This window comes from Escherichia sp. KTE96, from assembly GCF_000408525.1.
Classification (GTDB): Bacteria; Pseudomonadota; Gammaproteobacteria; order Enterobacterales; family Enterobacteriaceae; genus Escherichia; species Escherichia marmotae.
Genome location: NZ_KE137147.1, coordinates 140,505 through 184,721 on the forward strand (window position 1 = coordinate 140,505; position 44,217 = coordinate 184,721).

Genomic DNA, 44,217 nt, shown 5'->3' on the forward strand with positions numbered 1-44,217 from the left:
GATTTTTCAAGCCAGTTCCAATCTACCAAAATTTGTAACGATGATTTTTACTCCAGTGAAAAATTAACACTACGGACTTTGTTTTGGTTTGCAATGACGAGTCCGGAAAAACCAGAAGAGAACAATCAGAAGAGGCAAAAATATAAATGGGTGGAATTCTTTACAGGTTCCACCCATTTATAACGCTTATAAATATTTAATCAGGCAATATTCAAATATTTATGCGTTTGCATCGACAAACGCCAGTTCCGCGCAATACAGGTATCGATACATAAACGCGTGGCATCTTCTTTCTGACTAATTGGCTGAAGTGCAATTACTCGCGGTTTATCATCAGTCAGCGTTGCCAGCAATTCATCCAGTGCTTCAATATCCCGTACACGCCCAACCGGATGTTTGATTTCATTGGCGCGTTCCAGCGCCTGCGACAACACTTCATAGCCGCCGCGCATGTTCAGTTTTGGCGACACGGTAACCCAGGTGTTCGGTGTACAACGTACTTCGTGAGTACCGCTGGTTTCTATCTGGCAGCTAAAACCGTTCTTTTCAAGCAAGTCAGTCAATGGCAGCAAATCATGAATGCAAGGTTCACCACCCGTAATCACTACGTGACGCGCGGTATATCCCTGACGACTTATGACCGCTAACAAATCTTCGCTGCTTGCTGCGCCCCACTTATCACTCTCTTTGGTTTTCGCCAAAATACTGAAAAGAGAAACTTCCCGATCCTCAAGTTTTTCCCACGTGTGTTTGGTATCACACCAGGCACAGCCGACCGGGCATCCCTGTAAACGAATAAAAATGGCGGGGACGCCGGTAAAGTAACCCTCACCTTGCAGGGTCTGGAACATCTCGTTAATCGGGTACTGCATAGCATTCTCTGTAAAGTGGATAATTGTTAATTATTGCAGATCCTACCGCAATATTCATGCTTTATTAACATTCTGTTACACGCGGGTTTAAGATAAAAAGGCGAAACAGATCATTAATAAAAAAATGAAACAACGTATTATTCCCCGGGGAATTAAACAAAAGGGATTTAAACATGCTCAGAATATTCATCGTACTTATATTTATTTTCAATTTATCCGGTTGTGGATATAATGATATTCAAACTTATGACGAACAAGTCAATTCATCCTGGTCAGAAGTTCTGAATCAGTATCAACGTCGTGCCGACCTTATTCCTAATCTTGTCGCCAGTATTAAAGGTTATTCCAGCTATGAAAAAGAAGTGTTGGAAGCCGTAACATTAGCGCGTAGCCAGGCTATCAGGGCCAGTAGCGATTTACAGCAAGCGCCAGGCGATGAGCAAAAGCTACAAACCTGGCAACAAGCTCAGGCGCAACTGACTCGTACACTCGGCCAGTTAACGATTATCAGTGAACGTTATCCTGAATTAAAGGCCCAGGAACTCTATCAAAATTTGATAGTACAGCTCGAAGGAAGTGAAAACCGCATTGCCGTTGCGCGAGGAAGATACATTAAAGCTATTGAACAATATAATGTCACTATCCGCAAATTCCCCGCTGTATTAACCGCAAAAATAATGGATTACACCGCAAAGAAAAATTATTTGCCGGATGATGTCGCCGCTGTGAGTAAAGCACCAACAATAGATTTTAGCCAAAATCCTAATATTCATTAAGCGGGCAATCCTTATGCGAATTTTTATCTTTCTTCTGGCTTTCTTCTGTCCATCGGCGTTTGCTACGCAAATTCCAGTACCTGAATTACCTGTGTATGTGAATGACGTAACAGGTACATTGACGAACAGCGAAATAAATGCTCTTGCTGGTCAGATTAAAAACCTGACGCAAAGAAATCTGGCGCAAATGGTGGTGTTAGTAGTTGACACAACAGGCGATGAAACTATCGAGCAGTACGCTACGCGGGTATTCGATAGCTGGAAACCAGGTGATAAAGACCGCGATGATGGTGTTCTACTGTTAGTCGCCTGGCAGGATCATACTGTGCGTATTGAAATCGGTTACGGACTGGAAGGCCTTATTACAGATGCACAGTCCGGACAAATTATTCGCAACAGTATTATTCCAGCATTTAAAAATGGCGACCTTGCTGGCGGCTTACAAAAAGGAATAAACGATATTGAAAGTCGTCTGACGGGGAATGATTTAGCAACGATAACACCAACCGATCACCCTTTGCCCTTTAGCGGTTGGTGGGCTTTGTTGGCCTGGGCGATAGTACTGACCTTTATTTCCGCCAGGGGATATATCAAAACGCTGGGAGTAATTTGCTTTGCTGCCATAGTGCTGGCCTTTGTTTTGCCTATTGCAGGTTTCAGCGGAAGCTGGGGAGTGCTCGCTACATTATTATGCTTCTCCACACCGTTCCTTGTTGTTGCTATTACTTTTACCCCTTTCGGCAAAAAGGTACGTGACTCAATGCGTAGTGCCAACCGGCCATCACGCCATACCAGAAGTAATTATAACTCCAGAGATTCGTCATCATCATCGTCCTCTTCTTTCGACAATGACAATTTCAGCGGCGGTGGCGGTTCATCTGGTGGCGGTGGCGCTTCAGGGCGCTGGTGATCAATATGCGCTTAATCCTTTTTCTACTCATATTGTGGTGCGTTCCTGTGTTTGCCCAGCAAATGGCTGTACCGGAACTACACCAACAGGTGACAGATCTTACTAATACGTTAAGTTCACCTGAGCAACAATCTCTGACACTACAGTTGCAGAAGATTGCACAGAATACGCAGGCGCAGGTCGCTATATTAGTGGTGCCATCCACTGGTGAAGATACCATTGAACAATATGCAACACGCGTTTTTGATAGCTGGAAGTTGGGCGATGCACAGCGCAACGATGGTATTTTACTTCTGGTTGCCTGGGAAGATCATGCTGTCCGTATAGAAGTGGGCTACGGGCTGGAAGGGGTGGTTACCGACCTGCAAGCGGCAAAGATTATCCGTGTTATATTGATCCCCGCGTTCAAAAACGATGATCTTATTGGAGGGTTGACACTGGCCAGCGAAAATATCGGCGCGCTTCTGTTGAATGGTGAATTACCGGAAGGCAGCGGAAATCATTACAGTATCAAAACTCCAATTCCATTATCGGTCGCTGTAATTATTTTACTGGCAGTACTTTCGTATTTTATTATTTTTACCGATCCATCAAATCTACCGTGGATTGCACTCACCGGCGCAATTTACGGGATGGTATTCCTCTATGTTGCCGAGCCCGGAGCATGGACGAATTTAATCGTTGCTTGCAGTATGTTAACGCCTTTTGCGATCGTACCTCTGCTTATCTTCTGGCTTCTGGTGAATAAAAAGTTACGCGCCAAATATAAGAAGCTCAGTAAAGAAAGAGCTTCAAGAAAAGGTTCTTCTTCATCCTCTTCCGGTGGAGGCTCAAGTGGCGGCGGATTTAGCGGCGGGGGTGGTTCTTCTGGCGGCGGCGGCGCGTCCGGCCGCTGGTAACTCAACCATAAAAAATGCCAGCCCGAAGGCTGGCATTTTTAAATCAGATAAAGTCAGACTTATGCCTGGCCTTTGATCTCTTTACGACCGTTGTACGGTGCTTTTTCGCCCAGAGCTTCTTCAATACGAATCAGTTGGTTGTATTTAGCAACACGGTCAGAACGGCTCATAGAACCCGTTTTGATCTGGCCTGCAGCAGTACCAACAGCCAGGTCAGCGATGGTAGCGTCTTCAGTTTCACCAGAACGGTGAGAGATTACTGCAGTGTAGCCAGCGTCTTTCGCCATCTTGATTGCAGCCAGAGTTTCGGTCAGAGAACCGATCTGGTTGAATTTGATCAGGATGGAGTTAGCGATGCCTTTTTCGATACCTTCTTTCAGGATCTTGGTGTTGGTTACGAACAGGTCGTCACCAACCAACTGGATTTTGTCGCCCAGAACTTTGGTCTGGTATGCGAAACCGTCCCAGTCAGACTCGTCCAGACCATCTTCGATGGAAACGATCGGGTACTGTTTGGTCAGTTCTTCCAGGAAGTGAGTGAATTCTTCAGAGGTGAAAGCTTTGTTGCCTTCGCCAGCCAGAACGTATTTACCGTCTTTGTAGAATTCAGAAGCTGCGCAGTCCATCGCCAGAGTGATGTCTTTGCCCAGTTCATAGCCAGCAGCTTTAACAGCTTCAGCGATAACAGCCAGAGCTTCAGCGTTGGAACCCAGGTTCGGCGCATAGCCACCTTCGTCACCAACAGCAGTGTTCATACCTTTCGCTTTCAGAACTTTTGCCAGGTGATGGAAAACTTCAGAACCCATGCGGATGGCTTCTTTCACAGTTTTCGCGCCAACCGGCTGAATCATGAATTCCTGAATATCAACGTTGTTGTCAGCGTGCTCACCACCGTTGATGATGTTCATCATCGGAACCGGCATGGAGTATTTGCCCGGAGTACCGTTCAGTTCAGCGATGTGCTCGTACAGCGGCATACCTTTAGCAGCCGCGGCAGCTTTGGCGTTAGCCAGAGATACAGCCAGGATTGCGTTTGCGCCGAATTTGGATTTATTTTCAGTGCCGTCCAGGTCGATCATGATCTTGTCAATGCCAGCCTGATCTTTGGCATCTTTGCCAATCAGCGCCTGAGCGATCGGGCCGTTAACCGCAGCAACAGCTTTGGTTACGCCTTTGCCCAGGAAACGGGATTTGTCACCATCGCGCAGTTCCAGTGCTTCACGGGAACCAGTAGAAGCACCTGACGGAGCAGCCGCCATACCGACGAAACCACCCTCCAGGTGTACTTCGGCTTCAACAGTCGGGTTACCACGGGAGTCGATGATTTCACGACCGATGATTTTTACGATTTTGGACATTAGGGTTTCCTCAAGTCACTAGTTAAACTAAAACTCCAGACAAACAACGCGTACCCTGGGTACGCGTTGCCGTTCTAACTTTTTTACTTACTTCGCCTGACGTTTCTGGAACTCGCTGGCGGCTTTTACAAAGCCAGCAAACAGCGGGTGGCCATCACGTGGAGTAGAAGTAAACTCCGGATGGAACTGACAAGCCACGAACCACGGGTGATTCGGAACTTCGATGATCTCGACCAACTGATCATCCCCGGAACGGCCCGCAACGCGCAGACCTGCATCTTCAATCTGTTTCAACAGCATGTTGTTGACTTCGTAACGGTGACGATGACGTTCAACAATTGTCGGCGCATTGTACAGTTGGCGAACCAGGCTATCGTCAACCAACTGGCACTGCTGCGCGCCAAGACGCATGGTGCCACCGAGATCGCTATTCTCGCTACGAACTTCAACGTTGCCGTTTTCATCACGCCACTCGGTAATCAGCGCCACAACCGGGTACTTACAGTCTGGCACAAATTCCGTAGAGTTGGCGTTCTCCATGTTGGCAACATGGCGAGCGTAATCAATTAACGCCACCTGCATACCCAGGCAAATACCCAGATAAGGAATATTGTTCTCACGCGCAAAGCGCGCGGTAGTAATCATGCCCTCTACGCCACGGTAACCGAAACCACCAGGTACGAGGATCGCATCCAGGCCTTTAAGGATTTCAACACCGCGTGTTTCAACATCTTGTGAATCGATCAGTTTGATGTTGACGCTAACACGATTTTTCAGCCCGCCGTGTTTCAGTGCTTCAATCACGGATTTATAAGCGTCCGGCAGTTCAATGTACTTGCCGACCATACCGATAGTGACTTCACTTACCGGATTCGCTTCTTCAAAGATAACCTGTTCCCATTCGGACAGATTAGCTTCCGGGCAGTTCAAGCTGAATCGTTTACAAATATAATCGTCCAGCCCCTGAGATTTCAACAGGCCTGGAATTTTATAGATAGAATCGACGTCTTTCAGAGAAATAACCGCTTTTTCCGGAACATTACAGAACAATGCAATCTTCGCACGTTCGTTCGCCGGAACGGCGCGATCTGAACGACAAATCAGGATATCAGGCTGGATGCCGATAGAAAGCAGCTCTTTTACAGAGTGCTGAGTCGGCTTGGTTTTGACTTCACCAGACGCTGCCATGTACGGCACCAGGGTCAGGTGCATGAACAGCGCGTGTTCACGACCAATATCAACAGCCAACTGGCGAATCGCTTCAAGGAACGGCAGGGATTCGATGTCACCGACAGTACCGCCGATTTCGACCAGAACCACGTCGTGGCCTTCACCGCCGGCAAGAACGCGTTCTTTAATAGCGTTAGTAATGTGCGGGATAACCTGTACGGTTGCGCCCAGATAGTCGCCACGACGTTCTTTACGCAGAACGTCAGAATAGATACGACCCGTGGTGAAGTTGTTGCGGCGGCTCATTTTGGTGCGAATGAAACGCTCGTAGTGCCCCAGGTCCAGGTCGGTTTCAGCGCCGTCTTCAGTAACGAACACTTCCCCGTGTTGGATTGGGCTCATAGTACCTGGATCGACGTTGATGTACGGATCCAGTTTCATGATGGTCACATTGAGGCCACGGGCTTCAAGAATGGCTGCGAGGGAGGCTGCGGCAATGCCTTTACCCAGAGAGGATACGACCCCGCCGGTCACAAAAATATAGTTCGTTGTCATGCTGAACCTGAGAAGTTAGGTTGAAAAGACGATGGAATAACCAGGACGGGAAAGCAGTATACCCGAACATGACCTGTGCCACAAACTTTCATTATCCCTCCTCTTCGCCAGCGCACAATTGAAATCAGGAGTGAGAAAATAGCCCCTTTGGGGTAAATGTTTTTGACGCAAATCAAGCGCTTGTCATTTAAAAAATGACACAAATCGCGCTTGACCGTGTAATTTCCTTAGAGATCAATTTCCTGCCGTTTTACCTGCTGCCAGACTTCTTCCATTGTTTCGAGGTCAACACCTGTCATTTCCAGTCCACGCGCGGCAACAATCCGCTCCACTTCGCGAAAACGACGCTCAAATTTTTCGTTAGCTTTTTGTAGCGCAATCTCTGCTTTCGTCCCTAAATGGCGGGCCAGATTGACCGTCGCAAACAGCAGGTCGCCCATTTCCTCCTCCAGTTTAGCCTGGTCCACTACAGCCTGCCGCGCCTCGTACATGACCTCGTCAATCTCTTCGTAAACTTTATCGACCACCGGGCCAAGCGTCGTCCAGTCGAAGCCAACGTTGGCGCAGCGTTTCTGGATTTTTTGCGCACGCATTAAGGCCGGTAAACTGCGAGGAATATCGTCCAGCGCTGAATGTTGCGCCTTCTGCGCGCGCTCTTCGGTTTTGATCTGCTCCCAACGGGCAAGAACTTCACTGCTGTTATCGGCAGAACTGTCAGCAAAAACATGCGGATGGCGGCGCTCTAACTTATCGCTGATCGCCGCGCAAATATCATTAAAGTCAAAGCGCCCTTCTTCCTGGGCCATTTGCGCGTAAAACACCACCTGGAACAGCAAATCGCCCAGTTCACCGCGCAGATCGTCAAAGTCTTCGCGGGCAATGGCATCCAGCACTTCATAAGTTTCTTCAAGGGTATAAGGTGCAATAGAAGCGAATGTCTGCTCTTTGTCCCACGGACAGCCGTTTTCCGGGTCACGAAGACGCTGCATGATAGTGAGCAAACGGTCGATTTGATTCATTGGAATGTCCTGAAAATTGCGGGTCTGTCAGGTGTAACACCTTCGAGTAAAGGATATCGTCGGATACGGCTGACGCCATATCCGGCTATGTAAGATTAATTCCCGTGCAGTCGTCTTGCATCGATAACATCTGGCACCTGATTGAGTTTACCCAGCACGCGCCCCAGCACTTGCAGGTTATAAATCTCAATGGTCATATCGATGGTCGCCAGTTGCTGTTTCGTGTCGCTGCGGCTGGCAACGCCAAGCACATTCACCTTCTCATTGGCGAGAATAGTGGTGATATCACGCAACAATCCACTACGATCATTGGCCTGCACGCGAACCACCAGCGAGTAACCAGCGGAGTAGCTCTCGCCCCATACCGCGTCAACAATTCGTTCCGGTGCATGGGAGCGCAGTTCCGCCAGTTGTTCGCAATCGGCGCGGTGTACGGAGATCCCGCGGCCCTGGGTAATGAAACCGACAATCTCATCGCCAGGAATCGGCTGGCAGCAACGCGCGATGTGGTGCATCAGGTTGCCCACGCCTTCTACCACTACACGACCGTTATCTTTACTGCGGTTTTGTGGTGTATAGCTTTTTTGCTGAAGCTGTTTCAGTGCGGCGGCGTCCTGCTCTTCGGCGCTCGGCTTATTAAATTGCGATTGCAGGAAGTTGACCATCTGATTGAGACGGATATCCCCGCCACCAATCGCCGCCAACAACTCGTCGACGTCATTGAAGTTGTAACGCGGCAGCAGATATTTTTCTGCTTCCTTCAGACTGATCCCCAAATGTTCCAGTTCGTCGTCAAGGATTTGCCGTCCTGCCAGAATATTTTTGTCACGATCCTGTTTACGGAACCAGGCGTGAATTTTCGAACGCCCGCGGCTGGTTGTAACATAACCCAGGTTTGGGTTTAACCAGTCACGGCTGGGATTCGGCTGTTTCTGGGTGATAATTTCAATCTGGTCACCCATCTGCAACTGGTAGGTGAATGGCACAATGCGCCCGCCAATTTTTGCCCCGATGCAGCGGTGCCCGACATCACTATGGATGTGGTAAGCGAAATCCAGCGGCGTTGATCCCGCAGGCAGATCAACAACATCACCTTTCGGCGTAAACACATATACCCGATCATCAAAGACCTGACTGCGTACTTCGTCGAGCATTTCGCCAGAATCAGCCATCTCTTCCTGCCACGCAATCAGTTTACGCAGCCAGGCAATCCGGTCTTCATGTCCCGAACGTGCGCCGCCAGCAGCCGCGCCTTCTTTGTATTTCCAGTGCGCAGCAACACCCAACTCTGCATCTTCATGCATCTGTTTGGTGCGGATTTGGATCTCAACGGTTTTGCCTCCCGGCCCCAACACTACGGTATGAATAGACTGATAACCGTTCGGTTTCGGGTTCGCAACGTAATCATCGAACTCATCCGGCAAGTGGCGATAGTGAGTGTGCACTATGCCCAGCGCGGCGTAACAATCCTGCAAACGTTCCGCGACGATACGCACCGCACGAACATCAAACAGCTCATCAAAGGCGAGGTTCTTTTTCTGCATTTTGCGCCAGATGCTGTAGATGTGTTTTGGGCGTCCATACACTTCAGCTTTAACGCCTTCAGCTTTCATCTCTGCACGCAGATGCCCCACAAACTCTTCAATGTAGTGTTCGCGGTCGAGGCGGCGCTCATGCAGCAGTTTTGCAATACGTTTGTATTCGGTCGGGTGGAGGTAACGGAAGCAGTAATCTTCCAGTTCCCATTTCAGTTGCCCAATCCCAAGACGGTTCGCCAGCGGCGCGTAGATATTGGTGCACTCTTTTGCCGCCAGCACGCGTTCATCTTCCGGCGCATCTTTTACCTCGCGCAGATGGGCAATTCGCTCCGCCAGTTTGATGACCACGCAACGGAAGTCATCGACCATCGCCAGCAACATCCGGCGAACGTTATCGACCTGTTCGGAGGAAACAGAATCGGTGTGCGTTGCTTTCAGTTGGCGGATTGCCGCCATATCGCGCACACCGTGAATAAGATTAACGACCGACTTACCGACACTCTCGCGCAGTACGTCTTCGCTGACGACGTTTGCATCGGCCAGAGGGAACAGCAGCGCAGCCCGCAGCGTGTCAATGTCCATACTTAATGTCGAGAGGATCTCCACCATCTCGACACCACGCCACAACAGCAAACTGGCATCCGGATGCCCCTGCGTCTGCTGCAGACAATACGCCCAGGTTTCGGCTAAGCACTCACACGACTTCTGGCTGGCAATGCCCAGACTTGCGATCCATTTTTCCGGATCAAATTCACCAGCCTTATTGATATGTGCACTTCTTACCGCAACCATCGTCCTCTCCTTTAGGGACCTGACCTGCTGAAATCAGCAAATCGTAACTATTTAACGCGCGAGAAAAGTACCATCGATTCCAGATGCCCCGTGTGTGGGAACATATCCAGCATCGCCAACCGCGCAATGGTATATCCTGCTTTTAATAACGCCTCGCTATCCCGAGCCAGCGTCGCAGGGTTACAGGATACATAAACTATACGAATAGGTTCCAGTTTTATAATTTGTTGCATAACGCCTGCTGCACCAGCACGCGCCGGGTCCAGCAACACTTTATCAAAGCCGTTTTTTGCCCACGGCTGCTTTGTGACATCATCTTCAAGATTTTCGTGATAAAACGTCACATTATGTAAGCGATTAAGACTCGCGTTCTGCTGGCCTTTTTCCACCAGCGCCGGAACCCCTTCCACACCAACAACACTTGCCGCACGGGTCGCTAACGGCAGCGTAAAATTGCCCATACCACAGAACAGATCCAGCACACGATCATCAGGCTGAACATCCAGCCACTCCAGCGCTCGCGCCACCATTTTCTGGTTCACACCCGCATTGATCTGAATAAAATCACGCGGACTAAAGGTTAAGCGCAACCCGTTTGAGTCATACCAGGGTATCTCGCCAGAGACGGTTTCGAGTATCTCACTATCGGGGGCGAGATACAGATCCAGGCCTTCAGAATGCGAAAAGCGTTCCAGTTTTTCGCGATCTGCCAAACTTAGCGGTGCGGTATGGCGTAAAATCATCAGCAGGCCGCTGGTTGCCTGCACCAGTTCAACATGACCAAGATGGCGCATAGCTTGTAAGCTGTCCAGGCATGCCCTGACTTTGGGCAACAACGCTTCAAGTTGGGGCACTAAAATAGGGCATTGTTTAACGTCGACAATGTCACTGGAACCCGCTTTGCGAAATCCCATCTGGAGTTGTTGTTTTTTCGGTAGATAGTTCAGACTTAAACGCGCGCGACGGCGATAACCCCAGGGGACATCGTCGATCACTTCAGAGACGTCGTGTTTCATTAACCGGGCGAGTGCTGCGCTTTTGCTACGCTGCTGGAGTTCGACGCTGGCGTGTTGTTGCTGACAGCCGCCGCATACGCCAAAATGAGGGCAGCGTGGCGTTTTGCGTTCCGGGCTGTCGCTTAACCTGCGCACGACCTTAGCGCGAGCGTACTGTTTTTTATCTTCAGTAACAGTAACTTCCGCGTTTTCCGGCGGTAGTAATCCAGGAATAAATAACGCTTTGCCGTTATGTCGCGCCACGCCCTGACCAAAAGAGTCGAGGTCGTTGACTGAAACGGTTATGATCTGACGCGTCGTCGCGCGTCGTTTTGCAGAGTAGAATTGCGCCATTGGCGAGACTTTCTCAATTTAACAGTGTGACCTTAATTGTCCCATAACGGAACTCCATGACCAACTACAGCCTGCGCGCACGCATGATGATTCTGATCCTGGCACCGACCGTCCTTATTGGTTTATTGCTTAGCATCTTTTTCGTCGTGCATCGCTATAACGACTTGCAGCGTCAACTGGAAGATGCCGGTGCCAGCATTATTGAGCCGCTTGCGGTTTCAACGGAATATGGCATGAGCCTGCAAAATCGCGAATCTATTGGTCAATTGATCAGCGTTTTGCATCGTCGCCATTCCGATATTGTTCGTGCCATTTCGGTTTATGATGAAAATAACCGACTTTTTGTCACCTCCAATTTTCATCTTGATCCTTCATCAATGCAGCTCGGCAGCAACGTGCCATTTCCGCGCCAACTTACTGTCACACGTGATGGCGATATTATGATCCTGCGCACGCCGATTATTTCTGAGAGTTATTCTCCCGACGAATCACCCAGCAGCGATGCCAAAAATAGTCAAAATATGTTGGGATATATTGCTCTTGAGCTGGATCTTAAATCAGTGCGCTTGCAGCAATATAAAGAGATCTTTATTTCTAGCGTGATGATGCTGTTTTGTATTGGTATCGCGCTTATTTTTGGCTGGCGCTTAATGCGCGATGTAACCGGCCCAATTCGCAACATGGTGAATACCGTCGACCGCATCCGCCGAGGGCAACTCGACAGTCGGGTGGAAGGATTTATGCTCGGAGAGTTGGATATGCTGAAAAATGGCATCAACTCGATGGCAATGTCGCTGGCGGCTTATCACGAAGAGATGCAGCACAATATCGACCAGGCGACGTCCGATCTGCGTGAAACGCTGGAACAGATGGAAATTCAGAACGTTGAACTGGATCTGGCGAAAAAACGCGCCCAGGAAGCGGCGCGTATTAAGTCAGAGTTTCTGGCAAACATGTCGCATGAGCTGCGTACACCGTTGAATGGCGTTATTGGTTTTACCCGCCTGACGTTGAAAACAGAATTAACACCAACGCAGCGCGATCACCTCAATACTATTGAACGCTCGGCAAATAATTTGCTGGCAATTATTAATGATGTTCTCGATTTCTCAAAACTGGAAGCAGGCAAGCTGATTCTGGAAAGTATTCCATTCCCACTACGCAGCACGCTGGATGAAGTGGTAACGCTACTGGCGCATTCTTCTCACGATAAAGGACTGGAATTAACGCTCAATATTAAGAGCGACGTGCCCGATAACGTCATTGGCGACCCGCTGCGTTTACAGCAAATAATCACTAACCTGGTGGGGAATGCGATTAAATTCACCGAGAATGGCAACATCGACATTCTGGTAGAAAAACGTGCGCTGAGTAATACCAAAGTACAGATTGAAGTGCAGATCCGTGATACCGGCATTGGTATTCCTGAACGCGATCAATCGCGTTTGTTCCAGGCCTTCAGACAGGCAGATGCCAGTATTTCACGCCGTCATGGCGGCACCGGGCTGGGGCTGGTAATTACGCAAAAACTGGTCAATGAAATGGGCGGCGATATCTCGTTCCATAGCCAGCCGAATCGTGGTTCAACCTTCTGGTTCCATATTAATCTCGATCTGAACCCGAATATTATTATCGAAGGGCCATCCACTCAGTGCCTCGCGGGTAAACGCCTGGCTTATGTCGAACCGAACTCTGCAGCCGCCCAGTGCACGCTGGATATTTTAAGCGAAACACCGCTGGAAGTGGTTTATAGCCCAACGTTCTCCGCGCTGCCTCCTGCACATTACGACATGATTTTGTTAGGGATTGCGGTAACCTTCCGCGAACCGCTGACGATGCAGCATGAGCGGTTGGCGCAAGCGGTGTCAATGACCGATTTTCTGATGCTGGCACTTCCGTGCCATGCACAGGTCAATGCCGAAAAGCTCAAGCAAGATGGTATCGGCGCGTGTCTGCTGAAACCCCTGACGCCTACACGTTTGTTGCCTGTACTGACGGAATTTTGTCATCAAAAGCAAAACACACTTTTGCCTGTTACCGATGAAAGTAAGCTGGCAATGACGGTTATGGCTGTTGATGATAATCCGGCAAACCTGAAACTTATCGGCGCATTGCTGGAAGATATGGTGCAGCATGTTGAGCTGTGCGATAGCGGACATCAGGCGGTTGAACGGGCGAAACAGATGCCGTTCGATTTAATCTTAATGGATATTCAAATGCCGGATATGGACGGCATTCGGGCATGTGAACTCATTCACCAGCTCCCGCATCAGCAGCAAACACCAGTTATCGCGGTAACGGCGCACGCGATGGCCGGGCAAAAAGAGAAACTGCTTGGCGCGGGAATGAGCGATTATCTGGCGAAACCGATTGAAGAAGAGCGGTTGCATAATTTGCTGTTACGTTACAAGCCCGGCAGTGGCATTTCTTCTCGCGTCGTGACGCCAGAAGTGAACGAAATTGTGGTGAATCAGAATGCGACTCTCGACTGGCAACTGGCACTGCGCCAGGCTGCAGGAAAAAACGATCTGGCGCGCGATATGCTGCAAATGTTGCTCGATTTCCTGCCAGAAGTTCGCAACAAAGTTGAAGAACAATTGGTTGGAGAAAACCCGGAAGGCCTGGTTGATTTGATCCATAAACTGCATGGCAGTTGCGGTTATAGCGGCGTACCGCGAATGAAGAATCTCTGCCAACTAATCGAACAACAGCTACGCAACGGTACTAAAGAAGAAGATTTGGAGCCGGAGCTACTGGAACTGTTGGACGAGATGGATAATGTGGCGCGCGAAGCCAGTAAAATTCTCGGTTAATAAACCTCTTGTCGAGTAAAAACCGGCTTCTTTATGAAGCCGGTTTCAGATTGGTGGCAAGTACCTGTGTTTATGCCGAATGCGGCGAGAACGCCTTGTCATGTCTACAACATCATATGAAGTGGTTCACTTGACTCCAAGCAAACGCTAGTAAAAATGCCCCTTAAGAAGGCACATTTACTGGCATTTGCCTGAAAAAATTCGATTCAGCATCGCTGAAACAATATTTTTGCCGACCATTAGGTATATCAGCAAAAATAGCGAGGACTCAGGACAACAGCGTGCCCCAATGTTCAACCCACGGGTTTGATTCCGTTTCTGGTTCCGGGGTCTCGCTGGCATCAATCAGCAGCATTTCCCCTACCCGCTGCGCGCTTTGTTCCTGCAACAAAGCATCGAACTGTTTGCCACCATTGCAGAAATTCACATAACTGCTGTCGCCAAGGGCAATCACGCCATAACGCAGGTTCGGCTGGAAACCGAGGTTATCCTTTATTCCCAGAAAGAGCGGCACAATGCTGTCAGGAAGGTCGCCCTGCCCGGTGGTCGAGGTGACTACCAGTACGTACTTGTCCTGATAGGGTAGCCAGTCACTTAACTCTGGATCTTCAAATACCGTTGCTTTGTGTCCTTGCCCGGACAAAATGGCTTCCGCTTCTTCTGCAACTAACAATGCGTTGCCGTACATGGTGCCAACAAAAATACCAATTTCCGCCATACCGTTTTCTCCCTGGATTAGGAACTCATCTCACCATCCTGACCGGATGCCGCGCTGAACTCAACCCTTTCATTTTCAGGAAGTAGACCGCGCCAACCAAACTGTGATAACGCCTGCATCCAGGTGTCGTCCAGACCCGCGTAAATAGTGAGCGGCTCACCAGTAAAAGGATGCGTCAATGACAACTGGCTGGCATGTAGCATTAACCTCTGCAGGCCGAAATGTTCAGCCCCGCTGCGGTTCTGGCGCAAATCGCCGTGTTTGCTGTCCCCAATGATGGGATGACGCAAATGGGCCAGATGGCGGCGTAGTTGGTGTTTACGTCCAGTTTTCGGCTCCAGTTCCACCAGGCCATAGCGCGTGGTCGGGTAACGTCCAGTCGCCACAGGCATTTCCACCGTCGCCAGACCGCGATAATGCGTTACCGCTGGCTGTGGACCTTTATCTTCGCGGGCATATTTATCAGCGATTTTGTCCAGTTCTTCTACCAGCGGATAATCCAGCTCCGCCTCATCCATCAGCCAGCCACGCACAATCGCATGGTAACGTTTCTGGATTTGGTGCTGTTCAAACTGTTGCGCCAACAGTCGCCCTGCCTCACTGGATAACCCCATCAGCAATACGCCAGAAGTCGGGCGATCCAGACGATGCGCGGTAAAAACATGCTGACCAATCTGGTCACGCACAGTTTGCATCACCACAACTTTCTCGTCGCGATCCAGCCAGCTACGGTGGACCAGCCAGCCGGACGGTTTATTTACCGCCACCAACCATTCATCCTGGTAGAGTATTTCCAACATCAGTTAGCATCATCCGCAAAAAGGGCATCCAGCTTTTCCAGCTCCGCCAGAATAAGCGCTCGTTGCGGGTGATCCGTCGCCAGCGCCATTTCATAGTACGGCGCCACAGCAAATGCCCCTGGTAATGGCTGATTGTTATCTAATAAATCGTGCATCCGCGGGATAAGCACCCACTGCAACCACTCCAACGGTTCCATGGTGTCCATAAAAAACGGTTGGGTACTATTGAATAGATGCGGCTGGGGTTCATCATTGCGCCAGTGCTGATGTTCACGCAGCAGCGCTTCAAGCGCCTGCAACTGGAAACGAACGCGGTCATGAGTAGTCATAAAGCAGCCTCAAGTAAAAAACTGCCGCGAAGAATAGCAGGAATAAAAAAAGGGAGCACTGTATTCACAGTGCTCCCGATTCGTTTCGCAGCATTCCAGCTACTTTTGTTGCTCCCTGCTCATCCTTGACAACTTTTCCTTTAGCCTTACGGCCAATCGTTCATCCTGAACTATTGCTCCCTGCTCACACCACCCCGATGTGATACTTCATCCTGAAGTGTCCCTGGCCTTCCTGACCCACCGAATCATCCTGACCGGTTCTCATTCTCCATCCTGGAGGTGTCCTTTAACGCGTCCTGCGTTATCCTCTTCGCTTCATCCGGAAGCCTTTCCCTGAAACACCATCCTGGCGTGTCCTTCAGAAGTGTCATCATCCTGATGTTCACTTCATTGTCTGACTCCCTGTCGACGAAGATAGAATCGTCTTTTTCACTGCGTCTTACAAGGAGCTTACAGACAATGCCTTAAGGATAATTTCATATGAAAGTCGAAAAAACAACAATAAGCAATTGATTTCAAATCAAAATATCAAATCTCATCTTATTAAGTATTCGCTTATTTCCTGGCGATCTCCTACAGGGTCTGTAAGAGATCTCTCACAACAAGACGGGGTATTTGGATTACAGAAGAGGCTTAAGTTGGTTGAGGAATTCCGCAAGATTTGAGGCTAAATGCGCCCGTTTACGCGTTCCCAGTGTCTCTTTGCATACTTCGCCTGAGAGATTACACACCGAGATTACCTCCAGCTCTTCTTCCAGCGTCGCGATAAATAGCGTAGGCGGCAGTTTTAGACGTTTCTGAGTAACCAAATGGCCAATCAGATTTTCCTGCACTCGACGGAAGTCATCTTCGCTCCAGGTTTGCAGTAATGTCAGTTTGATATCACCAAACTGCGCATGCATATCCCCGGCAAACTGGGTCGTATAGAAGGTATGAATTGTGGGTTGTATCACAATATCAAACGCCCGTTCAACCGCGTTTACATTTTGCTCACCGGTAAACGGTTGAGGTTGCCAGTATACGGCGTCTTCGGTGGTTGAAATAATGCATGGCGAAGGAACGCCATACAGCTCCTCACTTAACGGCCAGCTTTTATACTGTTCATGCCAGGCATCGCAGTAGCGCGCAGTAAAATCCTTCAGGGCTTGTGCGGTCAAATCGTCCACTAATTTCTCTCTTCACTTAAACCAGATACACTTGTTGTTTAGTTTATCTGGTTTATGACGGTGAAACATGTCTTCTTATGCAAACCATCAGGCACTTGCAGGCCTGACTCTCGGAAAATCAACCGATTACAGGGATACCTATGACGCCAGCCTGCTGCAAGGCGTTCCGCGTAGTCTGAATCGCGATCCACTGGGTCTGAAAGCGGATAACCTGCCTTTTCACGGCGCGGATATCTGGACGCTATATGAGCTTTCCTGGCTAAATGCGAAAGGTTTACCGCAGGTCGCTGTGGGTCATGTTGAACTTGATTACACCAGCGTGAATCTCATTGAGTCGAAGAGTTTTAAGCTCTATCTCAATAGCTTTAATCAGACTCGATTTAACAATTGGGAAGAGGTGCGCCAGACGCTGGAGCGCGATTTAAGTACCTGCGCCCAGGGTAAGGTCAGCGTGGCGTTATATCGACTCGATGAACTGGAAGGCCAGCCAATGGGTCATTTCAATGGCACCTGCATTGATGAGCAGGATATCGCTATCGATAACTATGAATTCACCACTGACTACCTTGAGAATGCCGCCAGCGGTGAAAAAGTGGTGGAAGAGACGCTGGTTAGCCATCTGCTGAAATCAAACTGTCTGATCACCCATCAGCCAGACTGGGGTTCCATTCAAATTCAGTACCGTGGACACAAGATTGATCGGGAAAAACTGCTGCGTTATCTGGTTTCTTTCCGTCATCACAACGAGTTCCATGAGCAATGCGTAGAGCGTATTTTTAATGATCTGCTGCGCTTCTGCCAGCCAGAAAAATTAAGCGTTTACGCTCGTTATACCCGTCGTGGCGGTCTGGACATTAACCCCTGGCGTAGCAATAGTGACTTTGTCCCATCGACTACCCGACTGGTACGACAATAAATTTTTTTTCAGTTTTGCGTGCTGGATTCAAGCATAGAGTTGTGAAAGGCCATCAGGCAGGGCTATTGTAATCAAAGGGAATGACAATAATTGTCCCATAAGGAGTTTTTCTTGATTACACATATTAGCCCACTTGGCTCCATGGATATGTTGTCGCAGTTGGAGGTGGACATGCTTAAACGCACCGCCAGCAGCGACCTCTATCAACTGTTTCGCAACTGTTCACTTGCCGTTCTGAACTCCGGTAGCCTCACCGATAACAGCAAAGAATTGCTATCCCGTTTTGAAAATTTCGACATTAACGTGTTGCGCCGTGAACGCGGTGTTAAGCTGGAACTGATCAACCCTCCGGAAGAAGCTTTCGTCGATGGGCGCATTATCCGCGCCTTACAGGCCAACTTGTTTGCGGTTCTGCGCGACATTCTCTTCGTCTACGGGCAAATCCATAACACCGTTCGTTTTCCCAATCTGAATCTCGACAACTCTGTCCACATTACTAATCTGGTCTTTTCTATATTGCGCAACGCGCGCGCGCTGCATGTAGGCGAAGCACCGAATATGGTGGTGTGCTGGGGCGGTCACTCCATCAATGAAAACGAATATCTGTATGCACGGCGCGTTGGTAATCAACTGGGGCTTCGCGAGCTGAATATCTGCACCGGCTGCGGTCCAGGAGCGATGGAAGCGCCGATGAAAGGTGCAGCAGTAGGTCACGCTCAGCAGCGTTACAAAGACAGTCGTTTTATTGGCATGACAGAACCGTCGATTATCGCCGCTGAACCGCCTAACCCACTGGTCAACGAACTGATCATCATGCCGGATATCGAAAAACGTCTTGAAGCGTTTGTGCGTATCGCTCACGGCATCATTATTTTCCCGGGTGGTGTGGGTACGGCAGAAGAGTTGCTGTACTTGCTGGGAATTTTAATGAATCCGGCCAACAAAGATCAGGTTTTACCGTTGATCCTCACCGGGCCGAAAGAAAGCGCCGACTACTTCCGCGTACTGGACGAATTTGTCGTACATACGCTGGGAGAAAACGCGCGCCGCCATTATCGCATCATTATTGATGACGCTGCCGAAGTAGCACGTCAGATGAAAAAAGCGATGCCGCTGGTGAAAGAAAACCGTCGCGATACCGGCGATGCGTACAGCTTTAACTGGTCAATGCGCATTGCGCCAGATCTGCAAATGCCGTTTGAGCCGTCTCACGAGAACATGGCCAATCTGAAGCTTTACCCGGATCAACCCGTTGAAGTGCTGGCCGCCGATCTGCGTCGAGCATTCTCCGGTATTGTTGCGGGTAACGTGAAAGAAGTCGGTATTCGCGCCATTGAAGAGTTTGGCCCTTACAAAATCAACGGCGATAAAGAGATTATGCGTCGTATGGACGACCTGCTTCAGGGGTTTGTCGCCCAGCATCGTATGAAGTTGCCTGGCTCTGCCTATATCCCTTGCTACGAAATCTGCACTTAATCTCCCTTCTCCCGGTAACGATCGTTGCCGGGTTTTGTTCTCCCTGGTCACTCACTAAGCAATCTATTTCATTTTCCATCTGAATATTTCAGCACGTCATCATGCAATTAATATCACCAACATCAATATGTCATACAATTTATATTGTAACGCAAACGTTTACCTGCTTTTATAAACCGCATTTTATCGCTGATAAAAATAAAATCTCATCATGATTAACTAAAAGTATTGATTTTTTCAGTTCAACCTACATATATTGCGCGCCCCGGAAGAAAACAGATGTCGTTTAGTGGGCAAATATCGCCCTTAAATTCTCTTTTACTTTTGATTTACAGAGTAAAGCGTTGGGATTATCTATCTTCCAAGTAGATTATTGTATTTGAGATCAAGATCACTGATAGAGACATAAGTTGTGTGTATCTTTCCGCCCTCAAATTATTACGGCGGAAAATGATTGAGCCATCGCCGATAGACAGATTTCATTTTTACGGCCAGGCACCTTCCCGGGCTGAACTGGCTAAAAGCTGAATTATTTGCATTCCTCCAGGAGAAATAGATGGAAACAACTCAAACCAGCACGATTGCGTCGAAAGACTCTCGCAGTGCCTGGCGCAAGACAGACACCATGTGGATGCTGGGCCTTTATGGTACAGCAATCGGCGCGGGTGTACTGTTCCTGCCAATCAACGCCGGTGTTGGCGGTATGATCCCGCTGATCATCATGGCCATCCTTGCGTTTCCGATGACGTTTTTTGCTCACCGCGGCCTGACTCGCTTCGTACTGTCTGGTAAAAATCCGGGCGAAGACATCACCGAGGTAGTAGAAGAACACTTCGGTGTTGGCGCAGGTAAACTGATTACCCTGCTGTACTTCTTTGCTATTTACCCGATCCTGCTGGTGTACAGCGTGGCAATCACTAACACGGTAGAAAGCTTCATGGCCCACCAACTGGGCATGACACCGCCGCCGCGTGCGATTCTGTCCCTGATCCTGATCGTGGGTATGATGACCATCGTTCGCTTCGGTGAGCAGATGATCGTTAAAGCAATGAGCATCCTGGTATTCCCGTTCGTTGCAGTTCTGATGCTGCTGGCTCTGTACCTGATCCCACAGTGGAACGGCGCGGCGCTGGAAACTCTGTCTCTGGATACTGCAGCTTCTACCGGTAACGGTCTGTGGATGACTCTGTGGCTGGCGATTCCGGTCATGGTGTTCTCGTTCAACCACTCTCCGATCATCTCTTCTTTCGCCGTTGCGAAGCGTGAAGAGTACGGCGATATGGCAGAACAGAAATGCTCTAAGATCCTGGCATTCGCACACATCATGATGGTGCTGACCGTTATGTTCTTCGTCTTTAGCTGCGTACTGAGCCTGTCTCCGGCAGATCTGGCTGCGGCAAAAGAACAGAACATCTCGATTCTGTCTTACCTGGCTAACCACTTTAATGCGCCGATTATCGCGTGGATGGCACCGATTATCGCGATGATTGCCATCACCAAATCCTTCCTCGGCCACTACCTGGGCGCGCGTGAAGGCTTCAACGGTATGGTGATTAAATCACTGCGTGGTAAAGGTAAGTCTATTGAAATCAACAAGCTGAACCGTATCACTGCGCTGTTCATGCTGGTAACAACCTGGATTGTTGCCACCCTGAACCCGAGCATCCTGGGTATGATTGAAACCCTGGGCGGCCCAATCATCGCGATGATCCTGTTCCTGATGCCGATGTACGCAATCCAGAAAGTACCGGCAATGCGTAAGTACAGCGGTCACATCAGCAACGTATTCGTTGTCGTGATGGGTCTGATTGCTATCTCCGCAATCTTCTACTCTCTGTTCAGCTAAGTCCTTTCGCGCCGCTTTCGGGCGGCGCTTCCTCCGTTTTAACGCGATGTATTTCCTATGATTAGCGTATTCGATATTTTCAAAATCGGCATTGGCCCTTCCAGCTCTCATACCGTTGGACCGATGAAAGCGGGTAAACAATTTACCGACGATCTGATTGCCCGTAATCTGCTGAAAGACGTAACCCGCGTGGTGGTTGACGTCTACGGCTCACTCTCTCTGACCGGTAAAGGCCACCACACGGATATCGCCATTATTATGGGTCTGGCGGGTAATCTGCCAGATACCGTGGATATCGACTCTATCCCTGGTTTTATTCAGGATGTGAATACTCACGGTCGTCTGATGCTGGCAAACGGTCAGCACGAAGTGGAGTTCCCGGTTGATCAGTGCATGAACTTCCATGCTGACAACCTTTCTCTGCATGAGAATGGTATGCGCATCACCGCTCTGGCAGGCGACAAAGTTGTTTACAGTCAGACTTACTACTCCATCGGCGGTGGCTTTATCGTTGATGAAGAACATTTTGGTCAGCAGGATAGCGCACCGGTTGAAGTTCCCTATCCTTACAGTTCAGCAGCCGACCTGCAAAAACATTGCCAGGAAACTGGTCTGTCACTCTCTGGCCTGATGATGAAAAACGAGCTGGCGCTGCACAGCAAAGAAGAGCTGGAACAGCATCTGGCGAACGTCTGGGAAGTGATGCGCGGCGGTATTGAGCGCGGTATTTCCACCGAAGGCGTGTTGCCAGGCAAACTGCGCGTTCCACGTCGTGCGGCGGCGCTGCGTCGAATGCTGGTTAGCCAGGATAAGACCACAACTGACCCAATGGCGGTTGTCGACTGGATCAACATGTTCGCACTGGCGGTAAACGAAGAAAACGCAGCAGGTGGTCGAGTGGTTACTGCACCGACTAACGGCGCGTGCGGAATTATCCCGGCGGTGCTGGCATACTACGACAAGTTTATCCGCGAAGTGAACGCTAACTCACTGGCTCGTTATCTGCTGGTTGCCAGCGCGATTGGTTCTCTTTATAAGATGAACGCCTCGATTTCTGGTGCCGAAGTGGGTTGCCAGGGTGAAGTTGGTGTGGCGTGCTCTATGGCTGCGGCTGGCCTGGCTGAACTGTTAGGCGCAAGCCCGGCGCAGGTGTGCATCGCGGCGGAAATCGCTATGGAGCATAACCTCGGCCTGACTTGTGATCCGGTCGCCGGACAGGTACAGGTGCCGTGCATCGAGCGTAATGCTATTGCAGCAGTGAAAGCAGTGAACGCTGCACGTATGGCACTGCGCCGTACCAGCGAGCCACGCGTATGCCTCGATAAAGTTATCGAAACCATGTACGAAACAGGTAAAGACATGAATGCCAAGTACCGCGAAACATCTCGCGGCGGCCTGGCGATGAAAATCGTTGCCTGCGATTAATCTCTCTCCAGAGGCCTCGTTTTGCGAGGCCTCTTCCTGTTTTCTCATCCAGCCGTAGCCTGTTCCGGTATCGAATGTTACCCTTATCGCCTGATCTTTAAGGGGGTTATCGTGGCTGTTCATTTGCTTATCGTCGATGCACTGAATCTTATCCGTCGCATTCATGCCGTTCAGGGTTCGCCCTGCGTGGAGACCTGCCAGCACGCTCTCGATCAACTTATTATGCACAGCCAGCCAACCCACGCGGTCGCCGTTTTTGATGATGAAAACCGCAGTAGCGGCTGGCGTCATCAACGTTTACCGGATTACAAAGCGGGTCGCCCACCAATGCCGGAAGAGTTGCACAACGAAATGCCTGCATTACGCGCCGCCTTTGAGCAACGCGGCGTCCCGTGCTGGTCAGCCAGCGGCAACGAAGCCGATGACTTAGCCGCTACGCTGGCGGTCAAAGTGACGCAGGCCGGGCATCAGGCAACCATTGTTTCGACAGATAAAGGCTACTGCCAGCTACTTTCGCCAACGTTGCGCATTCGCGATTACTTCCAGAAACGCTGGCTGGATGCGCCGTTTATCGATAAAGAATTTGGCGTTCAACCGCAACAGTTGCCCGATTACTGGGGGCTGGCGGGGATCAGCAGTTCAAAGGTGCCGGGTGTTGCAGGGATTGGCCCGAAAAGCGCCACGCAGTTGCTGGTCGAGTTTCAGAGTCTGGAAGGAATTTATGAGAATCTCGACACGGTTGCCGAAAAGTGGCGCAAAAAATTAGAAGTACATAAAGAGATGGCGTTTCTGTGCCGCGATATTGCCCGCTTACAAACTGATTTGCATATCGACGGCAATTTACAGCAATTACGGTTGGTACGGTAAAGAGATACCGGATGCTACCGATTAACACCCCATTGAATTTCATGACCGTGTAGGCCGGATAAGACGCGCCAGCGTCGCATCCGGCATTATCACATCAGCGCAATTACCAGGCGGTATGGTAAAGCTCTACAATATCCTCAAGCGTTGCTTCACGCGGGTTGCCACCGGTACAAACATCGTCCAGAGCCGCCTGCGCCAGAGCCGGAATGTCTTCCTTGCGTACACCAACATCACGCAAATGTGGCGGAATACCTACATCGCGATTGAGAGCAAACACCGCGTCAACAGCAGCATTACGCGCCTCTTCCAGGCTCATGCCTTCCACTTTCACGCCCATTACGCGCGCAATATCGCGGTACTTCTCGCCGGTAAATTCGGCGTTATAGCGCATAACATGCGGTAACAGAATGGCGTTCGCAACACCGTGCGGGGTGTTATAAAACGCGCCCAGCGGGTGCGCCATACCATGCACCAGCCCCAACCCAACGTTCGAGAAGCCCATGCCCGCGACATACTGTCCGAGCGCCATCTGTTCTCCGGCATCCTTATCACCGGCAACCGATCCCCGCAGCGCCCCGGCAATAATTTCAATGGCTTTAATATGCAACGCATCGGTCAGCGCCCACGCACCACGCGTAATATACCCCTCGATGGCATGAGTCAGCGCATCGACACCGGTCGCGGCTTTCAGCGCCGGTGGCATACCATCCATCATGTCAGCATCAATAAACGCCACCTGCGGGATATCATGCGGATCAACGCAAACAAACTTGCGCCGTTTTTCTTCGTCAGTGATGACATAGTTAATGGTCACTTCCGCCGCAGTGCCCGCCGTGGTGGGGATCGCCAGAATCGGTACGCTGGGTTTATTGGTCGGTGAAAGCCCTTCCAGACTACGCACATCGGCAAACTCCGGGTTGTTGCTGATGATGCCAATCGCTTTACAGGTATCCTGCGGAGAACCACCACCAATAGCGATCAGGTAATCCGCACCGCTGTTCTGGAATACACCCAGCCCTTCTTTGACTACGGTGATTGTCGGATTCGGCACTACGCCGTCGTAAATCGCCCATGCCAGCCCGGCGGCATCCATCTTATCGGTCACTTTCGCCACCACGCCGCACTGTACCAGCGTTTTATCAGTCACGATCAGCGCCTTCTGATAACCACGGCGTTTCACCTCATCGGTTAAAGCGCCAATTGCGCCCCGCCCAAACCATGCCGTTTCGTTCAGAATCATTCTGTTAGCCATCATCCTTCTCCTTGTTGCTTTACGAAATTACTCTTCAATCCGTAATCCATAGGTTTTGAATTTCTCCAGCACCACGGCAATCTCTTCATCGCTCAGTACTGGAACCGGGTCAGTAATCGCCAGGGTCGCCAGATAAAGCTGCGCCAGCACTTCAACTTCATGCGCCAGCCATAACGCTTTTTCCAGATTAGCCTCACAAGCGATAAGCCCATGATGTTGTAGCAGAATTGCTTTACGATTTTTGAGAGCCAGCGCAACATGTTCGGAAAGTTCGCGTGTCCCAAAGGTCGCATAAGGTGCGCAAGGAATGGAATTTCCGCCAGCCGCCGCGATCATGTAGTGAATGGCGGGGATCGGCCGGTTAAGAATGGAAACTGCCGTGCAATGAACGGCATGGTTGTGAACAACCGCGTTGGCATCCGGTCTGCTTTGGTAGGCCGCCATATGGAAACGCCATTCGCTGGAAGGGATTTTATCTTCTTCGTATTTTCCGTTGCCATCAACATAGACAATCATATTTTCCGTCATTCTTTCATAAGGAATACCGCTGGGAGTAATCAACATGCCATTTTCAAAACGCGTGCTGACATTCCCCGCTGTCCCCTGATTTAACCCAAGACGCGTCATTTCCAGACAGGTTTCAATTATTTCACGGGATAAACGTGTTCTTTCCATCTCTATTCTCCAGATACAGGTTCAGCTCGCCTTGTTGCGTAAAACAGCACCGCAAATAAAGACGGGGTTATTTTTAGTAAGGAAAGGCTATTGAATATTATTGCCCAATAGCCTGCTTATTTTCTGCGATTATTATTTTTTTCTTATGCGCTTAATTAATTTCATTTCTACTTTGACCGTTTTTTTTACGGGCCTTTCTTCAATAGCGCTTAACATCATTTCAAACGCTTTTTCTGCCCAGGCATTTTCATCCTGCTGCATTGACCAGACGTTATTGGCGAGAAATCCCAGCATGGGATGTTCATCGAAAGTGCCGATATTGATTTCTGGCGGTACAGCGCCAAAACGATCGCGAATCGCGCGAACAGCGCCTTCAAGCACAGGTAAAGACGAGGCGATAAATGCCTGTGGACATCCCTGATCTTCAATGAGTTTGTCCATAATGACATAGCCGCCTTCAGGGGTATTTACCGGGCCTTCCCTCACCCAATTACGATGGGTAATACCCTTTTTCGCCAACGCATTCAAATAGCCAGTCAGACGATCGCTGATACTCGGCAACCCGGCATCTCCCAGCAAAAACCATACTGGTGCCTGCCCTGCCTCGAGAATATTTTGTGTCAGTTTTTCACCGCCAGAAATATTATTACTTTCTACCAATGCGTTATCGGTATATTTAAAATCACGATCGAGTAACACCATTGGTTTACGAATTTTGCGTAAATGATGCTGTTGATTTTCCAGTGTCGAAGGGACAATAAAAAGACCATCTACATTTCGTGCGATAAATGCTTTAGTCAATTTATTTTCATAATCAACATCATCATAAGTACAACTGATTGTAAGTTGATATCCGGAACGTCGACAGCGTTGTTCGAGTTTTTCTGCCAGCGTTGCAAAAAAGACGTTGGATATGTTGGGAACAATCAATCCCAATGTATCTGTTTTGTTAAGTTTAAGACTGCGGGCGGAATGATTAATGATATAACCATAGCGTTCTACATATTCATTGATACGCGTTTGGGTTTTGACGCTGATCCGATATTGTTCCGCTTTTCCATTTAGCACCAGTCGCACGGTCGTAACCGATAAATTCAGGTCGCTGGCTATCTGCTCTACTGTTTTAGCCATAGGTCTTTCCCAGTTAACATCCAGACGTCAAATCACAATCATAAAAGTATTTTTAACTTTTGTCTTATTACATCAGTTGGTTAACTACCTGTTGTTGATCCCAAAGCGTCAGGTAAACCTGGTATTTACGTTCTAAAAATTCACGGCGTTGTGGGTTTGCCCGAATAACCTCGCCGGCCTCAACCATTGCTTTACATGCGGATGAAAAATTACGCCATGCTCCGCTGGCAACAGCACCGCTAATTGCTGCGCCCAACGTAACGGCATCTTCTTCTTGCATCAGGTGGATATCGCAGCTTGTCACGTCTGCATATTCGCGTAGCCACAAGGGGTTGTGCGTTGCACCACCACATAACGTTAATTGGGTAATGGTATGCCCATTTTCCCTTAGAGTTTCAATAATATGTCTGGTGCCAAAGGCTATTGCCTGTAAAGTCGCAAGGTAAAGTCGCGCGAGTTGATTTTCTCCACGCTCCAGCGTTAAACCATAGACACTGCCTCTGGCATCGGGCCGTGCTCGTGGCGAACGGTTGCCGTGATGATCGGCAAGCACATGTAAATTTCGTGTAGGTTCAGACTCGTTATTTTCCAGGGCGGCTACCCATTCATTAATCAGTTGAATCGGATGGCACCCGCGTTGTTGCGCCTTGTTAAAGAGATTTGCGCTTGCCCCGGACTCCTGAAGCGTCCACTCCACCAGCGCCCCTGCGGCGCTTTGCCCACCTTCGGTTAGCCAGTAATTTGGCAGCATGGCCGACCAGTATGGCCCCCAGACGCCAGGGGTAAATATCTCTTTTTCACTGCACAACATATGGCAATTCGACGTTCCGCTTATCACTGCCAGCGTACCTGATGGCTGCGCGCCAACCAGCGCCACACCACCGGCATGAGCATCAATCAAGCCACTGGCCACTATAACATTGGTCGTTAATCCCAATTCTTCAGCAGCAGTGGCAGTTAACGTTCCCACGGCAGCGCCTGGCGGAAGAATTTCGGCGGGAATTCTTTCAAGCATGTCCGTCAGGTCTATCGATTCCAGTAAGTTATGGCTAAAGCGTTGCTCATGAGCCAGATAATTCCATTTACACGTTAGCGTGCACAATCCCGCGACGTCTCGCCCTGTTGCTTTCCAGACCAGAAAATCCGCCAGATCGAAAAAGCGATGAGCGGCCTGCCAGGTTTGTGGTAGATGTGTCTTCAACCAACGTAACTTTGGTAGCTCCATCTCGACACTCACTTCGCCGCCAACGTAGCGCAATGCGGGATCCTTCGTCGCGTTAATCTGCGCCGCCTCGGCTGTTGCGCGATGATCCATCCACATAATGATGTCCTGATTCGCAGGTCCGCTGGGCGAGACCGCTAAACCTTTGCCTTGTCCATCAAGAACAACCAGCGAACAGGTAGCATCAAAACCCAGCGAGCAAATCGCGGAAACGGGGATGCCCGCCAGAGCTGTCGCCTCTTTCACCGTTTTACAGACCTGTTGCCAGATCTCAGCCGAAGACTGTTCGACACGCTCGCCGCCCGGGCGAAACTGGGAGACAGGCGCAGTGGCAAATGCCAACCTGCGGCCATTGGCACAGTAAACTCCCGCTCTGACACTGGCCGATCCGACATCGACACCGAGAAAATAACCGTTGTGCATAAAGCCTCCCTGACGCTGGAGATAACGGGGATGATAGTTCACCCCCAATTTTTTATTTCTTACCAAATGGGTGTAGCAGTTTGTCGATTTCTGGCGTGTTAATGTTCTCGGTATTCACAAATTTCACGGGAATATCGATCTCTTTTTCAACGGGTTGTCCTGAGAGGGCCGCATTCAAGGTTTTGATCCCCTGATAGCCAATCTGGTATGCATCCTGAACAACAAAGCCCTGAATGACGCCGTTCTTCAGGAAGTTAATAATCGCTTCTGTACTATCAAAACCAATGACCTTCACCTTACCTTTCAGATTCTGGCTATCAATGGCATTCGCCACCCCGAGCGTTGAACCTTCATTGGTGCCATAGATCCCCGCAAGATCGGGGTTGGCCTGGATCATGTCGATAGTTTTATCCATCGCTTTTTGGGGATCACCATCGCTGTACTGAACGGGTAATACTTTGATGTCAGGATATTTTTCTTTCATCCGTTCCATGAAGCCTTCCGAGCGTTCAATGGCGGAAGAAGTTCCTGCTACATGCGCGATAATCCCGACTTTTCCTTTATTGTTGACCTGCGCGGCTAACGCATCGGCAGCCTGTGCCCCTGCTTTACGGTTGTTGGTCGCGACAAAACTCACCGGAATGTCCGAGTTGATGCCTGAATCAAAGGTCACCACTTTAATACCGCGTGAATTTGCTGTTTCTACCAGTGGGGCGAGCGCATTCGCGTCGAGGGCAGCCAGGAGCAAGCCATTCGGTTTTTGCGCCATCGCATTTTCGACTAACTGAATCTGCTCGGCTATTTGCGTTTCATCAGCCGGGCCAACATAGCTGGTTTTATCACCCATCTCTTTAGCCGCAGCTTCAGTGCCCATTTTTACGGTTTGCCAGAATTCATGCTGAAAACCTTTACTAACAACCGGAAGATTCAAATCCTTTGCCAGTGCGCTGGAAGTCATACAGGCCAGCAGAGATAACGCATAGACAAAATGCCTGTTTTTCATTGTTTTACTCCGTTTTGAGTGAGTCACCCTTAACGTCAGGGCTGTTATTTCCCGATAAAACAGGGAGCCTAAGTCAACGAATCTTTTTGCGTAATGTATCGAGGTAAACGGCAGCGACTACAACTACACCCATTGCGACCATTTGCCAGAACTGGGAGACGCCCATTAAATTGAGGCCATTTTTCAGTACACTCATAATGAAAGCGCCAATGATTGTGCCGCCAATAGTGCCAATACCACCCATTAAGCTGGTTCCGCCGATCACTACCGCGGCAATAGCCTCCAGCTCATAACCCACTCCTACCGTCGGTTGTCCGGAGTTGAGACGAGATGCCAGAATGACACCCGCTATCCCCGTTAGTAAGCCGCAGAAGGCATAGACGAAAATTTTCACGCGCTGAACTTTAATACCTGAAAGATGAGCAGCAACTTCATTACTGCCTACGGCATAGACATAGCGACCAATAACGGTTTTTTTCAGAATGTAAGCGCCGACAAGTGCCACGATGACAAGGTAGAAAACAGGATAAGGCAGCACATCAAATAAGCGTCCCTGAGCGAGCGTTTTGAACGTTGGGTAATCGGAAAAATAGATTGCACGCCCGTCGGTCATCACCATATTGATCCCCCTGACGGACATCATCAGTCCCAACGTAGCGATAAACGGTGGAATGGTCATTTTAGTAACCAGCAAACCATTCACATAGCCGCACAATCCGCCTGCTAAAACACCAGCAATAATACAAACAGGCAGCGGCAGTCCCAGCGTGGCGCAAATACCCACGGCGACACCAGAAAAAGCCACCACGGAACCCAGTGATAGATCGATGCCTGCGGTAATAATGACAAAAGTGACTCCAATGGCCATGATGCCAATTACCGACGTTTGCAGAGCAATCGTCATGATATTTTCGGTATTAAAGAAAAAGGGCGAACTGAAGCTAAAAAACAGCACTAAAATAATCAGGCTGAATAATGGCGCAAGACGCATCAATAATTCCTTATTGATTTTTATTTTCTTATTATTGCTGTCTGAAGAGGTTACAGAGATAGTCATAATTTAATCCTCTAACGTCGCGTATTGCATAATTTTTTCTTGCGTGGCTTCATTTGCACTAAGCTCGCCGGTAATTCGACCACTACGCATCACTAAAATACGGTCGCACATTCCTAACACTTCCGGCAATTCAGAGGAGATCATGATAATTGATTTCCCTTTAGCCACGAGACGATTCATTAACTCGTAGATTTCCAGTTTGGCACCAACATCAATACCGCGAGTAGGTTCGTCGAAGATTAAAATATCAGTATCTTTACATACCCAGCGCGCAATAATAATTTTTTGCTGGTTTCCTCCACTTAGATTTACTGCAGCCTGTTCAAGATGTGGGGTTTTAATTCTTAAGGCCTTCACTTGTTGTTCACTGGTTTGCTGACAACGATGTGAATCAACATTCCCAAAACGGTCGGAATATTCAGGATAATTTCCTAGCATAATATTTCGCTCGACGGACAAGTTAAGCGCCAGCCCCTCTTTTTTACGGTCTTCCGTCAGATAACTGATCCCTTGCTGAATTGCATCTGAAATATCCTTGATAACGATTTCTTTACCATTCAATATTAGCGTTCCGCTATCAATGGAGTCCGCCCCAAAAATCGCGCGCGCAAGCTCAGTACGACCAGCCCCCATCAGACCGGCAAAGCCGAGGATCTCACCTCGATAGAGCGTGAAATCAATATCGTTCAGCACGCCTTTACGCGTCAGTCCATTCACCTCCAGTACCGGAATCCGCTGCTGTAGCGCTTCGCGACGGGGATAGATATTTCCTAAATCGCGCCCCACCATCATGGCAATCAAGTCACTTATTTTTACGCATTCATAATCCACAGTATTGATATACTGACCATCACGCATTACGGTCGCGCGATCGGCAATGAGCGCCAACTCTTCCAGACGGTGGGAGATATAAACAATCCCAGTGCCCTGTTCTTTCAATAATCGGGTGACACGAAATAAACTTTCAATTTCTGTTTCTGTTAGCGCTGCAGTAGGTTCATCCATAATGAGAATCTTTGCGTTAACTGAAATGGCCTTGGCAATTTCTACCATCTGCTGCTGAGCTACTGTAAGGTCGGCAACCAGAGTATCTGGTGAAATTGCCAAATTTAATTTTTGCAAAATCTCAATCGTCGCCTGACGTTGCTGTTTTTCATCCAGACGCCAGCGATTTTTTTTACAAAACTCCCTACCGATAAAAATATTTTCTTCCACTGTAAGATCAGGAAATAAATTAAATTCCTGATGAATAATAGTAATACCAACACGCTGCGCACTTAACGGCTCAGAAAATGAGACAGATTGATCTTCAAAAACTATTTCACCTTCGTCAGGTTGATAAACACCCGACAAAATTTTCATTAGGGTAGATTTTCCTGCGCCATTTTCACCTAATAGTGCATGAACTTCGCCCCGGCGTAGAGTAAATTGCACATCATTAAGCGCCAACACGCCTGGAAAGCGTTTGGTGATATGCTTCATTTGCAAAAATGTTTCGGACATTGCCGCTTTCCTCAATAATCAGAAACTGAAAATGTGAAGTACGACATAAATGTCGCTACTAAAGCCCTCTTCACTGTGATACGAATAACGTTTGAATGGACATTCATCGCATCAATTTATTTTTCGCATTTTGCTAACTCGAGTTAGCGTTCACCTTTTAAAGGCTATTTTAGGTATACAAATTAGCCAAATAATTTGAGGTAAAACTGTGATGCATAACCACCAAAATCTCATAACTCAATGATTATTAACAATATTAGTTTTTATCTCACCAAATAATAATTTGACAGAGATCGAATTTTAACCACTTCTCGTGAAGCCCCTCACATTTCAACAAGAAAAAAGTTGTACACAAAAAGCCTACATACCTAAGCTAACTCGAGTTAGCAACTAATAATCAATATTACTGCTTCGGTGGTTCCTTTCTCCGCCTTAGCAGAGCGCCAATAAAGCGAGATGAGGAATCCTGATGAAAATTAATACGTTACCGAAAATTGGTATCCGCCCGGTTATTGACGGTCGTCGCATGGGTGTTCGTGAGTCGCTTGAAGAACAAACAATGAATATGGCGAAAGCCACGGCCGCACTGCTAACCGAGAAACTGCGCCATGCCTGCGGTGCTGCCGTCGAGTGTGTCATTTCCGATACCTGTATCGCGGGGATGGCTGAAGCCGCCGCCTGCGAAGAAAAATTCAGCAGCCAGAATGTAGGCCTCACCATTACGGTAACGCCTTGCTGGTGCTATGGCAGTGAAACCATCGACATGGACCCTACCCGTCCGAAAGCCATTTGGGGCTTTAACGGCACTGAACGCCCGGGCGCTGTTTACCTCGCCGCAGCCCTGGCAGCTCACAGTCAGAAAGGTATCCCGGCATTCTCCATTTACGGCCATGACGTTCAGGATGCCGATGACACATCGATTCCTGCCGACGTTGAAGAAAAACTGCTGCGCTTTGCCCGTGCCGGTTTGGCGGTCGCCAGTATGAAAGGTAAAAGCTATCTGTCACTGGGCGGCGTTTCGATGGGGATCGCCGGTTCCATCGTTGACCACAACTTCTTTGAATCCTGGCTGGGAATGAAAGTCCAGGCGGTGGATATGACCGAACTGCGTCGCCGTATTGATCAGAAGATTTACGACGAAGCAGAACTGGAAATGGCGCTGGCCTGGGCTGATAAAAACTTCCGCTATGGCGAAGATGAAAATAACAAACAATATCAACGTAATGCCGAACAAAGCCGCGCAGTTCTGCGCGAAAGTTTGCTGATGGCAATGTGTATCCGCGACATGATGCAAGGCAACAGCAAACTGGCTGATATCGGTCGCGTGGAAGAATCTCTTGGCTACAACGCCATTGCGGCGGGCTTCCAGGGACAACGTCACTGGACCGATCAATATCCAAATGGCGACACCGCCGAAGCGATCCTCAACAGTTCATTTGACTGGAATGGCGTGCGCAACCCCTTTGTCGTGGCTACCGAAAACGACAGTCTTAACGGCGTGGCAATGCTAATGGGTCACCAGCTCACCGGCACCGCTCAGGTATTTGCCGATGTTCGTACCTACTGGTCACCTGAAGCAATTGAGCGCGTAACGGGGCATAAACTGGACGGGCTGGCAGAACACGGCATCATCCATTTGATCAACTCCGGTTCTGCTGCGCTGGACGGTTCCTGTAAACAACGCGACAGCGAAGGAAAACCGACGATGAAGCCGCACTGGGAAATCTCCCAGCAAGAGGCTGACGCTTGCCTCGCCGCTACCGAATGGTGCCCGGCGATCCACGAATATTTCCGTGGCGGCGGTTACTCTTCCCGCTTCCTCACTGAAGGCGGCGTCCCGTTCACCATGACTCGAGTCAACATTATTAAAGGCCTGGGACCGGTACTGCAAATCGCGGAAGGCTGGAGTGTGGAGTTGCCGAAGGATGTGCATGACATCCTCAACAAACGCACCAACTCAACCTGGCCAACCACCTGGTTTGCACCGCGCCTCACCGGCAAAGGGCCGTTTACGGATGTGTACTCGGTAATGGCGAACTGGGGCGCTAACCACGGCGTTCTGACCATCGGCCACGTCGGCGCAGACTTTATCACTCTCGCCTCAATGCTGCGGATCCCGGTATGTATGCACAACGTTGAAGAGACAAAAGTGTATCGTCCTTCTGCCTGGGCCGCGCACGGCATGGATATTGAAGGCCAGGATTACCGCGCTTGCCAGAACTACGGTCCGTTGTACAAGCGTTAATACATTACTCCCTGATGTGATGCCCGGTCGCTCCGGCTACCGGGCCTGAACAAGCAAGAGTGGTTAGCCGGATAAGCAATGTTATCCGGCTATATTGCAGGAGCGATTATGAAACAAGAAGTTATCCTGGTACTCGACTGTGGCGCGACCAATGTCAGGGCCATCGCGGTTAATCGGCAGGGAAAAATTGTTGCCCGCGCCTCAACGCCTAATGCCAGCGATATCGCGATGGAAAACAACACCTGGCACCAGTGGTCTTTAGACGCTATTTTGCAACGCTTCGCTGATTGCTGTCGGCAAATCAACAGTGAACTGGCTGAATACCACATCCGCGGTATCGCCGTAACGACCTTTGGTGTGGACGGCGCTCTGGTTGATAAGCAAGGAAATCTGCTCTATCCGGTCATTAGCTGGAAATGTCCGCGAACGGCGGCGGTAATGGACAATATTGAACGGTTGATCTCCGCACAACAGTTGCAGGCCATTTCTGGTGTCGGAGCCTTTAGTTTCAACACGTTATATAAGCTGGTATGGTTGAAAGAAAACCATCCACAACTGCTGGAACGCGCGCACGCCTGGCTCTTTATTTCGTCGCTGATTAACCACCGTTTAACCGGCGAATTCACTACTGATATCACCATGGCCGGAACCAGCCAGATGCTGGATATCCAGCAACGCGATTTCAGTCCGCAAATTTTACAAGCCACCGGTATTCCACGCCGACTCTTCCCTCGTCTGGTGGAAGCGGGTGAACAGATTGGCACACTACAGAACAGCGCCGCAGCAATGCTCGGCTTATCCGTTGGCATACCGGTGATCTCCGCGGGTCACGATACTCAGTTCGCCCTTTTTGGCGCGGGTGCCGAACAAAATGAACCCGTGCTCTCTTCCGGTACATGGGAAATTTTAATGGTTCGCAGCGCGCAGGTTGATACTTCACTGCTTAGTCAGTACGCCGGTTCTACCTGTGAACTGGACAGCCAGGCAGGTTTGTATAACCCGGGTATGCAATGGCTGGCATCCGGTGTGCTGGAATGGGTGAGAAAACTGTTATGGACTACTGAAACTCCGTGGCAAATGCTGATTGAAGAAGCTCGTCTGATCCCACCGGGCGCGGACGGCGTGAAAATGCAGTGTGATTTATTGTCATGTCAGGACGCAGGCTGGCAAGGAGTGACGCTCAATACCACGCGGGGGCATTTCTATCGCGCGGCGCTGGAAGGGTTAACCGCGCAGTTACAGCGCAATCTACAGATGCTGGAAAAAATCGGCCACTTTAAAGCCTCTGAATTGTTGTTAGTCGGTGGCGGAAGTCGCAACACATTGTGGAATCAGATTAAAGCCAATGTGCTTGATATTCCGGTAAAAGTTCTCGACGATGCCGAAACGACCGTCGCAGGAGCTGCGCTGTTTGGCTGGTATGGCGTAGGGGAATTTAACAGCCCGGAAGAAGCCCGCGCGCAAATCCATTATCAGTACCGTTATTTCTACCCACAAACTGAACCCGAATTTACAGAGGAAGTGTGAAATGCTGAAAACAATTTCGCCGTTAATTTCTCCCGAACTATTGAAAGTGCTGGCAGAGATGGGGCATGGAGATGAAATTATTTTTTCCGATGCCCACTTTCCCGCCCATGCGATGGGACCACAGGTGATCCGCGCTGATGGCCTGTTAGTGAGCGACTTGCTCCAGGCAATTATCCCGTTATTTGAACTGGACAGCTATGCGCCGCCGCTGGTGATGATGGCGGCAGTAGAAGGTGACACCCTCGATCCTGAAGTGGAACAACGCTATCGTGATGCGCTTTCACTACAGACCCCGTGCCCTGAAATCACCCGCATCGACCGTTTTGCGTTTTATGAACGGGCACAAAAAGCCTTTGCGATCGTTATCACAGGCGAACGAGCGAAGTACGGGAATATTCTTTTAAAAAAAGGGGTAACACCGTAATCTCATACCGGTACGCCCGCATGACGCGGGCGGTTATCGAATGATGGGGTGAAAAATATGAAAGCGGCACGCCAGCAAGCGATAGTCGACCTGCTGCTGAACCATACCAGCCTGACCACGGAAGCTCTCTCTGAACAGCTAAAGGTCAGTAAAGAAACCATTCGTCGCGATCTCAATGAATTACAGACGCAGGGTAAAATTCTGCGCAATCATGGGCGCGCTAAATATATCCACCGTCAAAATCAAGACAGCGGCGATCCCTTTCATATCCGGCTGAAAAGCCATTATGCGCATAAAGCAGATATTGCCCGCGAAGCGCTCGCGTGGATTGAAGAAGGGATGGTGATAGCCTTAGACGCCAGTTCAACTTGCTGGTATCTGGCACGCCAGTTGCCTGACATCGACATTCAGGTCTTCACCAATAGCCATCCAATTTGTCATGAACTCGGTAAGCGCGAACGCATTCAACTGATCAGTTCCGGCGGCACACTTGAGCGCAAATATGGTTGTTACGTCAATCCCGCGCTGATTTCCCAGCTTAAATCGCTGGAAATCGATCTGTTTATTTTTTCTTGCGAAGGGATCGACAGCAGCGGCGCACTGTGGGACTCCAATGCGATCAACGCTGACTACAAATCGATGCTATTAAAACGTGCCGCGCAATCGTTGTTATTGATTGATAAAAGTAAATTTAATCGTTCTGGAGAAGCCCGCATCGGGCATCTGGATGAGGTCACGCACATTATTTCTGATGAGCGCCAGGTTGCGGCTTCTTTGGTGACAGCCTGATGGCAATGGTAGCAGGCCGGAGACGGCGCCCCGGCCTTGCCCGTTATCGCTCGTCGCGACGACCACCCACCGCAGCCCAGATACGACGGACATGCACCGTCACTTCTTCGCGATCGTGATATAACTGCCGCGCCTGAATCTGAGCATTTATGCCATGTTCATCAAGCTGTGCCTGAATATACGCCAGATTGTGTGACACTTCTTCGTAGCGTTTTTTCATCGGCAGTTTGAGGTTGAAGATTGTTTCACGGCACCAGCCATTAACCAGCCACTGCGCCATCAATGCCGCAACTTTCGCTGGTTTTTCAACCATATCGCATACCATCCATGAGATATTGCTGCGTGTCGGACGGAATTTGAAACCGTCTTCCCGCAGCCATGTCACCTGTCCGGTATCCATCAGACTTTGCGCCATCGGGCCGTTGTCGACGGAATAAACCCACATGTTGCGCTTCACCAGTTGGTAGGTCCAGCCACCCGGGCAAGCACCTAAATCCACCGCCCACATCCCGTTCGCCAGGCGTTCATCCCACTCATCTGCCGGAATAAACACATGAAATGCCTCTTCCAGTTTGAGCGTGGAACGACTCGGCGCATCTGCCGGAAACTTCAGACGCGGAATGCCCATATAGAACGGCGAATTATTGTGGCTGTAAGAGTAACCGGTATAGCAGCAACCTGGGGCAATGAAGAATACATGCACCACCGGACGCTTCGGTGTTTCATAGTTCACCAGCACGCCCGCATCGCGCAAGGCAGCCCGTAGCGGAACCGTGAATTTACGGCAGAATTTCAGTAACTCTTTGCTTTCGTTGGTGTCCGCGACTTCAACACGCAGTTCACCGCCCTTCTCCACCACGCCCTGCAACATGCCAACAATAGGCGTAATGCGGTCTTCTGGCGGCAAATGTTGGAGGAGTTCTCCTACCAAAAACCACTGGCGGGCAAAAATTAATGAACTGAACGGCAGCTCACGAATTAGCTTATCGCCATCATCCGGTTGATAACATTCATAAATGACATAACCCGCATTCTCTTTCACGCGGGCAAAACCGAAGATTTCCCGCTGACCGGCTTTATCGGTAATTTCTGCGGCGCACTCTTTTTCAAAGCCCGGACGACACAACAATACAACCTTATTCATGACTTACGCCCTTGCGCTTTAAACGGATAGCACCGACTAACATTAACGCCCAACCCGCGAGGAAGCTCACACCACCGACCGGAGTGACAAACGCCCACAAACGCAGATGAGACAGCGCCAGGCAATAAAGGCTGCCGCTGAACAGCACCGTGCCTAACGCGAGGAAAACACTACTCCAGTAAAACCAGATACTGATGCGACGCTGCATCGCCACTGCCAGCCCCAAAATCGCCAGTGTATGGAACGCCTGGTATTCAAGGCCGGTCTGGATCCAGCCCATCTCAACGGCTCCCATTGTTTTACTTAAAACATGTGCACCAAAAGCGCCCAGAGCCACAAAAATGAAACCGCTAATGGCGGCAAAAATCAGCATAAAACGGCTGGTCATGGTCGTACCCTACGTAAATTATTGTTCATAACGAAAGCGGAATTTTTCTTGTTCAGCAGCGGCTTTCGCCAGGATCCATTGGCGAAAGGCGGCTATTTTACCCAGTTCTGCCTGACTGTCATGACATACCAGATAAAAAGCATTTTTACTGACCAGAACATCATTAAACGGGCAGACAAGACGTCCAGCCTCGATTTCAGATTGCGCCATCACGTTATTTGCCAGCGCCACACCCTGCCCATGAATGGCAGCTTGTAGCACCATGGCGCTATGGCTGAATATCGGTCCTTGCTGAACGTTAATATGATTTAACCCCAACTGGCGGGTATATGTCTGCCAGTCACGACGGGACGCATCGTGTAATAACGTATGTTTAGCCAGATCTTCCGGGGTCTTCAAGGGTTTTTCACCGGTTAATAGCAAAGGCGAACATACTGGCAACAGGTATTCGGCGTAAAGCTTTTCCACCCGCAGCCCTGGCCAGTTGCCACGGCCATAAAATATAGCGACATCAACGTCGTCCGCCAGTTTATCTTCCTGACGATCGACCGCCTGGATTCGAACATCGATTCCCGGATAAGCTGAATTAAAGCTGGAAAGTCGCGGCACCAGCCAGTGGATGGCAAAACTGGGGAGTAAGCTGACCGTCAACGCACCCTTGGCGCTACGGGCCTGGAGTTTACGCGTTGCTTCAGTTAATTGCGAAAATATCTCTTTGATATCGAGGAAATAGCTTTGCCCTTCCTCGGTCAACAGAAGTGAACGATTACGACGACGGAACAGTTTTAGTCCCAAAAAGTCCTCAAGTGACTTGATTTGATGACTTACTGCGGCCTGGGTCACAAAAAGCTCTTCTGCTGCACGTGTGAAGCTTAAATGGCGTGCGGCGGCATCAAAAACTCGTAAGGCATTTAGCGGTGGTAATCGTTTTGACATGGCTTTTAAACTTTGATGTTAAATGAATTTAACAATTAGATCACGGTATGTAACCTATTAGTTTTTTTTATCTGAGCCATTATAATTTGTCCGTTGAGCTTCTACCAGCAAATACCTATAGTGGCGGCACTTCCTGAGCCGGAACGAAAAGTTTTATCGGAATGCGTGTTCTGGTGAACTTTTGGCTTACGGTTGTGATGTTGTGTTGTTGTGTTTGCAATTGGTCTGCGATTCAGACCATGGTAGCAAAGCTACCTTTTTTCACTTCCTGTACATTTACCCTGTCTGTCCATAGTGATTAATGTAGCACCGCCTAATTGCGGTGCTTTTTTTTACCTTGCGATCGTGAATTACTGATCCAGCTCGACCATCTCTTTCACGTCAGTGCGGTTGATCTGCTGTTTGTTGCCATTAGCGTCTTTATAAGAAATCATACCGGTTTCATCATCCGTCATCGGTTTGCCATCGGCAACAATGGTTCGTCCATCGTTGGTGTGCATGACATAGTTTGAACCGGAACAGGCACTAAGGGCAAAAGTCAGCATACAGGCAGAGATAATTGCGGCAGTCTTTTTCATCTTCTTCTCCTTAAAGCGATTATTCACTCGCAATAAAAATTCATTAACAGGCTAAAATTAACGCCTAACACTATTAAGCATAAGCGACCGAGTCGCTTTCGCCTGGATATCCAGATGAATCCGAAGGTTAGGGCTATCCTTGTGTCGAAGTGAATTTTGCGCCACGATCGGTTTATCAAGCCGAGGAGTACCATGAACGTTTTTAATCCCGCGCCGTTTCGCGCGCACTTTCCCGCATTACAGGATGCGGGCGTCTATCTCGACAGCGCCGCTACTGCGCTCAAACCCGAAGCCGTTATTGAGGCAACCCGGCAGTTCTATAGCCTGAGTGCTGGAAACGTGCATCGCAGCCAGTACGCCGAAGCCCAACGGTTAACCGCACGTTATGAGGCCGCTCGGGAGAAAGTCGCCCAACTGCTGAATGCACCGGATGACAAAACTATTGTCTGGACACGTGGCACCACCGAATCTATTAACATGGTGGCGCAATGTTATGCCCGTCCACGCCTGCAACCAGGCGATGAAATTATTGTCAGTGTGGCAGAACATCACGCCAATCTTGTTCCCTGGCTGATGGTCGCCCAACAAACTGGAGCCAAAGTGGTGAAACTGCCGCTTAATGCGCAGCGGTTGCCGGATGTCGATTTATTGCCAGCGCTAATGACTCCTCGTAGCCGGATTCTGGCGCTGGGCCAGATGTCGAACGTCACCGGTGGTTGCCCGGATTTGGCGAGAGCGATTACGTTTGCCCACGCCGCCGGAATGGTGGTGATGGTTGATGGAGCTCAGGGGGCGGTGCATTTCCCTGCCGATGTTCAGCAACTGGATATCGATTTCTACGCTTTTTCAGGTCACAAACTTTATGGCCCGACAGGTATCGGCGTGCTGTATGGCAAAACAGAACTGCTGGAAGCAATGTCGCCCTGGCTGGGCGGCGGCAAAATGATCCACGAAGTCAGTTTTGACGGCTTCACCACTCAATCTGCGCCGTGGAAACTGGAAGCCGGAACGCCCAACGTCGCAGGCGTCATTGGGTTAAGCGCGGCGCTGGAATGGCTGGCAGATTATGATATCAACCAGGCAGAAAGCTGGAGTCGCAGTCTGGCGACGCTCGCAGAAGAGGCGCTGGCAAAACGTCCTGGCTTTCGTTCATTCCGCTGTCAGGACTCCAGCCTGCTGGCCTTTGATTTCGCCGGTGTTCATCATAGCGATATGGTAACGCTGCTGGCGGAGTATGGCATTGCCCTACGCGCCGGGCAGCATTGCGCTCAGCCACTGTTGGCAGAATTAGGCGTAACCGGCACTCTGCGCGCCTCTTTTGCGCCATATAATACAAAGAGTGATGTGGATGCGCTGGTGAACGCCGTTGACCGCGCACTGGAATTATTGGTGGATTAATGACGAACCCGCAATTCGCCGGACATCCGTTCGGCACAACCGTAACGGCAGAGTCGTTACACAACACTTTCGCGCCGCTGACGCAATGGGAAGATAAATATCGCCAGTTGATTATGCTGGGGAAACAGCTTCCTGCTTTGCCAGACGAGTTAAAAGCGCAGGCCAAAGAGATTGCCGGATGCGAAAACCGCGTCTGGTTGGGGTATAGCGTCGCTGAAAACGGCAAGATGCATTTCTTTGGTGATAGCGAAGGACGCATTGTGCGCGGTCTGCTGGCCGTGTTGTTGACCGCAGTGGAGGGGAAAACCGCTGCCGAGTTACAGGCACAGTCGCCGCTGGCATTGTTTGATGAGCTGGGATTGCGTGCGCAACTTAGCGCCTCACGCAGTCAAGGGCTGAATGCGTTAAGCGAGGCGATTATCGCGGCGGCGAAGCAAGCTTGATGTTGCACGTTCAAGGTCGGATAAGACGCACCAGACGTCGCCTCCGACCTAATGTTTACCCCTGACGCGCCGCTTTCGCCATCATCTTCTTCAGCGCATGAGAAACCGCAACAAAACCAAAGGTGGCGGTTACCATCGTTGCCGCGCCAAATCCTGACGCGCAATCCATCCGCTTCGGCCCTTCTGCCGTGGCTTTCATCGCACACACCGTACCGTCTGACTGCGGGTACACCAGTGCTTCGGTAGAGAAAACGCAGTCCACGCCGAGCTTACCTTTACTGTTTTTCACCACGCCAAAATCACTTTTCAGGCGCTCGCGCAGTTTCGCCGCCAGCGGATCCTGAATTGTCTTTGCCAGATCAGTAACCTGAATCTGCGTCGGATCAATCTGCCCGCCTGCGCCACCGGTCGTGACCAATGGGATTTTATTGCGACGGCAATAAGCGATCAGCGCCGCTTTAGGTCGCACGCTATCAATGGCATCAATCACATACGAATAACCGGCACTCATATATTGCGCTACGTTATCCGGCGTCACAAAATCATCCACCACCGTTACCCGGCACTCCGGGTTAATCTGGCGAATACGTTCCGCCATCACTTCAGCTTTTGCCAGCCCGACGTTATCGCGCAGCGCGTGAATTTGCCGATTAGTATTGGTGACGCACACATCATCCATATCAATAAGTGTGATTGCGCCAATCCCCGTTCGCGCCAGAGCTTCCGCCGCCCAGGAACCGACACCACCGATACCGACGACACAAATATGCGCATCAGCAAACAGTTGCAACGCTTTTTCACCATACAGACGCGCTGTGCCGCCAAAACGCTGACGCCAGGCATCACTTATTACAACAGACATAGCACCTCAGAATTAAAAAGGGTGAGGTTATCCCTCACCCTAAACGCATAAATGCCTGATGCGCTACGCTTATCAGACCTACATAACTCCTGCAAAATATTGAATTTGCATAATTTGTAGGCCAGATAAGGCGTTCACGCCGCATCTGGCATGAACAACGCGCAGTTAGTCAACAATCAAAAGGTGAGGTTATCCCTCACCCTGGCTTATCCGTAAAAACGGCGTACAGAATATCACATCAGCCGCTAAAAACGTTACCTGCGCCCGGGGCCGTTTTCAGCACCCAGACACGACCATAGTGATTGTACCAACCGGCGCGGTGGCCAGCTTCAGGGCCAATCCCCTGATAGATATCGAAGTGTTGGCCTTTGATTGCGCCACCGACATCCAGAGCCACCATTAGACGCAGTTCGTACTGACCATTGAATTTGCCGTTATTATCCAGCAGCGGCACTTCTGCCAGCAAGGTAGTACCTGGTGGGATAAGCGAACGATCAGAGGCAACCGACGCACGGCCAACCAGCGGCACTGCACTTGCCCCTTTCACCGGCGCGAAAGATTGCGGTTTAAAGAAGACGAAAGATGGATTCTGTTCCAGCAGTTCGCGAACTTCGGCTTCACTGTGCGTTTCACCCCAGTGACGAATCGCCTGCATCGACATATCTTCTTTTTTCACTTCGCCACGATCGATCAAAACCTTACCAATACTGCGATAGGCATGACCGTTCTTTCCGGCATAGCTGAAGAAGTTAAGCGGGCTGCCATCGCCAAAATCGATATATCCACTCCCCTGCACATCCATAATGAAGTTATCCATCAGAGAATTGCTGTAAGCAAGGATATATTTATCGCTCAGTGCCCCCGCGTAGATCTCCGCACGAGACGGCAGACGACCGCGTTTTGGCGGCATACGGTAAATAGGGTACTGAAACTCGCCCTGGCGAGTATGGCGCGCCTGAATTACCGGTGTGTAGTAACCCGTAAACTGCACGTTGCCGTAGTTATCCGCCCCTTCCATCTGCCAGGCGTCAATGCCAAACTGACGCATATTGCGGGTATCACCACCTGCGCGCAGCCACTCCTGCACCGCGTTATAAACATTACTCTGGTTGCCATACAGACGCGGCGACGCGTTACGGATATGGTTAATTTGCTCGGCAAAATCACCGGCGTTAATTGGCGCGCCAACGGCATCTGGCTGGTTCACCAGAGAGAAAGGCTGGGTAAATTTCCCGTCTTTATATTGCTGTCCGCGATCGGTTGGTTTGGAGGAGCAGGCGGCAAGTATCGTTACGACTGCGCCCATAAGAAGGTACTTTACCCAACGTCCTTTCATTGTTCTCTTCTTCAGGTTAAAAAATAAGGCGCAACGAAGATAACAAACCGTTGGGTTTAATGAAATGCGTAGCCGCTCCCTGACGCAAATTTTGCACAAAAAATAGGCTTTAGTGGTTTGTTTTTGTTCAAAAACATCTCAATTCCGTGATCCGGGTAAAAAAAAGGTTGCATGAAAACGCGAGCGGAGTATAGTGCGCATCCACGGACGCGGGGTGGAGCAGCCTGGTAGCTCGTCGGGCTCATAACCCGAAGGTCGTCGGTTCAAATCCGGCCCCCGCAACCAAT

37 protein-coding genes, 1 tRNA gene and 1 pseudogene are annotated in these 44,217 nt (G+C 49.8%); 16 read left to right on the forward strand and 23 right to left on the reverse strand.

The features are described from left to right. Positions 1-200: 200 nt before the first annotated feature. On the reverse strand, positions 201-872 hold the full coding sequence (queE, locus tag A1WG_RS17445) for a 7-carboxy-7-deazaguanine synthase QueE (RefSeq protein WP_001199980.1): 672 nt from the start codon (positions 870-872) through the stop codon (positions 201-203). 173 nt (positions 873-1,045) lie between these two features. Between queE and A1WG_RS17440 the strand changes: the two genes are divergently transcribed. The 3 genes and pseudogenes from A1WG_RS17440 (at position 1,046) to A1WG_RS17430 (ending at position 3,457) form a co-directional block, all read left to right on the forward strand. After that, positions 1,046-1,648 carry a LemA family protein gene (locus A1WG_RS17440; RefSeq protein ID WP_000944229.1) on the forward strand — a complete coding sequence of 201 codons (603 nt, stop codon included), beginning with the start codon at positions 1,046-1,048 and terminating at the stop codon, positions 1,646-1,648. Between the two features lie 13 nt (positions 1,649-1,661). Beyond that, positions 1,662-2,333: pseudogene (locus tag A1WG_RS17435) on the forward strand (TPM domain-containing protein); the annotation flags it as partial. 221 nt (positions 2,334-2,554) lie between these two features. Then, the gene (locus A1WG_RS17430) at positions 2,555-3,457 is read left to right on the forward strand and encodes a TPM domain-containing protein (protein ID WP_001516968.1); all 903 of its coding nucleotides are present in this window, start codon (positions 2,555-2,557) and stop codon (positions 3,455-3,457) included. Positions 3,458-3,516: 59 nt separating this feature from the next. On the opposite strand, the gene eno is transcribed toward A1WG_RS17430, so the two are convergent. From eno to rlmD, 5 genes are all read right to left on the reverse strand, one after another. Then, positions 3,517-4,815 carry a phosphopyruvate hydratase gene (gene eno / locus A1WG_RS17425; RefSeq protein WP_000036723.1) on the reverse strand — a complete coding sequence of 433 codons (1,299 nt, stop codon included), beginning with the start codon at positions 4,813-4,815 and terminating at the stop codon, positions 3,517-3,519. An 87-nt stretch (positions 4,816-4,902) separates the two neighbouring features. Further along, on the reverse strand, positions 4,903-6,540 hold the full coding sequence (gene pyrG, locus A1WG_RS17420; RefSeq protein WP_000210856.1) for a glutamine hydrolyzing CTP synthase: 1,638 nt from the start codon (positions 6,538-6,540) through the stop codon (positions 4,903-4,905). A gap of 227 nt (positions 6,541-6,767) precedes the next feature. Beyond that, positions 6,768-7,559 (reverse strand): nucleoside triphosphate pyrophosphohydrolase, encoded by a 792-nt coding sequence (gene mazG / locus A1WG_RS17415; RefSeq protein WP_001071626.1) that lies wholly within the window; start codon positions 7,557-7,559, stop codon positions 6,768-6,770. Between the two features lie 95 nt (positions 7,560-7,654). Beyond that, complete coding sequence (gene relA, locus A1WG_RS17410; protein WP_000226792.1) at positions 7,655-9,889, reverse strand: GTP diphosphokinase; 2,235 nt, start codon at positions 9,887-9,889, stop codon at positions 7,655-7,657. A 47-nt stretch (positions 9,890-9,936) separates the two neighbouring features. Beyond that, the gene (gene rlmD, locus A1WG_RS17405) at positions 9,937-11,238 is read right to left on the reverse strand and encodes a 23S rRNA (uracil(1939)-C(5))-methyltransferase RlmD (protein ID WP_001516969.1); all 1,302 of its coding nucleotides are present in this window, start codon (positions 11,236-11,238) and stop codon (positions 9,937-9,939) included. A gap of 56 nt (positions 11,239-11,294) precedes the next feature. On the opposite strand from rlmD, the gene barA reads away from it, so the two are divergent. Beyond that, positions 11,295-14,051 (forward strand): two-component sensor histidine kinase BarA, encoded by a 2,757-nt coding sequence (barA, locus tag A1WG_RS17400; RefSeq protein WP_000186435.1) that lies wholly within the window; start codon positions 11,295-11,297, stop codon positions 14,049-14,051. Between the two features lie 268 nt (positions 14,052-14,319). Here the strand turns inward: barA and A1WG_RS17395 are convergent, their stop codons facing one another. The 4 genes from A1WG_RS17395 to syd all read right to left on the reverse strand — a co-directional run bounded on the left by A1WG_RS17395 (position 14,320) and on the right by syd (position 17,064). Beyond that, positions 14,320-14,769, reverse strand: coding sequence for a flavodoxin (locus A1WG_RS17395; protein ID WP_000807727.1), 450 nt, complete (start codon positions 14,767-14,769; stop codon positions 14,320-14,322). Between the two features lie 17 nt (positions 14,770-14,786). After that, positions 14,787-15,569: a tRNA pseudouridine(65) synthase TruC gene (gene truC, locus A1WG_RS17390; RefSeq protein ID WP_000889990.1), complete on the reverse strand. Its 783-nt coding sequence runs from the start codon at positions 15,567-15,569 to the stop codon at positions 14,787-14,789. Continuing rightward, complete coding sequence (locus tag A1WG_RS17385; protein WP_000206974.1) at positions 15,569-15,898, reverse strand: YqcC family protein; 330 nt, start codon at positions 15,896-15,898, stop codon at positions 15,569-15,571. The genes truC and A1WG_RS17385 overlap by 1 nt, the downstream gene beginning before the upstream one ends. Positions 15,899-16,518: 620 nt before the next feature. Then, positions 16,519-17,064: a SecY-interacting protein gene (syd, locus tag A1WG_RS17380; RefSeq protein ID WP_000342441.1), complete on the reverse strand. Its 546-nt coding sequence runs from the start codon at positions 17,062-17,064 to the stop codon at positions 16,519-16,521. Between the two features lie 67 nt (positions 17,065-17,131). Between syd and queF the strand changes: the two genes are divergently transcribed. The 5 genes from queF to xni all read left to right on the forward strand — a co-directional run bounded on the left by queF (position 17,132) and on the right by xni (position 23,594). Then, on the forward strand, positions 17,132-17,980 hold the full coding sequence (gene queF / locus A1WG_RS17375) for an NADPH-dependent 7-cyano-7-deazaguanine reductase QueF (protein ID WP_000100401.1): 849 nt from the start codon (positions 17,132-17,134) through the stop codon (positions 17,978-17,980). Between the two features lie 111 nt (positions 17,981-18,091). Beyond that, positions 18,092-19,456, forward strand: coding sequence for a nucleotide 5'-monophosphate nucleosidase PpnN (ppnN, locus tag A1WG_RS17370; RefSeq protein WP_000627991.1), 1,365 nt, complete (start codon positions 18,092-18,094; stop codon positions 19,454-19,456). 556 nt (positions 19,457-20,012) lie between these two features. Further along, positions 20,013-21,302 carry an HAAAP family serine/threonine permease SdaC gene (gene sdaC, locus A1WG_RS17365; protein WP_000450483.1) on the forward strand — a complete coding sequence of 430 codons (1,290 nt, stop codon included), beginning with the start codon at positions 20,013-20,015 and terminating at the stop codon, positions 21,300-21,302. Between the two features lie 57 nt (positions 21,303-21,359). Then, on the forward strand, positions 21,360-22,727 hold the full coding sequence (gene sdaB, locus A1WG_RS17360) for an L-serine ammonia-lyase II (RefSeq protein WP_000626404.1): 1,368 nt from the start codon (positions 21,360-21,362) through the stop codon (positions 22,725-22,727). A gap of 111 nt (positions 22,728-22,838) precedes the next feature. Beyond that, the gene (gene xni / locus A1WG_RS17355) at positions 22,839-23,594 is read left to right on the forward strand and encodes a flap endonuclease Xni (RefSeq protein ID WP_024191905.1); all 756 of its coding nucleotides are present in this window, start codon (positions 22,839-22,841) and stop codon (positions 23,592-23,594) included. A gap of 103 nt (positions 23,595-23,697) precedes the next feature. Here xni and fucO read toward each other — a convergent pair whose 3' ends face one another. From fucO to A1WG_RS17320, 7 genes are all read right to left on the reverse strand, one after another. Continuing rightward, the gene (gene fucO, locus A1WG_RS17350) at positions 23,698-24,846 is read right to left on the reverse strand and encodes a lactaldehyde reductase (protein ID WP_000013549.1); all 1,149 of its coding nucleotides are present in this window, start codon (positions 24,844-24,846) and stop codon (positions 23,698-23,700) included. A gap of 27 nt (positions 24,847-24,873) precedes the next feature. Then, complete coding sequence (gene fucA / locus A1WG_RS17345) at positions 24,874-25,521, reverse strand: L-fuculose-phosphate aldolase (protein ID WP_001516971.1); 648 nt, start codon at positions 25,519-25,521, stop codon at positions 24,874-24,876. A 132-nt stretch (positions 25,522-25,653) separates the two neighbouring features. Continuing rightward, positions 25,654-26,652 carry a LacI family DNA-binding transcriptional regulator gene (locus A1WG_RS17340; protein ID WP_001516972.1) on the reverse strand — a complete coding sequence of 333 codons (999 nt, stop codon included), beginning with the start codon at positions 26,650-26,652 and terminating at the stop codon, positions 25,654-25,656. Positions 26,653-26,719: 67 nt separating this feature from the next. After that, positions 26,720-28,297: an FGGY-family carbohydrate kinase gene (locus tag A1WG_RS17335; RefSeq protein ID WP_001516973.1), complete on the reverse strand. Its 1,578-nt coding sequence runs from the start codon at positions 28,295-28,297 to the stop codon at positions 26,720-26,722. A 52-nt stretch (positions 28,298-28,349) separates the two neighbouring features. Then, on the reverse strand, positions 28,350-29,300 hold the full coding sequence (locus tag A1WG_RS17330; RefSeq protein ID WP_001516974.1) for an ABC transporter substrate-binding protein: 951 nt from the start codon (positions 29,298-29,300) through the stop codon (positions 28,350-28,352). Between the two features lie 73 nt (positions 29,301-29,373). After that, positions 29,374-30,357: an ABC transporter permease gene (locus A1WG_RS17325; protein WP_001516975.1), complete on the reverse strand. Its 984-nt coding sequence runs from the start codon at positions 30,355-30,357 to the stop codon at positions 29,374-29,376. Positions 30,358-30,360: 3 nt separating this feature from the next. Beyond that, positions 30,361-31,860 carry a sugar ABC transporter ATP-binding protein gene (locus tag A1WG_RS17320; RefSeq protein ID WP_001516976.1) on the reverse strand — a complete coding sequence of 500 codons (1,500 nt, stop codon included), beginning with the start codon at positions 31,858-31,860 and terminating at the stop codon, positions 30,361-30,363. Between the two features lie 469 nt (positions 31,861-32,329). Here A1WG_RS17320 and fucI point away from each other — a divergent pair, with 469 nt between their 5' ends. The 4 genes from fucI (at position 32,330) to fucR (ending at position 36,845) form a co-directional block, all read left to right on the forward strand. After that, on the forward strand, positions 32,330-34,105 hold the full coding sequence (fucI, locus tag A1WG_RS17315) for an L-fucose isomerase (RefSeq protein ID WP_001516977.1): 1,776 nt from the start codon (positions 32,330-32,332) through the stop codon (positions 34,103-34,105). Between the two features lie 108 nt (positions 34,106-34,213). After that, on the forward strand, positions 34,214-35,632 hold the full coding sequence (gene fucK, locus A1WG_RS17310) for an L-fuculokinase (RefSeq protein WP_001516978.1): 1,419 nt from the start codon (positions 34,214-34,216) through the stop codon (positions 35,630-35,632). Position 35,633: 1 nt separating this feature from the next. Beyond that, a complete protein-coding gene (gene fucU, locus A1WG_RS17305) occupies positions 35,634-36,056 on the forward strand; it encodes an L-fucose mutarotase (protein ID WP_000920827.1) in 423 nt (140 codons plus the stop codon). A gap of 57 nt (positions 36,057-36,113) precedes the next feature. Next, positions 36,114-36,845: an L-fucose operon activator gene (gene fucR / locus A1WG_RS17300; RefSeq protein ID WP_001516979.1), complete on the forward strand. Its 732-nt coding sequence runs from the start codon at positions 36,114-36,116 to the stop codon at positions 36,843-36,845. A 43-nt stretch (positions 36,846-36,888) separates the two neighbouring features. Here the strand turns inward: fucR and rlmM are convergent, their stop codons facing one another. The 4 genes from rlmM to A1WG_RS17280 form a co-directional block, all read right to left on the reverse strand. Further along, complete coding sequence (gene rlmM / locus A1WG_RS17295; RefSeq protein WP_001045507.1) at positions 36,889-37,989, reverse strand: 23S rRNA (cytidine(2498)-2'-O)-methyltransferase RlmM; 1,101 nt, start codon at positions 37,987-37,989, stop codon at positions 36,889-36,891. Continuing rightward, entirely contained in the window at positions 37,982-38,377 is a 396-nt protein-coding gene (locus tag A1WG_RS17290) for a DUF423 domain-containing protein (RefSeq protein WP_000203905.1), read from the reverse strand. The genes rlmM and A1WG_RS17290 overlap by 8 nt, the downstream gene beginning before the upstream one ends. A gap of 18 nt (positions 38,378-38,395) precedes the next feature. After that, positions 38,396-39,313 (reverse strand): glycine cleavage system transcriptional regulator GcvA, encoded by a 918-nt coding sequence (gene gcvA / locus A1WG_RS17285; RefSeq protein ID WP_000044401.1) that lies wholly within the window; start codon positions 39,311-39,313, stop codon positions 38,396-38,398. 350 nt (positions 39,314-39,663) lie between these two features. Beyond that, entirely contained in the window at positions 39,664-39,891 is a 228-nt protein-coding gene (locus A1WG_RS17280; protein WP_000750396.1) for a YgdI/YgdR family lipoprotein, read from the reverse strand. Positions 39,892-40,083: 192 nt separating this feature from the next. On the opposite strand from A1WG_RS17280, the gene csdA reads away from it, so the two are divergent. Further along, positions 40,084-41,289 carry a cysteine desulfurase CsdA gene (gene csdA, locus A1WG_RS17275; protein ID WP_001516980.1) on the forward strand — a complete coding sequence of 402 codons (1,206 nt, stop codon included), beginning with the start codon at positions 40,084-40,086 and terminating at the stop codon, positions 41,287-41,289. After that, positions 41,289-41,732, forward strand: coding sequence for a cysteine desulfurase sulfur acceptor subunit CsdE (csdE, locus tag A1WG_RS17270; protein WP_000184239.1), 444 nt, complete (start codon positions 41,289-41,291; stop codon positions 41,730-41,732). The genes csdA and csdE overlap by 1 nt, the downstream gene beginning before the upstream one ends. Before the next feature lie 55 nt (positions 41,733-41,787). Here csdE and tcdA read toward each other — a convergent pair whose 3' ends face one another. Both tcdA and mltA read right to left on the reverse strand, forming a co-directional pair. After that, positions 41,788-42,594: a tRNA cyclic N6-threonylcarbamoyladenosine(37) synthase TcdA gene (tcdA, locus tag A1WG_RS17265; protein ID WP_000117724.1), complete on the reverse strand. Its 807-nt coding sequence runs from the start codon at positions 42,592-42,594 to the stop codon at positions 41,788-41,790. A 238-nt stretch (positions 42,595-42,832) separates the two neighbouring features. Next, positions 42,833-43,930: a murein transglycosylase A gene (mltA, locus tag A1WG_RS17260; RefSeq protein ID WP_000678632.1), complete on the reverse strand. Its 1,098-nt coding sequence runs from the start codon at positions 43,928-43,930 to the stop codon at positions 42,833-42,835. Between the two features lie 208 nt (positions 43,931-44,138). Here mltA and A1WG_RS17255 point away from each other — a divergent pair. Further along, a tRNA-Met gene (locus tag A1WG_RS17255) sits at positions 44,139-44,215 on the forward strand. Positions 44,216-44,217: the final 2 nt, after the last annotated feature.

Coding starts and splice junctions, on each gene's coding strand:
- queE (WP_001199980.1), bottom strand. CDS start 872: ATGCAGTACCCGATTAACGAGATGTTCCAGACCCTGCAAGGTGAGGGT.
- A1WG_RS17440 (WP_000944229.1), top strand. CDS start 1,046: ATGCTCAGAATATTCATCGTACTTATATTTATTTTCAATTTATCCGGT.
- eno (WP_000036723.1), bottom strand. CDS start 4,815: ATGTCCAAAATCGTAAAAATCATCGGTCGTGAAATCATCGACTCCCGT.
- pyrG (WP_000210856.1), bottom strand. CDS start 6,540: ATGACAACGAACTATATTTTTGTGACCGGCGGGGTCGTATCCTCTCTG.
- mazG (WP_001071626.1), bottom strand. CDS start 7,559: ATGAATCAAATCGACCGTTTGCTCACTATCATGCAGCGTCTTCGTGAC.
- relA (WP_000226792.1), bottom strand. CDS start 9,889: ATGGTTGCGGTAAGAAGTGCACATATCAATAAGGCTGGTGAATTTGAT.
- rlmD (WP_001516969.1), bottom strand. CDS start 11,238: ATGGCGCAATTCTACTCTGCAAAACGACGCGCGACGACGCGTCAGATC.
- barA (WP_000186435.1), top strand. CDS start 11,295: ATGACCAACTACAGCCTGCGCGCACGCATGATGATTCTGATCCTGGCA.
- A1WG_RS17395 (WP_000807727.1), bottom strand. CDS start 14,769: ATGGCGGAAATTGGTATTTTTGTTGGCACCATGTACGGCAACGCATTG.
- truC (WP_000889990.1), bottom strand. CDS start 15,569: ATGTTGGAAATACTCTACCAGGATGAATGGTTGGTGGCGGTAAATAAA.
- A1WG_RS17385 (WP_000206974.1), bottom strand. CDS start 15,898: ATGACTACTCATGACCGCGTTCGTTTCCAGTTGCAGGCGCTTGAAGCG.
- queF (WP_000100401.1), top strand. CDS start 17,132: ATGTCTTCTTATGCAAACCATCAGGCACTTGCAGGCCTGACTCTCGGA.
- sdaC (WP_000450483.1), top strand. CDS start 20,013: ATGGAAACAACTCAAACCAGCACGATTGCGTCGAAAGACTCTCGCAGT.
- sdaB (WP_000626404.1), top strand. CDS start 21,360: ATGATTAGCGTATTCGATATTTTCAAAATCGGCATTGGCCCTTCCAGC.
- fucO (WP_000013549.1), bottom strand. CDS start 24,846: ATGGCTAACAGAATGATTCTGAACGAAACGGCATGGTTTGGGCGGGGC.
- fucA (WP_001516971.1), bottom strand. CDS start 25,521: ATGGAAAGAACACGTTTATCCCGTGAAATAATTGAAACCTGTCTGGAA.
- A1WG_RS17340 (WP_001516972.1), bottom strand. CDS start 26,652: ATGGCTAAAACAGTAGAGCAGATAGCCAGCGACCTGAATTTATCGGTT.
- A1WG_RS17335 (WP_001516973.1), bottom strand. CDS start 28,297: ATGCACAACGGTTATTTTCTCGGTGTCGATGTCGGATCGGCCAGTGTC.
- A1WG_RS17330 (WP_001516974.1), bottom strand. CDS start 29,300: ATGAAAAACAGGCATTTTGTCTATGCGTTATCTCTGCTGGCCTGTATG.
- A1WG_RS17325 (WP_001516975.1), bottom strand. CDS start 30,357: ATGACTATCTCTGTAACCTCTTCAGACAGCAATAATAAGAAAATAAAA.
- A1WG_RS17320 (WP_001516976.1), bottom strand. CDS start 31,860: ATGTCCGAAACATTTTTGCAAATGAAGCATATCACCAAACGCTTTCCA.
- fucI (WP_001516977.1), top strand. CDS start 32,330: ATGAAAATTAATACGTTACCGAAAATTGGTATCCGCCCGGTTATTGAC.
- fucK (WP_001516978.1), top strand. CDS start 34,214: ATGAAACAAGAAGTTATCCTGGTACTCGACTGTGGCGCGACCAATGTC.
- fucU (WP_000920827.1), top strand. CDS start 35,634: ATGCTGAAAACAATTTCGCCGTTAATTTCTCCCGAACTATTGAAAGTG.
- fucR (WP_001516979.1), top strand. CDS start 36,114: ATGAAAGCGGCACGCCAGCAAGCGATAGTCGACCTGCTGCTGAACCAT.
- rlmM (WP_001045507.1), bottom strand. CDS start 37,989: ATGAATAAGGTTGTATTGTTGTGTCGTCCGGGCTTTGAAAAAGAGTGC.
- A1WG_RS17290 (WP_000203905.1), bottom strand. CDS start 38,377: ATGACCAGCCGTTTTATGCTGATTTTTGCCGCCATTAGCGGTTTCATT.
- gcvA (WP_000044401.1), bottom strand. CDS start 39,313: ATGTCAAAACGATTACCACCGCTAAATGCCTTACGAGTTTTTGATGCC.
- A1WG_RS17280 (WP_000750396.1), bottom strand. CDS start 39,891: ATGAAAAAGACTGCCGCAATTATCTCTGCCTGTATGCTGACTTTTGCC.
- csdA (WP_001516980.1), top strand. CDS start 40,084: ATGAACGTTTTTAATCCCGCGCCGTTTCGCGCGCACTTTCCCGCATTA.
- csdE (WP_000184239.1), top strand. CDS start 41,289: ATGACGAACCCGCAATTCGCCGGACATCCGTTCGGCACAACCGTAACG.
- tcdA (WP_000117724.1), bottom strand. CDS start 42,594: ATGTCTGTTGTAATAAGTGATGCCTGGCGTCAGCGTTTTGGCGGCACA.
- mltA (WP_000678632.1), bottom strand. CDS start 43,930: ATGAAAGGACGTTGGGTAAAGTACCTTCTTATGGGCGCAGTCGTAACG.